The sequence below is a fragment of the Alteromonas sp. 4NH20-0104 genome (assembly GCF_057547795.1).
This window is the reverse complement of the sequence record NZ_BAAJLP010000030.1, coordinates 1-57,671: the sequence shown is the minus strand read 5'-3', so window position 1 is coordinate 57,671 and position 57,671 is coordinate 1. Positions and strand designations below refer to the sequence as shown.

Genomic DNA, 57,671 nt, shown 5'->3' with positions numbered 1-57,671 from the left:
ACCAGGTCGAACAACCTGCCACCTTATCCCGTGATGCCCTCGGCCAGGCAATTATACAAACCGCCTCGCGCAAAGAAGCCATGTATTTACTGGGGTTTGCCCACGGTCAGGACCGCTTTTTCCAGATGGACCTGCAGCGTCGTGTTGCCGCTGGCGAGTTATCCGAATGGTTGGGGAAAATGGCTCTTGATGTGGATAAAACCGGTCGTTTTCATGAGTTTCGTCGCCGCGCTGAAAACATTTTTGCCACGTTGCCTGAAGCGCAGAAAGACATTCTTGTTGCCTACAGTGAAGGAGTAAATCAGGCCATCGCTGAGCAGTCTGCCCGTCCATTCGAATATATCCTGACGAACTTTGAACAGGCCCCCTGGACACCGCAAGACAGTATACTGGTTATTTTCAGCATGTACCTGGATTTACAAAGCAACAATGTAAATCGCGATCTGACCCTGAGCGAAATTCAACATCAGTATGGCCAGACCATGGTCGACTTTATAGTGCAGCCCAGCCAGTATCAGGCGGCGCTGGACAATAGCCGGCTGGCTACCGAAGTGGAAATACCCCTGTTAAAAGAGCGCCCCGCCGAAATCAGTGATATCACTGCAGACATGGCTTTTCGTACCGAAACCGGCAGCAATAACTGGATTGTTGGCGGTGCACTAACTGAAACCGGCGATGCCCTGCTCGCCAGTGATATGCATTTAAGTATGCGCGTGCCGATTATCTGGTATCGCGCTCAGCTCAATTATACCGAACAGCAGTATGACGTATCGCTTACCGGCGTTACCTTACCGGGTGTGCCGGGGGTTATCGCTGGCACCAATGGCCATATTGCCTGGGGCTTTACCAATGCCTATGTGGATACGGCCGACTGGGTACTCATTGACCGCAGTGAAGTGACAGCGGTGGATGAAACCATCAGCGTAAAAGGTGAACCAGAACATTATAAGCGTTTAACCAGTCAGTATGGCCCGGTTCGTCAGTTGGGCACCCGTTTTTATGCGTTAAAATGGGCTGCTCAGGAGCCCTATGCGGTTAACCTTATGCTCAATGAACTCGATACTAAACTGTCTGTCCTTGAGGCAATTCCGGTAGTCAGAAAAATCGGTATTCCGGTGCAGAACATCGCGCTGGGCGACGCGGCGGGGAATATTGCCTGGATGCCGGCTGGCGCAGTGCCAGGGCGTAAAGTACCTCACAACACCGCTATCACACCAGCCCAACTGGATGGACTGTGGAGCAGTGATGAAATGGATTTACCGGTAGTGATGAATCCGACTTCTCACCGCATCTGGACCGCCAACGCCAGAGTGATGGGTAGCGACGATTACCTTCGGTTTGGCGATGGTGGCTACGCACTCGGCGCACGAGCGCAACAAATTCGTGACCGATTATTCGATTATCAACAGTTCGATGAAGCTCGTTTTTACCAAATCCAGCTCGATAATGAAGCCCGTTTTTTACAGCCCTGGCACGCCTTGTTGCGCCAATTGTTAAAGCGTAACTCCGGCCATTTCGCTGCCGATATCAATGCCCTGGATACCTGGCAGAACTGCGCTTGTGCAGATTCAGTGGGCTACACCCTGGTGAAATATTTTCGTCGTCAGGTGCTCAATGCCACGTTTGCCCCGATTAACGAAGCCCTCAAACCCAAGCACCTGAGCTTGCGGTCCCTGTCGAGTAATCTGGAACCGGCTATCTGGCAGCTCATTCGTAGCGAAAGCACTCAGTGGCTACCGCAGGGCGAGAACGACTGGCAAGGTTATTTGCTGGGGCAGTATGAGCAAGCCAGACAGCACTTGCTGGATCAACACAGCGCATCTGATGATTTATCCACGCTGGCCTGGGGCAAGGTTAATCAGCAAGCTATCCGCCACCCGTTTGCCGGTCAGATACCGGTTATCGGTAAGGCGTTAAACATGCCTGAAATACCCGGCTACGGCGATACCTTTATGCCGGCCGTACAGGGCCGTAGTTTTGGCGCATCTCAGCGTCTGTTTGTGCGTCCGGGGCAGCTCGACAAAGCGGTACTTACCTTGCCGGGCGGTCAGTCCGGTCATCCGCTGTCAGCGTTTTATAAAGCTGGCTTCGATGACTATGCCAAGCACCGTATGACCCCGCTGCTACCAGGTAAGCCTTTGCATACACTCACTTTTATGCCAGAGTAAACCCTTAACTACCGAATAGAGAATGGCGTAAATGACCCCTGCAATAAAACTGCTTGAGCGTGGTAAGCATGCGCATAGCGTGCTTAAGTATGAGCACGATAAACAGGCCGAATCCTTCGGCCTAGAGGCAGTTGAAAAGCTGTCGCTGCAAGCGCCGACGGTCTTTAAAACCCTGGTCGCCGAGCTGGACTCGGGTAAGCTGGTAGTCGCTATTGTGCCGGTCACCCACCAGTTAAACCTTAAGCAACTGGCCAAAGCCGCGAAAGCGAAAAAAGCGCAAATGGCGCCGCCAGTGAAAGTCGAAAGCACAACTGGCTATGTGCTCGGCGGCGTGAGTCCGCTGGGCCAGAAAAAAGCATTACCGACGTTTATTGATGACAGCGCACAGCAGTTCGAACTGATCTATTGCAGTGCCGGTAAACGGGGACTGGAAATTGCGCTTTCCCCGCAAGTACTCGCCAGCCTGACCCGTGCTACCTTTGCACCACTGGCGGTGTAGCGTCTTGATGCACATTACTCTGCGGGACATTACCCGGCATAACTATGAAGCGGTGTGCGATCTGGATGTTAGCGAAGCGCAACAGCAATACGTGGCCTGCAATATGTGGTCACTGGTGGAATCACATTATAACGAAGGGTATACCTGTAAAGCCATCTACCGCGAAGACACCCCAGCAGGCTTTTTAATGTGGGTGCAGGAAAGTGCCACCAAAATAGCCATCTGGCGTTTTATGGTAGATGCGCAATTTCAGCAGCAGGGCATTGGCCGGATTGCCCTGCAACAAGCTATTGAGCAAATAAGAGCGCTGCCGGGTCTGGCAACCATTGAAATCTGTTACCACCCGCATAACCCGGTTGCCAGAGAGTTCTATTCCTCGTTTGGATTTATTGAAACCGGTATGGATGATGACGGTGACGATATGCTGGCCGAAATCAGCCTCTGATTTAAATACTGAAAGGAAAGCAATGAAGTGTCCTCGAACTCACCGCGAGCTCAACCGCATAAACGTAGGAAAAGTGCCGGTGTAAGTGAGCGAAGCCTGCGGCGGCGTGTTTTTGGAAAACCAGACGCTGGCGCTATTTGAGTCACCACAGGAAGAACGCGGTCGCGCACTTGAAAAGCATCTGTGCCAGTTTCACCATGCCCTGCCCTCTGTGGACAATAGGGTGACTTGCCCTAAGTGTTCCGACACCGTCATGCTTCGCCGTTTCTACAGTCCGCTACATGTGGTGGAAATTGATGAGTGTCCGGGTTGCGGCGGTATCTGGCTGGATAGTGGCGAACTAACGCAATTACAGTCCTTAATGCTCAACGCAAAAGAACGGGCGCTCCTGCGTCAGCAACTTATCAGTGCGCACCGCCCGGTAAATATTGAGGGCATGGCCCATTTGCGGGACCGGTGGATAAAGCGCAGTGATAAAATTGATAAGCTATTAGCATTAGCCGATTATCTGACCCGCTGGTGATATACACCCGCGGCTCACTTAGTTTTCATTATCCGGCACTCTGGTAGATTGCCTGAATCGTTCCTGCCACAGCGCTTTGGCTTGCATTACATTGGCTTCATCAGGGGTAGCGGTTTCGCTCAGTTCACTGGCGATATCCATAATAATGGCATCCCTTGCTGCAATAAGCCGGTCAGCTTCAGCAAATAAATCATGGGCTTCCGGGTATTTCGTTTTTAACCCATCAATGCCTTTCAGCTCATAATAATGCTGCTCAAAAGCGGTATTAAATAATGCGCGCTTAGCATGAAAAATCAGATACTCTCGGCCTTTTTGTGAGCTGATAAAAGTAATGTCGCTGTCGGTCAGCTCAGCTGCCTTAGCCACCTCTACCGCTTTTTGCTGCCACTGCTCAATGGCTGGCTCGTCATTATTTTTCACTGCTCTGGCCATTCCGGCAACCAAATCACTGGCATGCAGTATTTGCTGACGAAACGCCATGGAAGCCAGTTCGGTTTCATCATAGTCTGACATTGCAGGCTCATCGGCCCCATTAAACTGCCAGAATGCCGCTGCGGCCAATACGATTAAGCCAATAATTACGAGGATCTTCTTAGAAAACATAACAACCTGTATGACACATTGGAAAGAAATTCAGAACGGAGAGTTTACTACGACTGAGCACAAAACGCATTGCGCGCGTGTACCGCTTATATCACCAACGAATTGATAAACAGCAGGAAAAACAATCAATCAGAGCCAGCAGTGTGCTGGCTCCAATCCTAAACAGCCGGGGCGTGTTTACTCTGTGGGTGGTTTAGAGTTTTCCACCCGACTTTTTAACTTCTGACCCGGGCGGAAAGTTACCACCCGGCGCGCTTTAATTGGAATGTCTTCACCGGTTTTTGGGTTCCGGCCCGGACGCTCGTTCTTGTCACGCAAATCAAAATTACCAAAACCGGAGAGTTTCACTTGTTCACCGGATTCCAGTGCGCCTTTGATTTCTTCAAAAAACGCTTCCACTAAATCTTTAGCGTCCTTTTTGTTTATACCCAGTTTTTCGAATAAGTGTTCAGCCATTTCGGCTTTGGTTAGTGCCATAAAATTTACTCTCTTAACGCTGCCCCGAATTCCGACTCAAGCCCTTGAATCACTGAATCTACCGCTGCTTGTATTTCCGCATCTTCCAGTGTTTTACCCGGATCCTGCAGGATTAAAGACAATGCCAGGCTCTTATAACCGTCAGCAATTCCCTGTCCTGTGTACACATCGAACAAGTTTAGGCCAACTAGTTGATTTACGCCAATTTTTTCAACAAATTTTATTATATCGCCAACTTTAACGGTTTGTTTGACCGTAATGGCGATATCACGGCGGTTTGCAGGGTACTTAGAAATCGGTTGTGCCTGCGGTAATTGTCGGTCGGTAAGCGCCGCCAATTCAATTTCAAACACAAACACTCTTCCATTGGTACCCAGTTGCTTACTGAACTGCGGGTGTACCGCACCCAGCCAGCCAACACATTTATCGTCCAGGTAAATCGCCGCCGACATACCCGGATGCAATGCAGAATGCGTTTCTGTATTAAAAGTGACCGTTTTTTCCTTTCCAGTCAATGCTAAAAGTGCTTCAACGTCTGCTTTTGCATCAAAAAAGTCAACCGGCTTGTCATTGGCATCCCAATGTTCATCATAACGACGACCAGCCACTACGCCCGCGAGCACAGGCTCCTGACGAATGCTGTTGGGTGCCTCAGCGTCCGGAATAAACCGCAGTCCGGTTTCAAATAAACGAATTCGCTGTTGCTGACGTTTTTGATTATATGACGTCGCCTGTAACAGACCCGGCCATAAACTCACCCGCATAATCGACATGTCCGCCGATATAGGATGTGGCAGCACAAGACCATTACTCTCAGGGAAAAGTGCATTTTGTATTTTCGGATCAACAAACGAATAGGTAATCGCTTCGTTATAGCCGCGGTTTAGCAATACCGATTTCACTGTATTCACCGATAACTGCTTCTCGGTTGCCGGTAACATCGACAAGGCCGCGACCGGTGCCTGATTAGGAATACTGTTGTAACCGTATACCCGGGCCACTTCTTCGATTAAGTCTTCTTCAATCTCAATATCAAAGCGATAGCTTGGTGCCATGGCAACCCAGCCTTCAGCCGTTTCTTTGGCTTCAAGTCCTAAACGCGCAAGGATTTCGCTCACCGTGTCAGCGGCAATATCAATACCCAGCACCTTCGCTAAGCGCGCTTTACGCAGGGTGACTTCAGCCCGGGCTGGAATATCACTTTCGCTCACCGCTTCTACCACCGGGCCAGCTTCACCGCCGCAGATGTCTAAAATCAGCTGCGTAGCGCGCTCCATTGCAGTGGCTTGTAACTGCGGATCCACACCACGCTCATAGCGGTGTGAAGCATCGGTGTGCAGGCCATACTGACGGGCTTTACCCATAATCGCATCCGGATGGAAAAATGCGCTTTCCAGCAGGATATCAGTGGTGTTTTCATCGGTACCGGAATGCAGACCACCAAAAATACCGGCCATGGCCAGCGCTTTGTTATCGTCGGCAATCACCAGTGTATTGTCTTTTAACTCAACTTCGGTTTCATCCAGTAAGGTGAGCTTTTCACCGGCCGAGGCCATACGCACGTTAATTCCACCGTCGATTGACGCGAGGTTAAACGCATGCATTGGATGACCCAGCTCCAGCAGCACATAGTTGGTAACATCCACAATAGGGTCGATGCTGCGAATGCCGCTACGGCGCAGTTTTTCGGTCAGCCATAACGGTGAATCGGCTTTTACATTCACGCCTTTTACCACCCGGCCAAGGTAACGCGGGCATGCCTGGGCAGCACTCAACGTAATGGCCAGTTTATCTTCAATTGCTGGCGCAACGGGGGTGACGCCCGGCTCACAAACGTCGGCTTTATTGAGCACGCCCACTTCACGGGCAATACCGCGCAAGCCTAAACAATCGGCACGGTTAGGGGTTAGGTCAACTTCAATCGTAACATCATCAAGACCCAGGTAGTCGCGGATATCTTCACCAATCGGTGCATCCAGCGGTAATTCAATAATACCGCTGTGATCGTCGCTTACACCCAGCTCTGAGTAGCTGCACAGCATGCCAAAAGAGGGCTCGCCACGCAGTTTGGCTTTTTTAATTTTAAAATCACCGGGCAGTACCGCGCCCACTTTGGCAACGGCCACTTTTAAGCCCTGACGGCAATTTGGTGCGCCGCAGACGATATCAACCAGCTCATCATCGCCAACGTTGATTTTGGTGACGCGCAGTTTATCGGCATTAGGGTGCTGTCCGCACTCTACCACTTCGCCTACCACTACGCCGCTGAACTGACCAGCAACCGGCTCAACACCATCCACTTCCAGACCAGCCATGCTCAATTGTTCGCACAGCTCATCCCGTGATACGGCGGGGTTCACCCACTCTCTTAACCATTTTTCACTGAATTTCATTTTTGCTTTGCCTTAATTGAACTGCTTGAGGAACCGAAGGTCGTTTTCAAAAAATGCGCGCAGGTCGTTAACGCCATAACGCAGCATGGTTAAACGCTCTACGCCCATACCAAAAGCAAAGCCGGTATATTCTTCCGGGTCAATATTCACCGCCCGCAGTACATTAGGGTGTACCATTCCACAACCCAGCACTTCCAGCCACTGACCGTTTTTACCCATCACGTCTACTTCGGCAGACGGCTCGGTAAACGGGAAGTAAGAAGGACGGAAACGCACCTGCAACGACTCTTCAAAGAAGTTTTGCAGGAAGTCATGCAAAATGCCTTTAAGCTCAGTAAAGCTCACGTTTTTATCCACCATCAGGCCTTCTACCTGGTGGAACATCGGCGTGTGGGTCTGATCGTAGTCATTCCGGTAAACACGACCGGGAGAAATGATCCGCAGTGGCGGCTTCTCGGCTTCCATGGTGCGAATTTGCACACCTGAAGTCTGCGTACGCAGCATAATTTCAGGATTAAAGTAGAAGGTATCATGGTCGGCACGAGCCGGGTGATTAGCCGGGATATTCAGCGCATCAAAGTTATGAAAACTGTCTTCTACTTCCGGGCCGGTTTTTACGGCAAAACCCAGCTCGCCAAAAAACTGTTCGATTCGGGCAATGGTGCGCGATACCGGGTGCAGGTTACCGTTTAGTTCACTACGGCCCGGTAAGGTGACATCAATCGCTTCCTCGCTAAGTTTTTTATTTAACTCAGCGGTACGTAACGCGTCGCCTTTAGCACTGATGGCCTGCTGAATTTCTTGTTTGGCCACGTTAATTTTTTGTCCGGCAAGAGGACGCTCTTCGGCAGACAACTGTCCTAACCCTTTTAACAGGTCGGTCAGCTTGCCTTTTTTGCCCATGAACTCAACTCTCACCTGGTCGAGCGTTGCTGCGTCGCTGGCAGCGTCAATCTGCGCTTTGGCCTGACTGACTATCGCTTCAAGCTCCATGATTTCCCCAACTTGGTACTTAATATGCTGCTAACACCCGCTGTTTGGTCTGGCCGTAAATGGCCAGCCTGGCAGCAGGTAAATAAAAGGCCGTTATTTTACACAAAGGATAAAAGCCGCGGCTACCCTAACAAGCTGATTTACGCAAATAAAATCAAAAAAACCATGAATTGGCGGGAAAACCTGCCCATCGCCGGCCTTTTTAGTTCATCGCGATCACTTTATTAACGGCAGAATGGCTTTAAACTGATCGGTGTCTGCTCTTTCAAGCAATTCAAACAAGGCCATTTCCACACAGGTGAGCTCCGCACCGGCCCCTTGCATTTTTTGCAGCGCCAATTGTTTATTAGCCGGGTTACGTGATGACACGCAGTCGCTCAATAAATGCACCTGCTTACCGCTGGCCAGCAGGTCGATAACGGTTTGATAAACGCAAATATGCGATTCAATACCACATACCAGCCATTGCGAGCGATTCAGTGCTTTAACTTGTTGCTCAATGCTGTCGGTACGCAGTGCGCTGAAGGTGGCTTTTGAAAAAGCTTCTCCGGCAGGGATAAACTGATTGAGTTCCTCCACCGTTGCGCCAAGTTTGTCAGGTAGCTGTTCCACAAACAGCAGCGGAATACCTAAGATTTGCATGGCTCTGATCATCGTCGCGATGGCTTCAATCATGGCGTCGCTGTTATCCACTAACCTTGCCAGTTTGCCCTGAACATCAATGACGATAAGGCCGGTTTCTTGTTGCACTAACACAAGCAGCTCCTGTTTTGCGGTAATGCTCATGACTATAGCAAATAAGCATCTGATTGCATTAGCAACCAGTCAGGCAGCGCGATATTTTATTCAGGCCATAAACCACTCAACTGTGAGGTCACCAGCCATAACTGCCCTATTTTGTCACTGGTCGTAATTTCTTGTTTGTTTATCGTGCAGGTAGGTGTTGTTTTGGTGCAAATTCGGGCAGATAGTGCGCCCACAGGTATTTTAACCCGTGCCGATCCCGGATCTTTTGAATAAATATTCTTTTTTACTAAAAAACAACTAACTAGTTGATATTATTGTATTTTATAACCGATTTCTGGTTCAGGTTTTAATTGTATTACTTTATACTTTGGGTTAATTCAGACCACTTGGTCAGGTTTTGGCACGCGATGTGCTCCGGGGGGTGCGGGACTTTTCCATAACACTCAACAGGGAATTCTATGAAGCACACCTATTCGTTTAATCCGATAGCGGCCGGTATTGCGTTATTTTTTCTTAGCAGCCAGTTCGCCGTTGTAGCTCAGGAAACATCAGAAGTCAGCGAAGCTGACGTAGAAAAAATTGATGTCATGGGTAAGAAAACTGACTACTACTCAATTATGCCCGATGGCAAAAACAGCAGTGCTTTTGGCTTGGATAAAAGCCTCTATGAAACCCCCCGTTCGATTACCGAAATCAGCGAGGACCTGGTCGATAAATTTGCGCTGCGCAGCGTTGATGATCTGGTTCGGTTAACTCCCGGTGCATTTACCAGTTCGTTTTTTGGTATTAAAGGCGCCATGGACATTCGCGGAGAGCCCGCCGATAACTATTTTCGGGGGTTTCGTCGCATCGCCAACCCGGGGGCTTTTAACACCATTGTCCGGGGTGCTGAAAAACTCGAGGTAATGCGTGGGCCGGTGTCGCCTTTGTACGGCAGTGGCAGCGTGGGTGGACAGCTAAACTATACACCTAAGTCGGCCAAAGTGGGCGGCAGTAAGTACATTGATGAAGTCACCGGTGAAGTGTCGGTCACCGTGGGCTCGTATAATCAGCGGATCCTGTCCGGCAGCCTGGGCATTCCTCTGGAAATTGGCGGTAAATACGGTGGTTTGCAATTGTTTGCTGAAGTGGAGGACTCTGAATCATTCTACGATGGCTATGAGCCTTCCAGTGAACTGATCCAGGCCGCGGTAGACTTTGATTTATCCGACAGCACCACCCTGCAGTTTGGCGTCCAGTATCAAACCACCGACAGTATTCAGGTACCGGGCTGGAACCGTGTCACCCAGGATTTAATTGACAACGGTACTTACATTACCGGGGCTGCCCCCATCCGCAATTCCGACAACCCTATTGGTGCAGAGACCCTGCTGCCGCAGGAGTCCTCTTTTATAGCTCCGTTTGCACCGAGCTTTCTCAATAATGCCTTTAGCAACGTCAATAGCTGGTGTACCGCCGCTGATGCGGGCGCGGGTAACGCCATGTACAATGGTTTTGAAGTCAGCTGTGCCGGTGGCTTTGGTAACTTCCTGGCCGACCGCTCGCTGGACAACCCCTATGCCCTGACCGATGTGGGCACCGCACAGATTGATCACCAGACCACATTCATTGACGATCACGATTATGCCGACACCACGGCTATCACCGCATACTTCGACATTACCCATGAGTTCGACAGCGGCACCGTGTGGAAAAACGAAGCGTTTTATGACTACATGGATCACACCAAATACCAAAGCTGGGGCTTTACCGCTTTTTATCCGGATGCTTTCCTGTATGAATTACGCAGCAGCCTGACCTTTGAGTATGAAGGCGACGGCTTTATGGCCAACAGTATTGTTGGCGTTAATTACCGTAAAGAAGAACTCGATAATTACGCGGCCTGGATGGATGAAACCTTTGACTTTCGGGATATTACCGTTGGGCCAACGGCTAACGACCGGATTTCCCCGGCGTCATTCGACCCTTATCAGAATGCGACCCTGCTGTACGATGCAGACGGCAACGTTACCGGCGTTGATGGTACGCTGACGCGTAATTTCAATGAAGTGCATTTGTCTAAAACGGCCAACGTGGGAACTTTCTTCCTGACTGATGTCACCTACGGCAAGCTGAGTTTATTACTGGGTGCACGTTACGACTATTTTGATGTGGAGTCTGAGAATGGTTGGGTTGCTTACTTAGGCGATCCTCAGGGCAATGGCGTAGTCAGCGGCAGTGACACGGCGTTCAGTTTTAACACCAGCCTGTCTTATAACGCCGATGGCATTATCCCTTACGTGACTTACTCTGAGTCGAACTCACTCAGTACTAATCAGTTAGGCGGTATTATTCCCACCACCATTGAAAACAGCCAGTACATTCAGGAGTCTACCCTGCAGGAAATCGGCATCAAGATGAACCTGCTGGATAACCGCTTATATACCGCTGTGGCCTGGTACGATCAGGACAAAACCTATCGCGATAGTCAAACCGGTGCACTGGTAGCCGTATATGGTGACGGTCTGGAGTTTGAAATGCGCGCGCTGGTAAATGAAAACCTGTCGATACTGGCAACCGCTACGCATACCAACACTGAGGAAGTCAGTAACGGTGCGCTGGCTGTTATTAACGGCGCCGATTTCGCGGCTCAGAACGGTTTGAACCCTGAAGACGTATACGGCGGTCGGATTGCCGGACCTCGTTCTGCGTTTGTGGGCATGAACACCCGTATGGAACGCGGCGGTTTACCGGATAATATCGTCAGTATTTATGGTACCTGGGCACAGGAGCTGGGTGCAGGGGATGTTACCGGTAGCCTGGGTCTTACCTGGGTAGATGAAACCTACACTGACATTATGCAAACCGTAATGCTACCAAGCTATAGCATTGTTAATGGCTCGGTGAGCTATGCTCAGGGGCCATTTACCGGCTTACTGCAAGTGAATAATCTTATGGATGAAGACTACTTCACCTCTGCGGATCTATTTGACTCTGTAGTGGTTAAGCCCTCAGCAGGCCGTACTTTCTCGCTTACACTGACCTACGCTTTCTAAGCGTAGCTTAGCCCACAAAGAAAAAGCCCCGGCGCTAGCCGGGGCTCTTGTATTAGCTGTTCAGCGAATCAAATTCCAGACGCGCTTTGTCGCGGCTCATGCCATACTTTTCCTGCATTTTGCCGTAGAACTCTTCGAAGTTACCTTCCATTTGTTCTACTTCGTCATCGGTAAGTTTGCCCCACTTCTGCTTTACTTTACCGGTTAACTGATTCCACTTACCTTTAGCGATATCGGTATTCATGTCTTGCTCCTTGTCTTTGAAAAATTGCGCAAGCGTTGAAAAACTGATGCGCGTATGAAAACAACACAAGAACTAATGCGAGAGTTATACCAATAATTAACTCTTTATATTTCAACACATTAAAAATTAAAAAGACAGGGGCGAAGCCAATATAGAAAACTCTTACAGGCTGTTGTTGCAAGAGTTACAAGGCAGGTTGCGTGGGCAACCTGCCGGCTGGCTATTTTTGAATTTTAAACACCAGACTGTAGAGCACCGGTACAAACACCAGCGTCAGCAGCGTGGCAAAACCCAGTCCAAACATAATCACCACCGCCATACTGGCAAAAAAGTCATCGAATAACAGTGGGATCATACCGAGGATGGTGGTTATCGCCGCCATACACACCGGTCTGACCCGGCTCAGGGTGGCATGAAAGAGAGCAGAATACGGCGCCTTACCTTCTTCAAGCTCCAGTTTTACCTGCTCAACCAGTACGATACCGTTTTTAATGATCATGCCCGACAGGCTTAGAAAACCCAGTAAGGCCATAAACCCGAAGGGTGCACCGGTAATCAACAAACCGTAACTTACGCCAATTAACGCCAGTGGAATACAGGCCCAGATGATGGCAGCGATCCGGGCTGAAGCAAACAGCAACACGGTGGTAATAAACATGATGAGATAGCCCACCGGTAACGAACCAAAGATGGCTTCTTGCGCTTTGCTTGAGGCTTCAAACTCGCCGCCCCATTCCAGCTCATAGCCGTCTGGCAGTGGGATAGCCTCAATGTCTGCCCGCACCCGCGAGAATAATTTAGACGCCGTTTCATTGCCCAGAATATCGTGATCAGCCATAACGGTCAGAGTCCGTTTTCGGTCTCGTCGCATGATGATGGGATCTTCCCAGTTAACATCAAAGCTTTTTACCACCTGGGTCACCGGAATATACTGCTGGGCGGTAGCCGAATAGATTTGCAGATTTTCCAGATTGTCGGCCGTCAGACGTTCCTGTGGTGGTGGCCGGCTGATAATGGGTAACAGGTCGGTGCCATCGCGGTAAACACCAATTTGAGCGCCCGAAAAGCTAGTCAGTAACAAAGTATCCAAATCGGCTTTACTGATACCCACCCGGCGCGCTGCCGCTTCATTAAAGATGGGGCGGATCACCTTGGTTTGCTGACGCCAGTTGTCGCGAATATTGCGCGCCCCGCTATCGGCCGCCAGAATAGCTTTAGCCTCATCGGCTAAGCGGCGCAATTCGGTCGGTTCCGGGCCACTAAAACGCGCCTCAATTTTCGCGTCGGTAGAAGGGCCAATCTCCAGTCGCTTAATCTTATAAAACACTTCGCCAAATTCGGCTTCCATGTAATCCCGTAAACGCGGTAACTGCGCTTCCAGCGCCTCGCCATCGCGCATCCGGATAATCAGTTGTGCGTAGGTCGGATAGCTTTTCTCGGTCTGGTAAGTCAGCATAAAGCGGGTCAGCCCCTGCCCGACCGTAGACGTAACTTCCTCCACGCCGTCTTCGTTTAACAGGTGCTGTTCAATATGGTTAATTTTATCGGCATTGACGCGAATATCGGTACCGGCTTTATGCCAGATATCCACTAAAAACATCGGTGTGGTGGACGGCGGGAAAAACGACTGTTTAACACTGCCAAAAGCAATCACGGCGCTCACCAGTAAGGCCACCATGGCGACTACCGTGATCACCCGAAACTTGAGCGCTACGTGCAGGATGGTGCTAAATACATCAAAAATCAGGCCGTTGTAGAGCTCTTCGCTGCCTTTAAGTTCATCATCGCTGGCGTTATCAGCATCTTTAAACAGCAATGAGGCAAAAAAGGGCGTGAGCGTAATGGCGGTTACCCAACTCAGCAATAAGCTGACAAACAACACCCAGAACAGGCTACCGGCAAATTCACCGGTGGCATCACTGGACAACCCGATAGGCGCAAAGGCAATAATGGCAATAACGGTAGCCCCTAACAACGGCCACATGTTCTGGCTCACCACATAAGAGGCCGCCTGCGCTTTGCTGTAGCCCCTTTTCATGGCGATGAGAATGCCTTCGGTCACCACTATGGCATTATCCACCAGCATCCCCAGCGCAATGATCAGCGCTCCCAGAGAAATGCGCTGCAGATTAATCTCCATTTGCTGCATAAAAATAAAGCTGCCCAGCACGGTTAACAGCAGGATCAGGCCAATTAACAGGCCGGATTTAACGCCCATAAATATCAGCAGCACAACAATAACAATGCCCACGGCCTCGGCCAGGTTAAGAATAAACCCCTGCACCGAGTTATCGACTTCAATGGGTTGGTTGTAAATAAAGCTGGTTTGCATGCCCACCGGCCGCATGTATTCCAGTTCGTCGAGGCGCTGCATAATGCGTTCACCGACTTCCACCACATTTACGCCATCGGCAAAAGAAATACCCAGTAACAGTGACTGTTCACCGTTATAGTGAATAAGGTTAGACGGCACTTCCTGGTAGCCACGGTAAATTCGCGCTACATCGCCCAGATAAATGCGCTCAGAGGCACCGGCCTGGCTTATCAGCAGGTTTTCCAGCTCCTGTACCGATTCAAATTCACCGGTAGGATTGATGCGGATATACTCATCACCAATTTTGACCTTACCGGCATTAGACACCTGGTTCTGGCTCACCAGCAACGCGCTGATGCGGCTGGGGCTTATCCCCAGTGATGCAATTTGTGAGCGGGCAATCTCAACAAACACCTGTTCCTGCTGCTCGCCCTGTACCGTTACTTTGCCTACACCATCTACCAGGATCAGTTCGCGCTTAAGGTAATCCACATAATCGTTAATATCCTTGTACTGATACCCTTCGCCGTTAATAGCGATAAGCATGCCGTACACGTCGGCAAAGTCGTCCATGACTCGTGGCGGGTAAACGCCTGCGGGAAGCGACGGTGTGAGATCGTTAATTTTACGCCGCATTTCTTCCCAAATTCCCCGCAGCGCCTCTTTGCGGTAAATGCTTTTCATTTCCACGGTAATTTGTGACTGACCCGCCGTAGAAATGGACGTAATGTTATCTACGTACGGCAATTCCTGAATGGCGTTCTCGATAGGATACGTGACCTCTTCTTCCACTTGTGTGGGGGACGCGCCCGGGTACTGCGTGATCACCATGGCTTTTTTGATGGTAAACTGGGGATCCTCGAGTCTTCCCAGGCCGAAAAAGGCAATGGTGCCGCCAATTAGCAGAATGAGTGTCACCAACCAGCTTGTAGTGCGGTTTTTAACAAAATATCCGGCGATATTCACGCTTACAGCCCCCGCTCTTTTTGCCAGATCCGAATGGTTTCACCCGCTTTTAAGCGGTGCACGCCGGCGGCTACAATGTGCTCGCCATCGTGTAAGCCGTCGGTCACCACAAAGCCGTCGTCGGTAATACTGCTCAGGGTCACCGCGCGCTTCTCCAATTGGTTATTGCTGTTCACCACAAACACATAACTCTGCTCGCTCGCCCCGGTGCCATCGGAGAAAATAGCCGCAGCCGGCACATTCCAGCCGCCACTTTTCACTTTCATGATCTGGTCTAGCTGCGCTCTGACCGTAGCAGACATACCGGGAAACACATTAAAGGATTCTGGCCGGGTCAGCTGAAACACCACTTTGTAGGTATTGGTAGCGGCGTCAGCGTCGGTATCATATTCTTTGAGTTTGGCGCGAAAGACTTCGTTGGGGTGGGTATCAAAGCGGACCTCCGGCTGGTACTGGCTGTCTTTGTCTACGTTTGAGAGCATATCTTCAGGGATCTGCACGGCCACGTCGACCACGGTGTTCTTCTGCAGCGAAAATACCGGCTGCTGAGCCGTAATACTCTCGTAATTCTCCACGTAACGCTGGGCAACCTGACCGGTAAAAGGCGCATGAAGTTCGGTATAAGCTAAGTTGGTGCGGGCTGACTTTAACGCCGCCTCGGCCACTTTAAGCTGCGCCTGCGCTTCATCGAAACCGGCTTTTGAGGCCAGTTGTTTATCGAGCAGGGTTTTAGCACGGTCAAACTGCACTTTGGCCAAATCATAATTAGCCCGGGCCTGATCCACCGCGATCTGATAATCAGAGGGGTCCAGCGTAGCCATTATGTCTCCGGCGTTTACATGCTGGCCAGCGGTTACATTGAGAGAATTGAGTTCGCCCGACACCCGAAAAGCCAGGGTGGCTTCCTCGCTGGCTTCAACGACGGCAGGAAATTCGCGGTAGCCACCGCGATCCACACTATTGAGGGTAATGATTTTCACCAGTTTCGTATTTTGGTTTTCGGCAACCGCTGTTTCGGCTTCACCACTGCAACCGCTTAGGGCAATCAACAGCGCAGCGACCAGGCTGCTGCGAGTCAGACTCATGAGGTTCACTTCATCTCTCCTGATATTAGTCACTGGCAATATACGCCAACTTAAACCAAAATAATATTTAATCTATTTTACTAAAAACTTAAATTTAATTTATGACACTCGAACAATTACGCATGTTTGTTACCGTCGCTGAACACGGCAGTATCGCCCGAGCCGCTGAAATTCTGCATAAGACCCAACCGGCGTTATCGATTGCTATTAAGCGTTTGCAGGAAGAACTGCAGCTCTCCTTGCTGACAAAAACCGCTAACCGACTCCAACTTACCGCTGACGGGCAACGTTTACTGCCCCATTGTCGCTATCTGTTACGTCAGGAAAAAGATATCAGCACACTCGCCTCGCATTTAAAACAGGGGCATGAGAGTAAAATCGAGTTCGCCTTTGACACTATATGCCAGCAAAGCAGTTTTTTCGACGCAATCATCGACACACAGCAGCGATTTCCGCAAACCGAACTGTATATTTCAGCGGTCCAGCGCTTAGGCGCCATTCAACGCCTGATTGATGGCAGCGCGGATATTGCCATTTCGCCCTGGACTCATTCGTTTCATGAACTGGCCAGTTTTGAAACCCAGCCCTTTGGCCGCTTTGATGTAGTGGCCGTGATCCATCAGCGGCTGCTCAGCCAGTTTGACCGGCAGCCGGGGTCCTCCAGCCAGCTCAGGGATATTCCCTTACTGATGCCGCAATCTTTTGATATCGACCTCAATATCGAAAAAGTCATGGGGGTGGTACCCAGTTCAACCATCCGAACCAATGACACAACCATTCAGAAAGGTTTGCTACTGCGCGGTGCTGGCTGGGGATATATTCCGCAAAATACCATTACCGACGAACTACAGTCCGGGGAACTGGTGCAATTATTGTTAGAGGATGTCACCTCATCCATTCGTGGCGAGATAAACCTGGTACGAGAAAAGAAACGTCCGAAGGGGCCGGTAGCGACGTTTTTATGGCAGGCATTAACCGCACTGGAAGTGTCTTAACCGGCGGTCGCGGCCGGTTAAGACATGTCGTTTATCGGTTTTCTGCCACCTTACTGGGGCTATCGGCAAACCAATCGAGGCGCATATCCCAGTGATAGCGGTGTTCCGGCAACAACGGGGGTTGTTCGGCATCAATTTCGCTGAGCACATTGGCCGCTTCTGTAATAGTGGCATCACGACCAAACAAATAGCTCTGTTCCCTGACAATGGTCTGATAAGCTTTGTTCAGTGCCAGGGCACGTTCCGGAATCGGGGTAATAAGCTCATACACCGAGTTCGCCTGTTTTACTTTTGCTTCGTTTAGCTCACCATTGTCGGTAAACCAGCGACCCAGCATTTCAGCGTTCTGGCGGAATTCATCACCGCCCCCTACGCGTTTCATATAAGTGAGAAATTCACCTTCCTGCTCGTTGATATTGGGCACATCTTCCATCTCGTGCAGATTGATATAGCCCCAGCCTTTTGCACCGGGCACCTTGCGGGCAAAAGAAAAGGTCTGATCAAAGGTTGAGCCCACCGTTTTATGACAGCCATTACAAAACGCCAGCTCCTGTTCATGCTGCGGGCGCAGTTGCCCTTGTGCATCTTCGATATAAGCATTCAGCGTCCAGCCGAAACCATTATCAATGCCCTGTTCTGCCCCGAGGTAGCGGGTTTGTGGCAGCTTCTCAAACGCTTTGTCTTTGGCTTCGGCATAATAAGCCGATGCCAGACTCTCCTTGGTGCGGAACAGGGCTTTTTGCATGTAACGCACTTCTTTCATCCGCGGCGCGTTGTATATTCCGCCATTGTCATCCACGCCAATATACCGCACGGTATGTAACAGTTCAGTCCCTTGCGGGTAAAGCTGAAAGCTCAGTGCTATTGCGCTGGCATCCCCCACATAATGAGACTGACGCTGGATCCGGGTAATATTATCAGTGAGCGTGTCGTCGCCGTTTAAATCCTGGCCGATAGTCTGTTCATCAAGGGCTGGCACAGCCAGCGTATTCACATCTTTGAGGGCCATTTCCAGCAAGGTCAGATTGGCCAGATAGACGTCCTCGCTGTATTCACCGTTAAGTTGCTGGAACGCAGCAGGTAATCGGATCATCGCATCACCGGTAGAGCCATTAGTTGGCCAGAACGTGCTGGGGAACGGCTTGTAGTTATACGCTACCCAACCGCTGCCATCATTGGCAATGCCGTGCTCACCGAAGGCTTTTTCGGGATAACTGAGTTGTTTAATTTGCATCTCGACCGGCAGGCCATTGGCGGTACTGACGGTGTAATTATCCTCGCCGATATAGTCTAGTATTGCTTCATCACTGATACCGGCAATCAGTTCGCGGCGGTCAACGAACAGGTTTTTCCAGCTGTTGCTCAGCCCCACATCCGAGAATTCATAGTTGCCCTGTAAGGTACCGTCGCCCATCTGGTTGGGCCGGTTCTCGCTTGAATCGTAGCTCTGGTGGCAGGCATAACACGGGTTATTTTTGCCGTTGGTTTTGGTGTAGCACTGCGGCGGAATAACCGACTCGGGGTTATACACCTCATTGTGCTCCATGTACGCCAGTGCGGGGATGTCATCCCCTTCCGAATAAGGGTAAACCGAGTTTTGCGCGCTGGTTTGTACCGCGCTTTCGTCGTTGCAGGCACTGATAAGCATGGTGCTCAGCAGTGTTAGCATTGTCAGTGTAATCGTTGTTTTTTTCATAATGTCATAAACGCAAAAATCCGGGTGCCAGGCACCCGGACAAATTGGACAGAGTTTTACTTACTTCTGAGCAGGCTCATACATCCACAGGGTATTGTTTTCCTGGAAGCCATCTTCGCCAATCAGAATACGGCCATCGTTCATTACGATAACGTTATCTGGCTGCGACAGCTGGTCCACATCACAACGCTCTGCACCGGTCAGGCTTGAACGGTAAGTAGAACCCATTACCACAGGCTCAATGCGAGAGATGTTGTAGTTCTCGCCAAGACGAGCACGGTAAACACCACCACAGTCTTTAACACGGGTAGACAGCTGCATGTCACCTTCACCGTCGATCATGGTGTTATCGATGTCAGAGATACCGATATAAACGTAAGCGTCAGTCACGATTTCGTCAGCAATAGTATCTACGCCTTCAACCGCTTCTTTCGCACGCTTGTGGTTTACCGAGATACCTTCCAGCTTGCGCCATTCAGCAGTCGCGCCCAGCGCTTTAGCCGCAGCACGTGATTCAAGGAAGGCTACACGGTCATCCATTGGCTGACCGGCAGTCACTTTACCACCGCCGTTAGCAACGGTTGGGTAAGTGGCATCACCATTGGCCCAGGCTGCAACATCGGCCAGCGTGATATAAGAACTTTCGCCGTCAACGTAATCGTCGGTACCAATGCCATTGTATTCGTCAATCCAGGCGCGGATGGTCAGGTTGTCACCACTGGCCAGCTCTACCCACTCAACATCAAAGCCAGTAGTAGCCGGATCGTTCTGGCCCACATCCTGAGTAAGTTTGGCGCCGTACAAGGTACCGGCACTTAAATCTTCAGCAACGTCAGCAACAAATTTAAACAACACACCACCGGTATCGTCCTGAGACAGGTATACAGTGCGGCCATCAGGCATGACTGTTGAGTTTTCGTGCTCATAACGGCCCATCGCAAGGTGCTTAACAATAACTGGCTCATCGGCAGCAGGCTCAGTGACTTCAGCAATGTAGCCGTAGTTATAAGGATTGGGTACGTCTGGTGCGGTCATTTCCCACATGCGGCCGATACGTGCGTTGGTAGCCACTTCATTAGGATCATTCCAGCTGGCATCAGTGGTGCTGTCGACAGTTGAATCAACTACCCACTCTTCTGAAGTCAGTGGTGTGCCCCACGGTGACATTGAACCAAAGCAGTTAGCGGCAGTGCCCCATACAGGCGAGAAGTCAAGCATCATAACATCGGTAACAGTCCACATGCCCTGCTCGTCACGTTCGATCTGCATACGGCTCATGCCGCCTGGCAGCTCTTCCCAGTTTGAAAACAGGTAGCCCTGGCCTTCGCCGGTAGGCAGGAAGCCGTTAAAGTCAGGCATGTCGTTTTCCAGTACCAGCGTCCCGCCGTCAAGGGTATAAATGTGACCCAGACCTTCAGGCAGCTCACCGTTGTATGTATCGCCGGTCTGACCCAGTACCTGATACTGACCAATAGCAGTAGTCACCAGCTCTTTTTCTTCCTGTGAAGCAGGTACCGGTGAATCCGGTAACGTAGCGGGCAGATTATTAAAGTTTACGCCGGCCAGTACACCCACGGTGCCGGTGTTAATGGGCATGCTGTTAATGCTGTTAGTAGCGGTATTGGTGCCTGATGGGTGCTGCACGTTAAAGAACAGATCGCCCTCATCAGTCAAAAAGATACCGGTGACTTCCGCGCCCAGAGGTACGGTAGCGATACGGGTTAATTTACCTACTGAATCGCCACTCTCGCCCTGCGGGCCTTGTTCGCCGGGTGCCCCCTGTGGGCCTTCAGCACCAGTTGCTCCATCAACGCCGTCGTCACCGTCCAGTGAACAGGCTGATAATCCCATTGCAATGGCGAACGCCAGCGCAGAATAACGAATACCGCGAAATAGTTCTTTTTGCATTATTTTTTCCATCTTGTGTGTGCATGAATACAGCGGCCTGAGTGCTATACCCGGATTAATTTTGCGCCAACAGCTTGAACACAAGGTGTGAAAATGCGGTGACAACCACATGACAAATGGGTGAAGGTTTTATTAATACAAGATGATAATCAGCAAGATATACCAATCCGCACAGTAGTTTACCCTCTCAGAGTGAGACAAAACGACTTAGATCACGACGCGTTCTCTGCGGCATAGTCATTCTATGTCCAGAGGACGCAACACAGATGTAAGTCGTTTTAGCCACTCCCTTTGGGCAAGGCTGTCAGACTTTCTGGCGTTGTTACGCTTGCTTGATTTGGAACCACCAAACCTGTGCAACCAAGCCTAGCCAGAAAACCTGACAGTCTTGCTGAGAGGGTAAACTACTGTGCGGATTGGTATTATAAAAGCATTTCGATGAGTAGGCAGGCCAGCAGCCATGCGGCATACGCCTTTCTTGAACAGGTATTATTGCCGCTGGTATTTTTTTGTGAGAAATCGTTTTTATCAGCGGTTCAAAAAACTAAGCGGCCTGTTTGCTGGCATTAAAGCCTTCAATAAAGCCACTGACAAAATCAGGGCCGGCTAGCCCAACCAGCAGACATAAGGCAAATATCAGCATCATATTGCGGTTATTTTTTCTGTAGCCCAGAGTCATCAAAACAATAAACAGAATAAGGCCGCTAATTTCCAGGTAGACCATGGTTAAATCCTTTTAACTTGCTGTGATATTAAGGTAAATAGCATGTCTGACAATTTTACTGCATTGGCGGGCTTTGATATTTAGCTGCAGCGCTAGTATTGCCGTTTTTGCTTTTGGCCGTCAAGTTGGCCTGCTGAGGATTTTTCTTGCAGAAACGAAAAACGGCGAGCATCCTGCTCGCCGTTTTCCGAAAGAACTTAAACTTAATTAGTTAATAATTAAGCTAATGCGCCTTTAGCCGCATTGACTAATGCACTGAAAGCCGCTTTGTCATGTACTGCGATGTCGGCAAGGATCTTACGATCGATTTCAACAGACGCTTTCTTCAGACCGTTAATGAAACGGCTGTATGACATGCCATTTTGACGAGCCGCAGCATTGATACGTGCAATCCACAGTTGGCGGAATTGACGTTTACGCTGACGACGGTCGCGATAAGCATATTGACCAGCTTTAGTTACAGCCTGTACCGCTACGCGATAAACACGTGAACGAGCACCGTAATAACCTTTAGCTTGTTTTAAAACTTTTTTGTGACGAGCACGTGCGATAGTGCCGCGTTTAACTCTTGCCATTATTCAGTCTCCCAGTCTTAAACGTAAGGCAGCATGCGCTGTACTAATTTAGTATCAGAGTCATGAACCAGTTTTTTGCCACGCAGGTGACGTTTACGCTTAGAGCTCTTCTTAGTCAGAATGTGACGTAAGTGAGACTGTTTGCTTTTAAAGCGGCCTGAGCCCGTTTTCTTGAAACGTTTGGCAGCACCACTAACAGTTTTCATTTTAGGCATTGCTAAAACTCCGCATTGTTTAGGGTTGGTTACTCAGATGTGCAGTCATCTTATGAACCAGTTAATGTTTGCAGCAGGGTGTTTTGGGGTGCAGACTCCCAAAAACTTTAAAGACCACTACTACTTCTTAAGTGGGGCGAGCACCATGATCATCTGACGGCCTTCCACACGACGTGGGAAAGACTCGCAGTTAGCAATCTCTTCTAAATCAACTTTAACGCGGTTTAAAAGTTCAATGCCAATCTCTTGGTGAGCCATTTCACGTCCGCGGAAACGGATCGTGACTTTGGCTTTATCGCCACCTTCCAGAAAGCGACGCAGGTTGCGCAGTTTTACCTGGTAATCGCCTTCATCAGTGCCAGGGCGAAATTTAATCTCCTTGACCTGAATTTGCTTCTGTTTTTTCTTTTGCTCTTTCTGAGCCTTCGATTTTTCGAAGAGGAACTTGCCGTAGTCCATGACTTTACAGACTGGCGGCTCAGCGTTCGGACTAATTTCAACAAGATCTAAACTTGCTGCTTCAGCAGTACTCGTTGCTTCGCTAAGCGATACAACGCCTAACTGGCTTCCATCAGCGCCGATTAAGCGCACTTCTCTTGCAGTGATTTCATCGTTAATCCGGGCTTTGTCACCCTGAGCCTTATTGTTAGCGCCTTTAATGTGCTATTCCTCCAACTTCTTTAATCTTTACCTGACTTCCCATTCTCAAAAATTTATCAAGAAATCAGACATTTGCATATATGCATAATACAACGACAGCCACGCTGCATAATTAGATGCGCGAGTATACCGTTATTTGATGATTTTTCCAGCGATTTCTTCATTCGCCATCGCAATAAAGTCTTCTACCGGCATACTGCCTAAGTCTTCACCACGACGAGAGCGAACAGCAACCTTCCCTGCTTCCATCTCTTTATCGCCAACCACCAGCATATAGGGTACGCGTTTTAGCGTATGTTCTCGAATTTTAAAACCAATTTTCTCATTTCTCAAGTCAGTCTTCACTCTGAAGCCCTGAGATTGCAAAGAATCGACTACTTGTTGAGCATATTCAGCCTGATTATCGGTAATGTTCATCACGACCATTTGCTTCGGTGCCAGCCACAATGGGAAGAATCCGGCATAGTCTTCTGTCAGGATCCCGATGAAGCGCTCCAGCGAGCCCAGTACCGCGCGGTGGATCATTACCGGTACTTTACGCTCACCGTCTTCGGCAACATATGACGATCCCAGACGACCCGGCATGGAGAAGTCGGCCTGAACCGTACCGCACTGCCATGCACGATCTAAACAGTCATACAATGTGAATTCGATTTTCGGGCCATAAAATGCGCCTTCGCCAGGCAGATATTTAAATTCAATATCCTTACTGTGCAGCGCATCGGCCAGCGCTTTCTCGGCTTTATCCCAAATTTCGTCACTCCCTACACGCTTTTCCGGACGGGTAGACAGTTTCACTTCAATTTTCTCAAAGCCGAACGTGCGATAGGCATCGTAAATCATATCGATACATTTACACACCTCATCCAGCATTTGCTCTTCTGTACAGAAGATGTGTGCATCGTCCTGAGTAAAGCCACGAACACGCATTAAGCCGTGTAATGCACCCGACGGCTCATTACGGTGGCAACAGCCAAACTCAGCCATTCTCAGTGGCAGGTCACGGTAAGACTTCAGCCCCTGGTTAAAGATTTGCACGTGGCCGGGGCAGTTCATCGGCTTAATGGCATATTCACGCTTTTCTGATTCGGTGGTGAACATGTTTTCGGCGTATTTATCCCAGTGACCGGATTTTTCCCACAACACACGGTCCATCATCAACGGACCTTTTACTTCGTCGTAAGCATATTTACGCAGCATGTCGCGTACGTACTTTTCCAGTTCGGTGTAGATTGCCCAGCCATCGTTGTGCCAGAACACCATACCCGGTGCTTCTTCCTGCCAATGGAACAGATCCAGCGTTTTACCGATTTTACGGTGATCGCGTTTTTCGGCTTCTTCCAGGCGGGTTAGATAGGCTTTTAACTGCTTCTTATCAGCCCAGGCGGTACCGTAAATACGTTGCAACATTTTGTTGTCACTGTTGCCACGCCAGTAAGCGCCGGCCACTTTCATTAATTTGAAGTGATGACAAAATTTCATGTTCGGCACGTGAGGGCCACGGCACATATCCACGTATTCTTCGTGGTGATACAGACCTGGCTTATCATCCTGGCTGATGTTTTCATCCAGAATTTCAATTTTGTACGGCTCATGACGCTCAACAAAAGCATCACGGGCTTGTTGCCAGCTAACGGTTTTCTTGACTACGTCGTAGTTAGTTTTAGCCAGCTCCAGCATGCGCTTTTCCAGCTTTTGGATATCATCCTGGGTCAGCGAGTGCTCCATGTCGATATCGTAATAAAAACCGTTGTCGATCACCGGACCAATGGCCATTTTTACGTCAGGATAGAGCTGTTTAATTGCATGCCCTAATAAGTGCGCGCAGCTGTGACGCACAATTTCCAGCCCCTCTTCGTCTTTAACGGTCAGGATTTGTAAATCGGCATCGTGTTCAATAATGTCAACCGCATCGACCAGTTCGCCGTTGACTTTACCGGCTACGGTGGCTTTCGCCAGACCAGGACCGATATCGTTAGCGACATCTAAAACTGAGACAGGGTTATCGAAGGAACGCTTGCTTCCGTCCGGAAGAGTAATAACTGGCATGAAATATCCTTACAGTGGTGACACCTACTCTGTGCCACTTGTTTTAATGTCTGAAATTAGAAAGTGTGACCCCCTGCAACCAGGGGCATTACGTGCTTCGACAAGCACTAATTTGGCTCGGATTATAACCCGTGAAACGCCACATGCAATGCTAGATTACGCAGATCGTATGTAAATCAGGCGATTCAGCACATATTGTTGGTTACCGGTGTAACTTTACCCCGTATACGCTTGATCCTAATCACCTAACTGGCCGTTTTACGAGAGCCTTTAAGGGCCTGATTTAACGTTTTTAACTCAGCCTCAGTGAGATTACGCCACTGGCCGGGTTTAAGCTTGCCTAACTCAATGTGCATGATGCGGGTCCGTTTCAGTTTGGTGACTTCATAGCCCAAAAACTCACACATGCGGCGTATCTGACGGTTGAGTCCCTGGGTCAGAATAATGTTGAATTTAAATTTACCGCGGGGAAACACCTGACAAGGTTTGGTTACCGTCCCTAATATGGGCACGCCTTTGGCCATTTTTTGTAAAAAACGCTCGCTAACCGGCTGATTAACGGTGACTTCATATTCTTTATCGTGGGCATTTTCGGCCCGCAGAATTTTATTCACAATATCACCATCGCTGGTGAGTAAAATCAGGCCTTCAGAAGGCTTATCGAGCCGTCCAATGGGAAAAATACGTTGTTTATGGCCAATCGCATCAACGATATTCCCCTTCACATGACGTTCTGTAGTGCAGGTTATACCAATGGGTTTGTTGTACACAATATAGACCCTGTCAGACTTATCCCGGGCCACCGCGCCTATTCGTTTACCGTCCACTTTAACCGTATCACCAGGCGCTACCTTAGTACCGAGTTCCGGCTTTTTATCATTGATAGTCACCCGTTGCTGTTCAATGAGTTTGTCGGCTTCACGCCGGGAGCAAAACCCCGTATCACTGATGTATTTATTGAGGCGCTTGGTATTCTCTGCGCTCATTGTTGGCCCTCTAAGCTCATTATTCACCTTAAAACAGAGGCGGCGATTGTACCGCTAAGCAAGCAGCAAAGTGTACAACATCCGTCAATCTAACGCCTGCCCTAATGCTGCAAATCAGCCAGACTCTGTTCTGGAGTTACTCACTTTTTGACAAAAACGCGGCCGGAAATCCGTTTAAGTCAAAGCCCCATAGCGCTGGTAACAACCAGTAAACAGCTAACGACAGCAGGATAATCGATATAAAATTCATCCAGATACCGGTACGAAACATGTCAGCTATTGTTAAGTACCCGGAACCAAACACAATCGCGTTTGGCGGCGTTGCTACCGGCAACATGTACGCACAGGACGCCGCCACGGTTACCGCCACCATCAGCGTATACGGATGCACATCAAGCGCCAGTGCCATGGGCGCCAGAATCGGTAACAACACCGTTGTCGTTGCCAGATTGGAGGTAATTTCGGTTAAAAAATTCACCGCGGCGATTAAAATGGCCACCAGCAAGAACAAGGGTAATGCTTCCAGCAGAATAAGGTGCTGGCCTATCCAGTTCGCCAGACCCGATTTTTGAAAACCACCAGCTATGGCAATCCCGCCACCAAATAGCACTATCGTGCCCCAGGGCATTCTTACCGCTTCTTCCCAGGTCATAATGGCATGCTGCTTATCTTTGGACGAAAACATAAACAAGCTGGCAGCAGCGGTGATGGCAATAATAGTGTCATCCAGTTGCGGCACAAAATGTTGCAGATAAGCGCGACACACCCACATCAGCGCGGTGGCCACAAACACCACTAAGACCAGTTTTTCCTCATAACTCATGGGCCCCAGTTGGTTACGCAACCTGGCTATTTCTTCGCGCCCACCGGGGAACTGACTGTCTTTACAGGCAAACGCAAAACGCGTGAGGTATACCCAGCAAATCGTCAGCAATACCACACTGATAGGGAAGCCAAACATAAACCAGGTGGCAAAGCTGATATCAATGCCATAAATCTGCTGCAGGATACCGGCTAACACCAGATTCGGCGGTGTACCGATAAGTGTGGCCATCCCGCCAATGGACGCTGAATAAGCAATCGCCAGCATCAGTGCCTTACTGAACTGCTCACCTTCTTTAGGCTTTAACGCCGAATGGCCGAGAAACTGACTGGCCACGGCAACACCTATGGGTAACATCATCACCGTTGTGGCAGTATTGGAAATCCACATCGACAAAAAAGCGGTTGAAAGCATAAAACCAAGGATAATGCGTGGCACGTTACTGCCCACTACATAGATGATATTCAGTGCAATTCGCCGGTGCAGGTTCCAGCGCTCGATGGCAATGGCCAGTATAAAACCGCCCATGTATAAGAAAATATATTTATGCCCGTAGGACGCCGTAACGTCACTGATGTTGACACCGCCGAACAGCGGTAATAACACTATGGGTAACAGAGCAGTCACGCTGATGGGGATAGCCTCGGTGATCCACCAAATTGCAACCCACAGGGTAACGGCCAGCACAGCCACGCCCTGCTGACTTAAATTGTCGGGGCTAAAGCCCAGTAAAATACTCAGAAAAACGGCAGGGCCGAGTCCTAACCCTACTTGTCTGGTTGAAAGCGCCATAAGAAGAAACAACGTATTGTTATGGTAGTAACCTGCTATAAAGACAAAAAAAGTGCCTTAAATCAAGCGTTCTCATTTGTTAAGTTGGGTGGTTTGTCGGATTCAGGCAATTATTCGTCCGCGTTGACACTGGCAAAGGTAAAAATATATTCCATACTCATGAAAAGTGTGAAGATGCATACAACCATGTGGCAATTTATCAGCGAACAAATCAGTGAGCACTCCGGCCACTTATTTGTCTGTCAGAACCGTCAACCGGTAGCCGGAGGCGATACCCATCAATGTGCGGTGATCCGTGATGACAACCAGCGCTACTTCGTAAAATACCGGAGTTTAACCTCGGTCGATAATACCGAACTGGACGCTGAGGCCGATGGTTTGAAGGCGCTTGCCAATGCCGCCAGTATTCGCACGCCAAAAGTCATTTGTTACGGCGTGCTGGAAGAAAACAATCAGCTTCACGAATATCTGGTAATGCAATATCTGAAGCTTTCACAAAGTGCAGATGAAGACTGGCTGATCTGCGGAAAACAGCTGGCCCATTTACACCGCACCACCAGTGGTCCGGAATACGGTTGGCCCCGGGATAATTACATCGGACGCTCTGTTCAGGTGAATACCGGCACCAACAGCTGGGCCACTTTCTTTGCCGAAAGCCGTATTGGCGCCATGCTGGAACTGCTGGCCAGACAAGGTCATGTCTGGTGTAACATTGATGTCTGTACCACCCGAATTTACCATTTTCTGCAGCATTATCAGCCGCAACCTTCGTTATTGCATGGCGATTTGTGGAGCGGCAACCTCGGCTTCCACCATCATCAACCAGTATTGTTCGACCCGGCCACCTACTACGGCGACCGCGAAACCGATATCGCCATGACCGAATTGTTTGGCCGCCTGCCGGACGAGTTTTACGCTGGATATAATGCGATATGGCCCCTCGATGAGGACTATCAGAGCCGCCGCAAGCTATACCAGCTTTACCACATCCTTAATCATGCCGTATTATTTGGCGGTCACTACCTGCAAGCCGCGCAGGACGACATAGTACAACTGAACCAACAATTACTTTAAGGGCAGCTCATTGCAGGAATCTGGCTGGCAGCACATTACCAGAGGGATAGCTTTTATCCTCGTTTTACTGTTTGGTGTTACAGGCTGCTCGCCCCATCAGGTGAGCGACGACATTACAGAGTATACCGACCGACTGGCCCGGGTGCTTAACACTGAGCTCGCCGCTGCGGATGATCTGCCGCCCCCCGATTATCCGCTGCGCGATACCTTGCTTGCAGAACCCGCCCCTCTGGATATTAATCTGACCCGGTTCTACCAGCTCCAGCAGTGTGAATTGGGCAACCTGGTCGCCGAGCGCAATACCGCGCTAGGTAAAGTACAGCACTTTTCTCAGCGGTTGGATTATGAACGACAATTGCTTAAAGCGTTATCCGATTGCATTAGCTTTGTGGGCAGTAAAAGCGACGAGGCTAACCGTGAATTGCTGGCCACCATGGAAATCTGGTCTGCCGCAAAACAGGCCGCCTACCCGACTCACTGGGCTAATATGCTGGTACTCAGCGAAGAAACCCGGGCGGCCTTCAGCCGGCCTCAGCCAGCGCTATTAATGGCCGACACCCTCGACATTGCCGGTCAGCTCTCAGTGTTTAAACAGCTGGACCGTTATTTATCCCCTCGCGCAAATATGACGTCCCGTCTCGAACCCGCGTTGCAAGCCATTGGCGCCACCCGCCTGCCAGCCTCAGTGTGGCAGGCCCGGCATCAGATAGCCTCGCGTCTGCCAGCGCTTACCTTACAATTAGATCCATTGCTGGCTAAAACCGCCTGCACTGACCAGGCAACGATTTTACGCAATGTGTTTTACTTGTTTTTTATTGAGCGGATCCAACCAGTGGGGGGGCGCATTAACGACTTTTATTATCAGTTCGCTCCGCTTTTCAGCAAATGGCGTAACGAGGAAGCATTGCCGCCGTCGTTCCGGCAGTTTTTAACGGCACAACACCGTGGCTTTTTAGCGTATCAGCAGGCTATGCAGGCCCATGTGAAATTATGGCAGCGATTTTTAGGCCGCTGTCATTTATCCCCCACGGCCCCAGGTGGCTGAAGGCGACTTTAAACGCTGTGTTGTAACGACAGGTAGGAGCCAAGACCGATAGTAAACAAAAAACAGCCCCACAGAGAATGTTCAATCACCACCACCGCCGTTGAGCGACTTTGCAGATACCTTACGCCGAACATCGCACCACCCACCGCCGACAACGCAACGGCCAGCCAGTTACCATAGATAGCATGGGCGAAGCCAAACAAGAAAGTGCTAGCCCCCAACCGCAATGAGTGAGTGGGCAAAATCGATTTATAGCGGTGAAAGAAAAACGTACGGTAAATAATTTCCTGCGGGATCACCGAAAACAAAGGGTACAACAGCAGTGTTAAAAGCCATAGGGAGGTTTGTTCGGCCGGCCATTGCAGAAATGACTCCGGTAACCAGAAGTATACTATGGCGGCAGTTGCCAGCGCCCAGGGTAAAAACAGGCGCAGCGAAGCTTTAAGGTGAGGTTTACCTGCCTGCCAGTTCCATAACCGGACCCGCTTAAATGTGCGGTCTGATACCAACAGCCACAAACAAACGCCGCCTACCCCGGCCAGCAACACCAACAGGTAAGGACCAAAGTGTTTTACCCCAGCCAGAAACAGCAGAGGCAACACAATGAACAGGCTGAATAATTCAAGCCAGCGTATTGTTTGCATTATCGGCGACCCACGCAAATATGAAAAAATAATGACGATACGATGAATTTTATACTATTTTGCCATGACAAACGATTAGTCAGCTTGTTTTTTATACTTTTTAACGAACAACACGACCGCGCAACCGGCCGCCGGGATGGCAAATTAACCGGGCAAAAACGATGCACAGCCGCGGGTATCGCAGAACAATTCTATAACGGAAGGAAAATCAAAGCGTTGGAGCAGCACCTGTCACCGCCTGCTCGGCAGCAATACAAGCGTTGCTAACAGAATGGGTAAAAACGAAGCCACTTTCGGTAAGGATTACCCTGTACAGCGGTTTAACTGTCTACCCTGATCGCGTGGCCCAGGGTATCAGATAAGATGCGCCGGATTTCATTACCGAGTTCGCGGAAAAACACCCGCCCTGGCGCGGTATTCCGCCACACCAGATTATGCTGACGTTCAATAGGCGTATCTTTAAGTTCGCACACATGCAGCTCGTCGGGCTGATGCAGTTCTGAGTGTACGTATAGGCCCGGTAAGAAGGCCACGCCCATGCCCATCACCACCATTTGCCTGAGCGTATCCAGACTCGTGCCCTCGTAATCCCGGGTAACCTGCGCGCCGATTTTCATACAGATCTCATGCACCTGGTGGTGGAAATGGTGCGCTTCTTCCAGCGTCAGTACCGTTTCGCCATGAATCTGCTCCGGCTCAATATAACGAAGGCCCGACAAAGGGTGGTCGCTGGGCACCACAAACTTGAGCGGTTCAATAAACAGTTTACTGGCTACCAGTTGTGAGGATTCCTGGGAACCCGGCGAAATAATGATATCAAAATGACCATCAAACAGGCCCTGCACCAGTTGAGTCGGCGCCGCTTCACGCACGTAGAACTTTAGCTTGGCGTAACGTTTATGTAATTGCGGCAGTATAAATGGCAGCAGGTACGGACCCAGCGTGGGCGGCACTCCCAGTCGGTAAGTGGTTTGATTGCCACCGGCGATATCCCGCGCTTTTTCTTCAAATCGAATGGACGACTGCAGCACATCTTCGGCCAAAGGCAACAGCGCGCGGCCCTCAGGCGACAGCAACGTACCACTACGGGAGCGTTCAAACAGCGATATGCCGAGGCTTTTCTCCAGCACATTGATTTGCGAGGTCAGGGTTGGCTGACTGATCCCTAACACCTGTGCTGCCCGGCGATAACTTAACTCCCGGGCCAGCGCGACAAAGTATCGAAACTGTGTGTAAGTCACTGACTTGGTTGACGCGACCATAAACTAAAGTCCAAATTATTGAGCCATCATATAGCCATAAACTATCACGAAGTAAACTATTTTTCTATTAACCTATCAGGTAACAATGATTTGGTATTTTATATCATTCTCTATCTTCATATTTAGGAGCGACTAAATGGACCACGTTATCTCTGGTGTTGCAAAATTCCAACAAGAAGTTTTTCCAGAAAAAAAAGCTGCATTTAAAAAGCTCGCCACGGGTCAAAATCCTGAAGTGCTTTTCATTACGTGCTCAGACTCACGTATCGACCCTAACCTGGTTACCCAAACAGAACCCGGTGACCTGTTTATCTGCCGTAACGCCGGTAACGTTGTACCGCCTCACAGCAATCAAACAGGCGGTATGACTGCTTCTATCGAATTTGCCGTGGCCGCGCTGGGCGTGACTCACATTGTAGTGTGTGGCCACTCCGACTGTGGCGCCATGAAAGGTGCTATTGCGCCGGAAGCCCTGACCTCATTGCCGCACGTAAAAGAGTGGCTGGGCCATTGCCGAGTAGCGACCGACGTAGTCAAAGAGCGTTGTGGTTGTGATTCACTGAACAAAGACGATCACCTGCAACTGGTGACTGAAGAAAACGTCGTTCAACAACTGCAACACCTGCGCACCCACCCGGCAGTAGCGGCTAAAATCGCAACCGGCCAGGTAAAACTGCACGGCTGGTTCTATAACATCGAGACGGCTGAAGTGCTTAACTACGATGAAAAAGCTGGCAAATTCGTCCCGATGGAATCGGCTTTTGATGCCGAGGAGCAACTGGTTGCCAATAAATAGCAGGGATTTTTTCTAATGAAACTGGACTTATCTTTTAGTGAAATAAAGAACGACTTACCCGCGAGTATCGTGGTGTTTTTCGTTGCTTTGCCGCTATGTCTGGGGATAGCGCTCGCCTCTGGTGCGCCACTGTTCTCAGGTATTATTGCCGGTATTGTCGGCGGTATTGTGGTTGGCCTATTCAGTGGTTCACGGCTGGGCGTTAGTGGCCCGGCTGCGGGCCTCGCAGTGATCGTATTTGATGCCATCGCTACACTGGGTAGCTGGGAATTATTCCTGGTTGCCGTGGTGTTATCCGGTGTTATTCAGCTAATTATGGGTTTCGCCCGGGCCGGCTTCATTGCGTATTTTATACCGACCTCAGTGATTACCGGTATGCTTGCCGGTATTGGTTTACTGATCATTCTTAAACAAATTCCTTACCTGTTTGGCTGGCACGCTGATTTCCTTGGCGAAGAAGCCTTTGTGCACGCGAATGGTGAGAATACCTTCTCTGCCATAGAGCACGCACTGGGACTACTGTCACCGGCCGCGATCCTGATTTCCGGCGTGTCGTTGGTGCTGTTGGTCATTTGGGACAAATTTTTAGTCCCTCGTCACAAAATCTTTCAGCTCATTCAGGGCCCGATTGTCGTAGTACTGTTAGGTATTCTGGCTTCTGTCATGATGAGTCAGGCCGGTACGCCACTGGATCCCAGTATGCTCGTCTCATTGCCGGTAATTAACAGCTTTAGCGACTTCACTCAGGAACTGGCTTTCCCCGACTTCTCACAAATGTTCAATATGGATGTGTTAACCATTGCTATTGTCATGGCAGCGGTGGCCAGTATTGAAACACTGCTGTGTGTAGAGGCTACCGATAAACTTGATCCGCAGAAAAACGTTACGCCAACCAACCGCGAGCTAAAAGCGCAGGGACTGGGCAACATTATTTCCGGTCTGGTTGGGGGGCTGCCGATTACTCAGGTGATTGTCAGAAGTTCAGCCAATATCGCGTTTGGCGGTAAAACTAAAGTGTCAGCCATTTTGCACGGTATCTTCCTGCTGGTTGCAGTGCTGGCCATTTCATCCATGCTGAATTTGATTCCGCTGGCCTCACTGGCGGCAATTTTAATAGTGGTAGGCTATAAGCTAACCAAACCGGTAATGTTTAAAGTCATGTATCAAAATGGCTGGGAGCAATTCCTGCCGTTTGTAACCACCATTGCTGTGATGATTTTTACCGACCTGTTAACCGGTGTGTTTGCTGGCCTTGGCGTGAGTATCTTCTTTACGCTGAAAAGCAGTTTCCTTAATGCGTACCAGTTTAAAGAGACCATTAACGAAGATCACGGCGAAACCACTCACCACATTGTGCTGGCCGAGGACGTATCATTTTTCAACAAGCCAAGCATTTTGAAAAAACTGAATTCGATTCCCGGTAATTCCAAAGTCGTGCTGGATTTTTCCAATACCAAATCCATTGCGTTTGACGTGAAGGAAATGATTAAGGATTATATCGACCAGGCACAAACCAAGAATATTCGGGTCGAAACCATCAAGTTTTAATCCCACGCCAGCTAAATCGGGTATCCCAACCTAGCCGATTTAACAAAGCGTCGTTAACGTAAAAGGCAGCCATCCGGCTGCCTTTTTGTTATATCTGTCCCACCTAAGTTGAAGAAAACCTCCCCTTCTTATAGCTTTTAGCTATCACGAGGTGCGCTATTCTTCTATGAGACTATAATATAACAATATTTTAACAATCATAAATCTTACAAACGACGAGGAGTTAGTTGGTATGGATCATGTCATTTCTGGCGTAGCAAAATTTCAAAAGGACGTATTTCCGGAAAAAAAAGCCGCGTTTAAGAAGCTCGCCAACGGCCAAAACCCGGAAGTGTTATTTATTACCTGTTCCGATTCACGGATCGACCCTAACCTGGTGACTCAGACCGAGCCAGGTGATTTGTTTATTTGTCGTAATGCCGGCAACGTTATCCCGCCACACAGTAACGAAACCGGCGGCATGACCGCGTCGGTCGAGTTCGCTGTTGCAGCGCTGGGCGTTACGCACATTGTAATTTGTGGCCATTCTGACTGCGGCGCAATGAAAGGGGCTATCAACCCTGAAGGTTTATCCGCCCTGCCTCACGTAAAAGAATGGTTGGGCCACTGCCGGGTAGCCACAGAAGTAGTCAAAGAGAAATGCGGCTGTGACGACCTGAATGCTGAGGACCACCTGCAGTTAGTCACCGAAGAAAACGTGGTTCAACAGTTACAGCACATCAAGACGCATCCTGCGGTCGCGGCCAAAATTGCCACCGGTCAGGTAAAACTGCATGGCTGGTTTTACAACATTGAAACCGCAGAAGTCACCTGCTACCAGGAAGAAACCGGCGAGTTCGGCACGATGGACGAGAAATATACCGCTGAGCTGGTGTCTAAACACAAAGAATCCTAACCAGAGTTAAGGAAAAGTCATGAAGAACTTGTTTGCTAATGTTCGTGGCGATATCACCGGTGGTATAACCGCCGGTGTTGTAGCGCTGCCGCTGGCACTGGCACTGGGTGTGGCATCCGGTGTTGGCCCTATGGCAGGTATGTACGGCGCTATTGCAGTGGGCTTTTTTGCAGCATTGTTTGGTGGTACCCCGTCACAAATCTCCGGTCCAACCGGCCCCATGGTAGTCGTACTGGCAGGGTTATTTGCCAGCTTATCCGGCAACGTAGAACTTATCTTCACCGCGGTTTTACTCGCCGGTCTGTTTCAGATCCTGTTTGGTTTTCTGGGCATCGGGAACTATATCCGACTGGTGCCCTACCCGGTAATTTCCGGCTTTATGTCGGGGATTGGTGCGATTATTATCATCCTCCAAATTGGCCGCTTATTAGGCCATGAACCACCAGGCGGCACTTTAGGTGCGCTGGGTTATATTCCTACCGCCCTGGCAGACATTAATTTTGCCACACTGGCTTTGGGAGTCGGTACGCTGGTGATAGCCTATAAATGGCCTGCCAGCCTGGGTAAATATGTACCAGGCGCACTGGCTGCGTTAATTATCGGTACCCTTGTCAGCCTGTTTATTACCAATGTCCCCATTTTAGGCGACATTCCAACGGGCTTACCGAGTCTGCATTTACCCACGTTTGAAAGTTCCACCTTGTTGTTAGTACTGGAAGCGGCGTTTATTCTGGCGATTCTTGGCGCCATAGATAGTCTGTTAACGTCACTGGTTGCCGACAACATGACCCGTACCCGTCATGACAGTTCAAAAGAACTTATTGGTCAGGGTATCGGTAACACCGTTGCAGGCTTAATTGGTGGTATCGCTGGTGCGGGTGCGACTATGCGTACCGTGGTAAATATCCGCAGCGGGGGTAAAGAGCGTTTATCAGGGATGGTGCATGCAATGGTGCTACTCGCCGTTGTAATGGGCCTGAGTCCTCTGGCCAGCGCAATCCCTCATGCCGTGCTTGCCGGTATTCTGGTAAAAGTGGGTCTGGATATTGTTGACTGGAGCTACCTGAAACGGGCTCACAGTGGTCCTCGCTGGGACTTCGCGCTGATGTTGCTGGTATTGGGTCTGACCGTATTTGTTGACCTAATTACCGCAGTTGGTGTGGGTGTGGTATTAGCTGCGCTGGCTTATGTTCGTCAGATTGCGCAGCTGCAAATTGAAGAACTGAAAAAAATTCCGGATACCCTTAACGATCCTAAAGAAAACGCCCTGCTGGAGAAAGCTAAAGGCAAAATCAGCATCTTTAGTTTTGGCGGTCCGTTAAGCTTTGGGGCAGCGGCCGACCTGGGACACCATGTTCGCGAATGGGTAAAACCAGGCTCCAGGGTGCTCATTCTGGACTTTTCCAGGGTACCCACCATGGACGTGTCAGCTTCAATGGCCGTTGAAACGGTAACGTCGGATGCGAAAAACTCCGGTCGGCAACTGATGGTTTGTGGTGCGTCCGATAAAGTACGGGAAGTGCTGGATAATGTTAACGCTTCTTCGGCGGAAATACTTACCTACCCCACGTTACTTGAAGCTTTGGAATCGGCAGTGTCGATTATCGAGGATAGTGGAAAAAAGTCGCCAAAGCATGATGGCAGCTCCACGCTCTCCCATGCTTAACGCTTAATCCCCCTATGCAAAGAGAGCGCCGGTTGGCGCTCTCTTTTTTCAGGCAACGAAAAACAGATACCCCTTTGCCAGTTTGTCCGCTACACTAATTATGAAATACACGTAATTGCTGGACTTAGAAGTGGCTGATAATAATGGTGTTTTAGCGCGAATTCGTGACAAGTATACCGACTTGTCGCCCTCTGCCCGGGCTATCGCTAATTACCTTCAACAGTTTCCGCTGACCATCATCAGCGACTCCACTGCCGAAATTGCAGCAAAAACCAATACCTCCAAAGCCACCGTTAGCCGCTTGTTTCGTCAATTAGGCTATGCGTCCCATCAGGATGCCAAACAGGATGTGGTACTTCAGCGCGATGCCGGAATTCCGGTTAAGCAAACCCTGACTCAGCATGATTACATTGCCGCCGAGCTCGGTAACCTGCAGCGCACCCTGGAGTCCATTCCGGCCGAGGAGATTAACCAAATCGCGGCCATCCTGGCCGAGGCGCCGCGGATAACCCTGATTGGCTATCGCAACAGTTATCCGGTGGCCTTGCACTGCCGTCAGCAGCTTAAGCAGATCCGCCCCAATGTACGGTTACTCCCTCAGCCCGGACAAAGTCTGAGTGAAGACTTAATGGATTTGGCGGAAGATGAGGTGATTGTAGTGTTTGGTTTTCGCCGTCGACCACGTATTTTTGCCCGTATGATTGATGCATTGCCGCCAGAGCGAACCATATTACTGACCGACCCTACCGGGCAGGTATATCAGGACCGCGTTGGCCATACGCTGGTGTGTCAGTTGGGTAACCAGTTTGCTTTCGACAGTTACGCCGCACCAATGAGTCTGGTATCCGTACTGTGTAATCAGGCCTACACTTTGTTAGGTGACGAGGGCGATCACCGGGTATCCACTATCAGTCAGCTTTATGCCCAAATGGGTGAACTCGATCCCGAATAGCCGGCAATAATTCATATCCTGAAACATTCATTATTTTGCATTATGCCAACAGTTGGGTAATCTGACAGTCACCACATTAATCACTCTTACAGGGGTCAGTAAGGATGCTGAGCCAATCCGAAAACCGCGGCGAACATGCCCTGGTGCTGAATCAAATTAGCAAAGCCTATGCCGATAAAACGGTGTTAAATCAGCTCAATCTGACCGTACCTTTTGGCAGTGTATTTGCGTTTCTGGGCAATAATGGCGAAGGGAAATCCACGACTATTCGGGTGCTCACCGGTCTGGAAGCGCCCGACAATGGCAGTGTCTCTATTTGTGGTGAATCCCTTTATGGCCGCCGCAAAGTCCCCTTGCCCGGCACGTCCAGGGTGGTCCCTGACTACCGTATTTTAGCCAGGCTTGGCGGCCTGATCGAAGCGCCCAGCCTCTACCCAAACTTAACGGCCGAGGAGTTTCTGGGGATCGGATGCCGTATTAAACGCCTGCCCAAAACGGAAATCCGACGGGTATTGTCGGTCGTCTCAATGCTGGACGCTGCTAAACGCGTGATTGCGCAATTTTCACTGGGCATGAAACAACGACTGGCGATTGCCCATACGCTGCTAGGTGACCCCGAGGTACTGATCCTTGATGAGCCCACCAATGGCCTTGACCCCAGCGGCATAAGGGATATCCGGGAATTGCTAAAAGCACTGCCGGCCACGACCGGCACCACGGTGTTTTTTTCTACTCATAACCTCGATGAAGTGGAAAAAATGGCCAGCCGTTTTGCGGTGTTAAAAGACGGCGGAATTCGTTTTGAGTCTGATATCAGCACCTGGCAATCAGCCCAGCAGTTCAATATGAGTCTGGAAGTCGCCGATGCCGAAGCGGCGCAGACCGTGCTACAACAACATGGGTATACCAGTAAAACCATCAATAACACCCTGGTGCAGGTTGAACATCTGGCCCGTTATGAGCAACCTCAATTGCATGCCGTGCTGGTCCGGGCAGGCATTGAACTGTTTCAATCCTATCAAAATAAACGCTCTTTAGAACAGTGGTTCACCAATGAAAATACTGACTGACACCGTGGGGCACACGGCTGACCTGCTGAGGGTGGAAACCCTGAAACTCAAGCGAACCTCGACCCTGCTGATGGTGTTCGCCCTGCCGCTGTTGGTGGTGCTGTTTTGTATGGGGCTGGCCCTTAAATCCCAGGACGTCAGTCAGTTCGACGCAGAAGCATGGCAAAAATGGTGGATGGGCGTTTTGGCATTGTGGAGCTATTTTATGCTGCCATTGTTTATTGCCCTGATCACCGGCGCCATTAACGGTAATGAACATAAAAACGAGGGCTGGCGGTTAATGCTGGCGCTGCCGGTGAATCTGAGCTCGCTCTATTTTGCCAAGCTCCTGCTTGGCGCCCTGCTCAACGTGATTGCTATGGGATGGCTGTGGCTAAGCGGTGTACTGGCTACGTTTGTGATAAGCGCATTCGGCGCGCCGCCGCCCCCTGATTTCGGTATGCAATTACTGGAGGCATTGCCTGTTCTGGCACTCACTTGCCTGCCGGTATTAGTCATTCAACATGCCCTGAGCTGGCGTTTTGGTAATATAATCGTGCCCCTCTCGGTGGCGGTTATTGCCACCATGGGCATTGTACAAATTGGCAGTTCACAATACTGGGTCTGGTATCCCTGGAGCTATATGATGACGTCTGCACTCGCTGGCAGCGGGGAAATACGTGAGCTCGCTCTGTGGTTGTCGCTGGCGGTAACAGCGGGACTTTTCTTGTTAAGTGTCCTGACCGCTGCGGCTAATAAACGCGCCGGTTAATCGCTAGTCGCCCCGAAATGGTTTAGCCATCTCAAGGGCAATCCAGGCCACCAACCCGACACATCAGCGCAGCAGTAAGTGTGGTTGCTTATTGCAATCGCTTTATGCGGGCCTGCGTCTATTAGCTTATCAGTCCACCCCCGCCTTCTCCGGCTGTACCGGTGTGTCCTGATGGGGGACATCTTGCAGGGGGACATGCTCGGTGCGCGGATCAATCTCAAACGCCATGGGCGTAGTAATACCGGCTGACGGCTGAAACGTAGGATGCGTGTCACTGGTATCGGGCAGGATGTGGCTACGACGGCGCAGAATAACAATGCCTGCAAATAACAGCAGAAAAAATGTCATGTAAGCATACAGTCCTTTTGCGCCCATGATCCCCATCAGATAAGCAGCTAACGGCCCACCAATGGCAGAGCTGATACCGTACGTGATCAGCATTCCACTGCCGATGGGCAGAAAATCCTTCGCCGTGGCATTGTCATTCACATGGGCCAGACAAATCGCGTAAGAGGTCATACAGGTACCGCCCCAGAAAAACGCCAGTAGCGCCGCCGGCCAGCCAGCAAAACCAGACCAATAGGACGCCACAACAATGGCCAGTGATATCATTGCGCCCGCCAGCGCATTGTAAATTAAAATGATTCGGCGGTCGTAACGGTCAGAGAAACGCCCTACCGGGATCTGAAAACAGGCGCCCCCCAGAACCGTGGCCGACATAAACATTGCCAGTTGAGCATTGGTAAAGTTGCTCTCGGCGGCATACACCGGCCCGAGCGACCAAAAAGCCCCCGTCACCAGGCCCAGAATTACCGCACCTATCATGGCGATGTGCGAATGCTGCCAGACCTTTTTAAAACTCACCCGGACACTGTTTACTTTCGCCGGGGCCAGCGACAGCGTGAGCGATACCGGTATAATCGACAATGCAATAAAGATGGCGGCAATACTAAACAGTAACGGATAACTGACATCCGCTAACAGCAGTAACTGTTGAGCCAGGGTGATCATCAACAAGTTCAGCATTGAGTAAAATGATAAAATCGTACCGCGGTTGGTTGCATCAGCGCGCTCATTGAGCCAGCTCTCAATAATCATATACAGCCCGGAGACCCCTGCCCCCAGAGCAAATCGCAGTAGCAGCCACAGCACCAGCGACTGTAACCAGGCAAACAGCAACGTGAAAATAAGATAAGCACAGGCCAGCACCGCAAAACCACGGATATGACCCACCCGCTTCAGTACATAAGGCGTCGCCAGACAACCGCCGATGATCCCAAGAAAATAGGCCGAGCCGGTTAACGCCACTTCAACGGCAGAAAAACCGAGCTGATTGGCGGCCACGGGCAATAGCGTTAACAGTAAGCCATGACCGAGCAGTAACAGCGCATCAGACAACAACAGTGCAGAAATTGGCAGCAGTGAACGAACCATAAAAATCAGTCACGCGCAGAAGAGTGATAACTTTACGATACAGACTGCGCGCAAAATTGCCAAGATGCTCAGCACTTTTGCCACTGGCAATTTAAGCACCTTGCCACGACCAACCACTAAACGCGCAAAACACTCCTCTTTCGTTAACATAAAACACAACTTGTTAACAAACGTTTCACTTGACTTATCAGTGAAACAATTGTTTCATAGAGTCATCCTTCTGTTACATTAAACTTCATGGATCATTTTACCGTTAGTTCCCCTTTTGTCTGGCAGCCAGCGCCCGACGTGGTGCCTGCTGAACAGGCTAATTCATCAGCCAGTGCTGAAACTGTCAACGATAGCGTCACTTCGCTGTCGGGCCTGCGGGTGGCAGTTAAGGACTTGTTTGCTATCAAGGGTACACCTACCACAGCAGGTAATCCTGACTGGCTGGCCAGTCATGCCGATGCCGACACCACGGCCAGCGCAGTCACTAAACTGATAGCGGCTGGCGCCGTGGTGGCAGGAAAAACCATTACCGACGAACTGGCGTACAGTTTAAACGGGCAAAATATCCATTACGGCACGCCGCAAAACCCGTTAACGCCGGAGCGCCTGCCCGGCGGTTCATCAAGTGGCTCGGCCGTAGCAGTATCGGCCGGTTTGGCCGACATTGGCCTGGGCACCGATACCGGCGGCTCCATTCGTGTACCGGCCAGTTATAACGCACTGTACGGCATGCGCCCTACTCACGGCCGCATCAGCACCGACGGCCTGGTCGCCCTGGCGCCGGGTTTCGATACTATCGGTGTGATGGCAAAAAGCCTTGATGTGCTCGAACGCAGCATGAGTTGCTTATTTGATTCACCGGTTACTGATACCCCGGCTCTGACGCCTCTGGTAATTTACCAGACGGCGGTGGATAACAGTGAGCAGGCAAATGCCGCCAATCAATGGCTTGCGCACCTGCCAATAGCTAACCAAAACGGTGATTTCAGCCAGTTGGAACAGCTCCCGCTGGCTGAAGCATTCAGAGTATTACAGGGGCGTGAGATTTGGCAAACTCATGGTGAGTGGATTACAAACACTCAGCCGGTATTTGCACCGGATATTGCCGAGCGATTTAACCAAAGCGCGCAGATCAGCGACGCCGAGGTAGAACACGCAACACATATACAACAACAGGTACGTCAGCTTTTAGCTTCACTGCTTAGTGATAACCGCGCCATTGTACTGCCCACCACACCGGGCTGCGCACCGCAGTTAACAGCCAGTGCGGCCGAACTGACCGACTACCGCAAACAATTATTATCATTAACTGCCTTAGCCGGACTGGCGGGTTTACCACAACTGCATTTGCCGTTATTTCGCCTGAATGACGCACCCTGCGGCTTATCATTGATAGGCCCTGCGGGCAGTGAAACCAGCCTGTTCGCTCTGGCTCGTACCCTTACGGAATAAGAATAGAAAGCATGACAAAACAACAACACACTGCTTTTACCGCGCCACACTATGCTGCATCGACAGTAGGCAACGATATCCTGCAACGCGGCGGCACCGCCATTGAAGCCATGGTGGCCGCAGCGGCCTCTATTGCGGTGGAATACCCGCACATGAACGGCCTCGGTGGTGACGGTTTCTGGCTGATCAGTGAACCGGGCAAAGCCCCGGTTGCTATCGACGCCTGCGGCACGGCGGCCGGACTGGCTGATAGCGATTTTTATCAGGGCCTGGATGCAATTCCCTCGCGTGGAGGCAAAGCGGCTTTAACCATGGCTGGTGCTGTGGCTGGCTGGCAAAAAGCCCTGGAGATCAGTGCCAACTGGCAATCGCCTATGCCGCTGCAGGACTTACTGGCCACCGCCATCAGTCAGGCGAACTGGGGCATTGAAGTGACCCAGAGTATGTCGGATGCCAGTTACAAAACCTTCGATGATTTAGCCGGTGATGAACATTTCGGTCAGTTTTTAATTAAGGGCAAGGCCCTTAAAAAAGGCAAAATTGTTAAACTCACTAAGCTTGCCAACACCTTACAACGTTTAGCAGACAACGGTCTGAATGATTTTTATCACGGTGATATTGCCCGTGAACTGGCCGCGGATCTGGAAGCGGCGGGTTCGCCTATCCGCTTAAGCGACTTTAATCAGTATGAAGCAAAAGTGGTGACGCCATTAAGCGTATCAACCTCAAAAGGCACACTCTACAATCTGCCAGCGCCTACTCAGGGCATTGCCTCATTAATCATTCTGGCGCTTTACGATCGCGTGGTCAGCCAGGGTAACAACGATGCCGATATGGTCCACCTGCTGATTGAATGTACTAAGCAAGCCTTTATTAAACGCAATGAATACCTCACCGATCCGGGCCGTTTGAGTGTCGATCTCAACAGCTTCCTGAGCGATGAAGCGCTCGATGAGATGGCCGCAGCCATTGAGCTGGATAAAGCCCTGCCCTGGCCTGTTGAAGCCAAACTTGGCGATACCATCTGGATGGGGGCCTGTGACAATGAAGGACGAATGGTTAGCTACATTCAAAGCTTATACTGGGAATATGGCAGCGGTGTAGTCAGCCCGCAAACCGGTATTGTGTGGAATAACCGCGGTACGTCGTTCAGCCTGACACCCGGCCACTTACAACAACTCAAGCCCGGCTTAAAACCGTTTCATACCTTAAATCCGGCCTTTGCTGAGCTTAATGACGGCCGCCGCATCAGCTACGGCACCATGGGCGGCGAAGGCCAACCGCAAACTCAGGCCGCCTTGTTCAGCCGGTATGTCTACCATAATCAGCCACTCGACAAATCCATTGCCCTGGGTCGCTGGTTACTTGGTCGCACCTGGGGCGATCAATCGCATAACTTAAAAGTTGAGCGTGACCTTAATGAATACGTTGGCGAAGATCTGCTGGCCCGCGGTCACGACATGGTGGTGGTAGATGCCTGTAACGAACTCATGGGCCATGCGGGCGCTGTAGTCCTGCATACGGATGACACCACAGAAGCCGCCACCGATCCGCGCAGCGACGGCAAAGCCTTCGCACAACCTTATACCTCATCAGGAGAAGTACAGTAATGGATGCATTGATGGAATTACTACCCACCATTCTGGCATTGATGGCTACCGGCGTGTTTGCCGGGATTCTGGCTGGCTTGCTCGGCGTGGGTGGCGGTATTGTAATTGTACCGGTACTGTATTTTCTGTTTCAGGCGCTGGGCGTGTCGGCGGATTCTGCCATGCTGATAGCCACCGCCACCTCACTGGCCACTATCATTCCCACTTCGCTGAGCTCTATTCATGCTCACCGCAAAAAAGGCAACGTCGATACCGACCTGCTCAAACGCTGGGGTCCGTTTATTCTGCTGGGGGTGTTGCTGGGCAGCTACGCGGTAACCCAGGTCAACGGTGAAGTATTAACCCTACTGTTTGGCACCATTGCCAGCTTATCTGCCATAAATATGTTTATCGGGAGTAAAAGTGCCTGGTTTAACGACCTACCCGGCGCCCTTGGCCAGCGCATTATCGCTATTTGCATTGGTTTATTCAGCGCCATGGTGGGTATTGGCGGTGGCACACTCACCGTGCCTACCCTGACGTTTTGCAATTACCCGGCCCACCGGGCAGTAGGCACCGCCGCTGCCGTCGGTCTGATTATTTCACTGCCGGCCGCCGTGACCATGCTGATTTTAGGCCAGGCCCCGGCTGACGCCCCAGACGGCACCATTGGCCTGGTGAACTTAATTGGCTTTGCCGCCATTGTCCCCCTTACTGTGTTATTTGCACCGGTTGGTGCTGGCCTGGCCAGCAAACTGGATGCCGCAAAGCTCAAGAAAGTATTTGCCGTGGTACTGCTTATCACCGGCGTAAGAATGCTTGCTCAGAGCGTGCTCTAGGAGAAAAAATGAAACCCTTATCCATGCCACCCCGACTGCTGATGGGCCCCGGCCCGATTAACTGCTATCCGCGGGTATTAACGGCCATGTCACAACAGCTGGTTGGCCAGTATGACCCGGCCATGACCAGTTGCATGAATGAAGTCATGGCGTTGTATCGTCAGGTTTTTCAAACCAACAACCACCACACCATTTTGGTGGATGGGACGTCCCGTGCCGGTATCGAAGCGGTGCTGGTGTCTGCGCTGGAGCCCGGCGATAAAGTACTGGTCCCCATTTTTGGCCGCTTCGGACACCTCTTGTGTGAAATTGCCGAACGTGCCGGTGCCGAAGTGCACAGCATAGAAGTGCCCTGGGGTGAAGTGTTCGAGCCAGAACAAATTGAAAAAGCCATCCGTGAAGTACAGCCTAAAATGCTGGCAGTGGTTCAGGGCGATACCTCTACCACCATGCTCCAACCCCTGGCGCATTTAGGTGAAATTTGCCGCCGCTACGACGTGCTGTTTTACTCCGATGCCACCGCCTCCATTGGCGGTAACCCGTTTAACACCGACGACTGGCAGCTCGATGCGGTGTCGGTTGGCTTGCAAAAATGTTTGGGTGGCCCGTCTGGTAGCGCACCGATTACTTTAAGCGATCGCTATGTTGAGCTGGTGCGCAAGCGTCATCATGTTGAGGCCGGTATTCGCGAGTCAGCGCATCAGTCGGGCTCGGGCAGCCGTATTCGCTCTAACTATTTTGATATCCCCATGTTGCTCGATTACTGGGGTGAGGAGCGGCTGAATCACCATACCGAAGCCGCAACCATGCTGTTTAGTGCCCGCGAATGCGCCATTAACCTGATTGAAGAAGGCATTGATAACAGCATTGCCCGCCACAAACAGGCTGGCGATGCCATGCTGGCCGGCGTGCAGGCGCTTAACCTTGAACCCTTTGGTAACCTTGCCCACAAAATGCATAATGTGGTCGGGGTAGAAATTCCTGCGGGGGTAGATGGCGAACAGATCCGCCAGCAACTACTACTGGATTTTAATATTGAAATTGGTACCAGCTTTGGTCCGCTGAAAGGCCGTATCTGGCGCATTGGCACCATGGGCTATAACGCCCGTAAAGATGCCGTACTGCACACCCTGCAGTCGCTGGAAACCGTGTTACGCCGCGCCGGGCACAAACTCCCTGCCGGTGGTGGCGTTGACGCCGCGCTGGATAGCTTCTCAGGTTCATCACTATGATGGATTTTGCCAGCCTGGCCAACCAGGTGATGTTACGTTGCGATCAGCTCGGTGCGATTACTCAGTCACCCGGCATCGTTGACCGTCGCTATCTTACCCCGCAACATCGTCAGGCCAACGACCTGGTAGCGGTCTGGATGCGCGAGGCAGGCATGACAGTCTGGCAGGACGCCGCCGGTAATCAGTGGGGGCGCTATCACAGCACCGACGCCAATGCGCGTTCGCTGGTGCTTGGTAGTCACCTCGACACCGTGCCGAACGGTGGAAAGTACGATGGCATGCTGGGCGTTATCGCGCCTCTGGCGGTCGTCCATCATTGTTTTGAAAACGGCATTCGCTTTCCGTTTCACATTGATATCGTCGGCTTTGGCGATGAAGAAGGCACCCGATTTGGCTCTACCCTGCTGGGCAGCCGGGCGTTAACCGGACGCTGGAAGGAAGACTGGCAGTTACTGCGTGATGAAAACAAGGTGTCACTGCCTGAAGCGATGGCCGAGTTTGGTCTGGCATTCGACAAGGTTGGCGATGCCACGCTTAAGCCAGACAGTGTGCTGGGCTATCTGGAAGTGCACATTGAACAAGGACCGGTACTGGAAGACAAAAACCTGCCGGTAGGCTGGGTAACCGCCATCGCCGGTGCCAAGCGGCTCAATGTGCAGGTGAATGGCATGGCCGGCCATGCCGGTACTGTGCCCATGGGCATGCGTCAGGATGCGCTGGCCGGTGCCAGTGAAATGGTGCTGGCGGTGGAATCCATTGCCAGTCAGTTTGGCATTGTTGCCACCGTTGGACGACTTGAAACACGCCCTGGCGCGGTTAACGTTATTCCTGGTCAGGTTAATTTTTCGCTGGATATTCGCAGCGAACATAACCATAAACGCGATGCCGCACTGCAACTGATTGAAGAAGTCTTCCGCGATATTGCAGAGCGCCGCCACGTAGATGTTAACTGGCAGCAAACCCACCATGCCGATGCCGTGCATTGCGATCCGTACCTGTCGCAAACCCTGTCACAAGCTATACAGCTCAGTGGTTTTAATGCCGTCAGTCTGCCTTCAGGCGCTGGTCACGATGCCATGGCCATGGATGCCATTTGCCCGGTAAGCATGCTGTTTGTGCGCTGCAAAGGCGGCATCAGTCACCATCCGGGTGAGTCCGTTACCAGTGCCGATGTGGCCGCCAGCTTACAGGTTATTTTTCGATTTTTTGACGCTTTTTCGCCTGACTTTTAGGGCAGTTACCAACCAGAAGGATGATACGCATGAAAATACCCAGAATTTATAATGATGCAGACGGTAAAAGTCATTTTGGTGAAGCCGATATCCCGCTCAAAGATGGCGGCCCGATAGGCTTATTATCAGAGAAGATCCCCGCTGGTTCGATTATTTTTCGCGAAACGCCTGCCGATTACGACTTTAAATGGCATCCCGCACCAACCCGTCAGCTGTTATTTATCTTAAAAGGCCGCGCAGAATTTACCGTGTCCTCTGGTGAACGCCATGTTTACGGTGCCGGTGATGTGCTGCTGCTTGAAGATACCGAAGGTGAAGGTCACTGCAGCCGCGCCATGTACAATGAAGTGCGTCATTCGATTTTTGTTACCCTGCCTGACGGCTTCCCTTATTAGTTAACGGTTCAGAGTTCTCCGTATGGGGCTGGCTGCTATTGAGTCAGTCACGCCCCTCTCTGGTGCAACGCCTTATCGCCGCCATTTAGCGCGCCTTTACCCATCAATTATTATCCTTTAATTACAGAAACTTACACATACTCCTGGCATCCGGACCAAATGGTCAGATTATTGCTTCATCCGTAACGTCTTTTTTTACGCCTACAGTGAGCAATATGTGCAGTATGTTTTACCGGTGGAATGCCCACCGTTCAGTCCCTTCCCTGAGACGCTTCTTATTCGCCACTGCCCTGATGCTGACACCGTGCTCAGTTTTCAGTGCCAACATGGACTCATGGTTCCGCGAATATAAGCAAACCGCCAGTGACCAAGCGCTTTATCAGTTACTGTGGTCACTGCCGAAAGGCGGCGATCTGCATCACCATTTAAGTGGTGCAGGCTTTAGTGAGTGGTGGTATGACATCGCCACCCAGCCAGAGCGCAACGGAGGCTACATTTACTATACCAAAACCCGTCTGCGGCAATGCCGTGGTTATGGCACCAATGAATATGGCCCTAACCCGCAAAACCTGTTGTTCCGGACTATTCAGGCCTCTACTTACGCCGGGCTAAGTGACTGCGAGAAGCAGGAATATAAGTTACTCAGCGCTCTCGATAACGTCGAAAAACAAGCCTATTTTGACAGTATTCGTCTGGATAAAGCCCATGAGGGGCGCAATGAATTTTTCGAACGGCACTGGCAACGTCTGAATGAACTGAGCAATAACCCACATGTCGGTGCGTACATTCTGCTTAAAAACATGCAGGCTTTCGCTGATGAAGGGCTGCAGTATCTGGAAACCCAGGTGAATGTGGATCGCAGTATTACCCCTGACGGCGAATTAATGTCGCCGGATGACTCACTGAAAATCTATACCGACATGCTGGCCTCCAGCGCGGCTTTAGACACCGGTGTAACGGTGCGTTTTCAGTATGCTTTGCTGCGTTTTTTACCGCACGCTGAAAAGCACTTACGCTGGATGTATGACTTTGTCGACCAGCACCGCGATCTTTACGTGGGCATTAATATGGTCGGCCGCGAAGATAACGACAAAGGCTATCCATTGCGTTTTTTACCTGTATTGCGCGACCTCCGCCGCCAGTATCCGGCAATCAATCTGGCCATCCACGCCGGTGAGGTAGATGAACCCAATCAACACGTCAGAGACACCCTGCTACTCGGTGCCCAGCGTATTGGCCACGGCCTGAACACGATTACCGATCCGGACACCCTGCTGCTGATGCGCCATGGCCCGTACCTGATTGAAATTAACCTTATCAGTAACCACCTGCTCGACTACACAGAAGATTATGCCAGCCATCCGTTCCCGGAGTATTTGCGCACCAATATTCCGGTGGCGCTGACGACTGACGATCGCGGCATGTGGGACAGCACCCTTACCGATGAGTACTACGTAGCGGTTAAAGAATTTAATTTATCCTGGCAGGAACTCACCGGTCTTGCTCGCCAGTCTCTTCAGCACAGCTTTTTAGCCGAAGACGATAAACAAGCCGCGCTTAGCGCTTATGAGCAGCGTTTGCGCCAGTTTGCAGAAACCCTTGCCCGTGATGGCGATTCGTCATTACCGCAAGCCGCCCCTAAACGGCGTTTTATCTGCAACTATCAACCCACTTTGTGTCATCAAGGATAGCGAATGTCTCAGCACCACATACTTTATGCGCTGGAAGATAAACCCGGATTTATGGTTAGCCTGACCGCCGCGGTACAACACGTACTCGCCAGTTTTATTGGTGTAGTAACACCCACGCTGATCATTGCTTCGGCACTGGGGTTACAGGCTGAAGTGCCATACCTTATCAGCATGGCATTACTGGTAACTGGTATCGGTACCTTTATTCAAACCCGCGGATTCGGCCCGGTTGGCAGCGGCCTGGTGGCCATTCAGGGCACCAGTTTTGCCTTTATCAGCGCGTTGCTGATGGTGGGCACTACGATTAAATCCCAGGGAGGGTCGAACGACGATATCCTGGCCATGATGTTTGGCGTGTGTTTCTGGGGGGCATTCGTTGAAATTATTCTGAGCCAGTTTATTACTCAGCTCAAACGGGTCATCACCCCTATTACTACCGGTGTTGTGATCATTGCCATTGGTATTTCACTGATTAAGGTTGGAATGACCGACCTGGCCGGCGGCTTTAACAGTGATGATTTTGGTAGTGTGGAAAATTTAAACCTGGGACTGACTGTTCTGCTGGTGATTATTTTCTTTAACGCTCATCGAAACCGCTGGTTAAGATTATCCGCTATTTTTATTGGCATGAGCCTGGGTACAGTTATCGCTTTTTTTGCCGGCATGACAGACTTCACAGCACTGACGTCGCTGCCGGTTTTCAGCTTTCCCCAACCCTTTAAATACGGGTTTAATTTTGACTGGGCGCTGTTTTTACCCATTGCGTTAATTTACTTTTTTACGGCTATTGAAACAGCCGGCGATCTCACCGCCAACAGTTTGTTTTGTCAGTTACCGATCCGCGGCGATAAATACCTCAAACGGATCCGGGCCGGTATTCTGGGGGATGGTTTTAATTCACTAATGGCGGCCATCTTTTGTACCTTCCCCAACACCACCTTCGGGCAAAATAACGGTGTCATTCAGATGACGGGAATAGCCAGTCGCAAAGTGGGCTACTTTGTGGCGGCAGTCTTTGTGGTTCTCGGCGTATTTCCCTTTATCGGTGCAGTCCTTCAGGCAATTCCAAAACCTGTGCTCGGTGGCGCTACCCTGGTGATGTTTGCCATGGTCGCCGTGGGCGGTGTTAAGATCCTGACCAGCGAACCATTGACCCAGCGCAACAGCCTGATTACCGCCTGTTCTCTCGGCATGGGGCTGGGCGTAATGATGGTCGGTGACGTGCTTGCTCAACTGCCACCGTGGCTCGGCAACATATTTATATCACCGGTTACCACCGCGGGGTTAACCGCTATTGTTCTTACCGTAGTGTTACCGGTTAATAAAGAAGCTGACCGCAGCACTGATAGTTTACAAAGTGAAGATTCAGAGCAACAGCCATGTACTGAGAAGTGAACAGCAGGCCCGATCCCGATCGGGCCTCAGCTTTACATGGTGCAATGTTCAGATAATACTCCCTGAAATGGTGCAACGGTTTGAACAATCCTTCACCGTTAACAATTAAGTAACGAAAAGGGCTTTTCGAGCTATATTTTTATCTATATATATCAATAAATTAAAAACAAAATCAACCCTGACCATATGGACAGGATTTTGGCACTAAACCTGCAATGTGCAAGTCTGCATAGCTATATCTCACTTAAATTTACAAAAATTCCGAGAAGATGAGGAACACCATGAAAACGACCAAATTTAGTGTGGCGCCGATTGCGCTGGCCGTCACCAGCAGCTTGATGCTATCAACTGCTGCTTTTGCGCAGGAAGAGCCATCTGATGCAGAAATCGAAAAAATTGAAGTAAAAGGCTCACTGGGCAGCTTACCTGGCCAGGACGTAGAAGCCGTTTTTGGTTTCGGTAAGTCAATTCTGGAAACACCTCGCTCCGCATCAACCATCTCTGCAGAGCAGATGGAACGTTTTAACGTATCGGATATCGATGAACTGGTGGCTTTTGCACCAGGTACCTTTACGCAGTCTTTCTTTGGTGTTGCCGGTTCACTTGATATTCGGGGTAATCCTGGTGAAGCCTACTTCCGCGGCATGAAGCGTCTGGACAACCCGGGGAACTACCCTACGCCGATTGGTGCATCAAGCCGTATCGATATCGTTCGTGGCCCGGCCTCACCTATTTATGGTCCGTCAAAAATTGGTGGTTACCTGAACTTTAACCCTAAATCTGCCCGTGCTTCTTCAGGTCAGTACCTGGACACGCCCACCGGCGCCCTGTCTTACACTCACGGTACCTGGGATAAGAGCATTATTACCGCTGAAGTCGGTGGTCCTGGCAGCATTGGCGGCAAGGAAATGGGTTACTATGTATACGGTGAAGTAGAAAACTCAGGGTCTTACTACGACAACACCGATACCGATCAATCTATCATTCAGGCGTCATTTAACATCGACCTGACTGATAACCTGCGCGTTGAATTTGGTGGTATGTACCACAACTATCAGGGTAACCAGGTAGCGGGCTGGAACCGTTTGACTCAGGAACTGGTTGATAGCGGGACTTACGTAACCGGTACCGCGCAGAATATTGATGCCAATGGCGACGGCTCAATTTCCCACGAGGAGTATACCGACGTTCAAGAGCAGTTAAACCCGTTCATTTTCACGCCAGCGGTTCCTCTGGATACCGTCACTGAAGACTTTTTTGATCCATTAATGGCACTTCAAAACCCAGGAACGACGACCTTAAAAGGAAACCAGACTCTGGTTGCACCGGATGACCAGTTAGGTAACAAAGCCACTACCCTATACTTTGATGTGATCTACTACGCCGGTGACTGGGAAATCAAAAACCAGTTATTTTATGATGCCTACGATAACATCAACGAAAATGCTTACGGCTTCTCACAATTCCACGATAGCTGGGTTGTTGAAGATAAAGTGGTATTCGCCACCGAAGTGGAAACGGGTTCGCTTTACGCTCAGTTCCAGGTTTCACCATCAATCCGCTACACCGACTTCCTTCACGGAGATGATTTTACCCACGAATATTTCAACCGTCGTGATTTAACCATGCCATCCAGTGCGCTGGATCGCCGCTTGTTAGCAACTCGCTCTGGCATGAACTACGATAACTACGATGAAGGGGATTATCTGGATCTGGGTTTTGCAGCCATGACTGACTTAACCTGGGACTGGGGTCTGAACATCGTGTTAGGTGCTCGCTACGACACCATCGATATCGAAACCACGTCACGTCAGGACTTATTACTTCCAAGCGCTCGTGAGGACGAGGACGTCACAACGCCAATCACTTTGGATGAAACCGTAGACGGCGTATCCTGGAATGCCAGTATCTCCTACACCACACCAATTGGTCTGATCCCTTATATCACCATGGCTGAGCAGGCTACACTGGTTGCTGGTCAGGGAGCTGAAATCAACATTGGTCAGTTGGGTAATGCTGATGGCAGTGGTGCATTCGATACCTCTGAACTAATTGAATACGGTGTGAAAGGTTCATTCCTGGAAGAGTCGCTGTACTTTGCCCTGTCAATCTTCGAACAAGAACGTACCGACTACAATACACAGAACACCGTTACCAACAACACTACCAACAACGAAGGTCTGGAGTTTGAACTGCGTTGGGTAGTGAACGAAAACCTGGTATTGTCTGCCGGTTACTCTAACGTTGAAGTGGTTAACCTGACCGCCCTTGAAAACGGTAACCAATTTGGATTCCTGGGTGCTGACGACCTAGTAGCAATTGATGATCCATCGGTTATCTTTGGTGGTAACGTAATCGGTCTTAACCTGGTTGGTCCGAACACTAACAACCCCAAAGGCCTGAAAGCCGGTATGCCGGAAAACATCTACACGCTGACGGGTACCTATGACTTCCAGAATGGCTATGCTGCCAGCCTGAGTGTTATCGATGTTGACTCAGTATCTTCTGGCTTCTCTGGTGCAGTGACACTGCCTGCCTACACCCTGGTTAACGCGGGTCTGTCTTATCAGGATGAAAACTTCGGGGTTAACCTGACAGTGAAAAACCTGACCGACGAGACTTACTACCGTGCAAACTTCCCGGACTTATTTGGTAGCCAGATTGTGCTGCCTGAACTACCACGTCACTTCAACGTGAAGTTCTCTTATAAGTTCTAAGTAAGACTTTGTTCTACCATAACGGCATGCCTAGGCATGCCGTTTTTTTGCCTACTGGAGAAATCATGCGTTATTTATTATTGAGTTTGCTGAGTTGTCTGGCTTTAAGCGCCTGTCAGCCGGGCACGGATGCTCCTGCACAAGCCACTCCCGCTGAAGCGGTAAAAACATCGGCTGAAAGCGTCGAAAAACTGCAAGTGAAAGCCGTTGTCGTTGCCATGTTTGAAATTGGCGAAGACGAAGGCGATCGCCCCGGCGAATTCCAGTTCTGGAAAGAGCGCTACGGTCTGACGGAAAAGTATCCCTTCCCTCACGGCTTCCACGACCTTTATTACAACCCTGAAAAAGGCGTACTGGGCATGGTAACCGGTATGGGAATAGCCCGCGCCTCTTCAGCATTTACCGCGCTGGGACTAGACCCTCGCTTTGATTTAACCAAAGCCTACTGGTTGATTGCAGGTATTGCCGGTATCGACCCGCAGGATGGTTCGATTGGTTCGGCAGTGTGGACAGATTACCTGGTTGATGGCGATCTCGCGCATCAGATTGATGCCCGGGAAATTCCCGAAGACTGGTCAACCGGCTACTTTCCATTGTTCGCTAACGAGCCTTATCCTGAACAGGAAGGGGAAGTTGTGGCACGCAACGGTGAAGTCTTTCAGCTCAATACATCCTTAGTAGACTGGGCATTCAATCTGACTAAAGACATTGAACTTGTTGACACCGATGCCATGCTCGCCCTGCGCAGTAAGTACACTGCAATGCCTGCAGCACAATTGCCCCCCAAAGTATTACGGGGCGACCACCTGTCGGCATCTACGTTCTGGCACGGCAAGTTGTTTAACGACTGGGCTAATGACTGGACGAGCTTCTGGACCAATGGCAAAGGTAACTTTATGACCTCAGGCATGGAAGACACCGGCAGCTATCAGGCCCTGACCTACCTGGATAACGCCGGATTAGTCGATAAACAACGCGTTCTGGTATTGCGGACTGCCAGTAACTTTACCATGCAGCCAACGGGCATGACCGCTGCCGAAAACCTCGCCTCAGAGAGCTCCGGTGCTGGCTATGCGGGCATGCTGCCATCACTGGAAGCCGCTTATAAAGTCGGTAGTACCGTGATTGATGAAATTGTCCTTAACTGGGACAAGTATCAGGATACCCTGCCGGGTCAGCAGTAACTTGCTGGTTCCTGCTGCGTATAAAAAATAAGGGGCCTTTTGGCCCCTCTTTGTTATCTGCACTCAATACTTAAGCCGCTTTGGCCACCAGGTTGTCGATACACCTTAGCCACTTATTCTTTTCCTCGGCTGGCAAAAATGAGCCAATAAAACTGTTTTTAACCAGTTGTACCAGGGCCGTTTCATTCATCGCCAGATGCGTCATTAACGCTTTGTAGTTGTCGTTCAGGTAGCCGCCAAAATAACTGGGGTCGTCGGAGTTAACGGTCACGCACAGCCCCTGCTCCAGCAAGTCCAGAATATTATGCTGCGCCATGTTATCGAAGACACACAACTTAATGTTACTTTGCGGGCAAACCGTTAATGCCATGCCGCTGTCGCGTAAACGTTTAAGTAACGCGGCATCTTCTTCGGCCCTGACGCCGTGATCCACCCGGTCTATTTTGAGTAAATCCAGCGCTTGCCAGATATATTCCGGCGGCCCTTCCTCACCGGCATGGGCTACAGATTTAAAGCCAAGCGCCCGGGCCGCGGTAAATACCTTTACAAACTTATCCGGCGGGTTGCCCTGCTCAGAGCTATCCAGCCCGACCGCCTTAATCAGCGGGTAATAGCGCCGGGCCTGATTGAGGGTTTCAATAGCGGAGGCTTCCGAAAGGTGCCGCAAAAATGACATAATCAGATAAACGCTGACGCCACACTCGGCTTTGGCTTCGTCGATGGCGCGCTGAAACCCCGGCATAAAAACGTCGAATCCAACGCCACGCTCAGTATGGGTTTGCGGATCGAACATAATTTCGGTATGAACAATATTATCGGCCTGACAATGCTGCAAATAACTGCGCATCAGCAGATAGAAGTCTTCTTCATCGCGCATCACATCGGCGCCCTGATAATACAGGTCAAGAAAACTCTGCAGGTCCTCAAACTGATAGGCCGCTTTAATCGCCTCAACGGAGTCGTAGGGTAACGACACCCCATGTTTTTCGGCCAGCGCCCACATTAGCTCTGGCTCCAGAGTACCTTCTATATGCAGGTGCAATTCTGTTTTTGGCAACTGCTCAATTAAATGAATTAGTCTCATCGCGTAACGGGCTCCCTCGCGCACTGTTGTCAGGCAAATTCACCATTACGGTGCATCTTTGAATGGCTCCATGCCAAAATAGCCTGCATCAAACTGATTTATAGTAAGATTGGTCTGTTCGGTACCAACCGTTTATTGTGATATACCAAAGTCTAGCAGATACCAGACCAACTCTTTGACTAAATGGTCAGTTTTTTGCTTGCACTAAGCCAATACACACAACAACTACAAACAATAAAGAGATTCACTATGTCATCGACGCTGATAGAGCGGCTTTTCAAACTTGAGGCCCACGGCACCACCATTAAAACTGAGGTGATTGCCGGCCTGACCACGTTTGCAGCAATGTCTTATATTCTGGTGGTAAATCCAGGCATTCTGGGCTTGAGCGGTATGCCAGCCACAGGCTTAATTACCGTCACGGCACTGGCTGCCTGTTTGGGCACCATGCTGATGGCGTTCATGACTAACTACCCTATTGCCCTGGCACCAGGCATGGGCCTTAACGCCTTCTTTGCGTTTACCATTTGTCTGACACGGGAAATCCCCTGGGAAGCAGCACTGGGCATTGTGTTCTGGAACGGTATATTATTTTTGCTGCTGACCCTCACCGGGGTGCGAACCCTGATTGCCGAAGCCATTCCGCCATCACTTAAAATAGGCGTGCAATGTGGGATTGGGTTATTTATCGCCTTTATCGGCCTGAAGAATGCGGGCCTGATCGTGTCGAATCAGGCAACTTTTGTGACCATTGGCGATCTGTCTAATCCAGCCGTGATGCTGGCTCTCGCCGGTATTCTGCTCACCGTTATTCTGGTAAAGAAAAACGTTACCGGTGGCATTTTATTGTCGATTATTTTACTGACTCTGATGGGATTTATTATTCCCACCGAAAACGGCATGCTAACGCCCACACCAGAGGCTATCGTTGGTATGCCTGAGCCTATCAGCGATACCTGGTTTGCCATGGATATTATGTATCCGCTGGAGCACTTTGCTGAAACCTGGGATCTGATTTTTGCCCTGATGTTTGTCAACATGTTCGATACCATTGGGACCCTGATTGGTGTATCCCGCCGGGCGAATTTATTAAACGAGGACGATAAACTCCCCAAAATTGGCGCGGCGATGACGGCCGATGCATCAGCCAGTGTGGTAGGTGCAGCGTTAGGTACCTCACCGGTAACCAGTTATGTAGAGTCTGCCGCCGGCGCGTCGGCGGGTGGCCGAACTGGCCTCACCGCGATTGTAGTGGGTATCTGCTTCCTGCTGGCGCTATTTTTAACCCCGCTGATGAAAATCATTCCGCTGATGGCCACCACACCGGCTTTGGTAATGGTGGGTATATTAATGATGGAATCGATTCGTCATCTTGAGTTTGATGATCTTGGCGCTACTGCTACAGCAGTCGTTGCCCTTATGGCCATGCCACTCACCTTCAGTATCAGTGAAGGGATTGCGCTGGGCTTTATTACGTATGTGGGCGTCAAGCTCGGCACCGGCAAACATAAGGAAATCAGCTTTATTACTTATTTGCTGGCGCTGGTGTTTATCCTGCGTTACGCCTTCGGCCTTTAAAGTACAAGTTACACCAGGTAACAAACTAGACTACTCCACACCCGTCATACCGGAAGCGGCTTAGGCCGCTATCCAGTATCTCCTATAAATGCTTACCAACAAAAGATACTGATTGATACCGCTGTAGTCTCCACATCTTGTCGGGGTGCCGACTGCACCCAAAGGGGAGATGGCTCCCCTTTGGAAACCTCCAGTTCTTTAATCGCGAAGGAACATACTGTCACCGGGCAGGTAAAACCT

The 57,671-nt window shown here is 50.4% G+C and carries 47 protein-coding genes (1 of these 47 running past the window's edge); 26 read left to right on the top strand and 21 right to left on the bottom strand.

Features of this window, described 5'->3' with window-relative positions; all coding sequences use genetic code 11:
- From AC27IB_RS18660 to AC27IB_RS18645, 4 genes are all read left to right on the top strand, one after another.
- Window positions 1-2,168 carry the 3' portion of a penicillin acylase family protein gene (locus AC27IB_RS18660; RefSeq protein WP_487122820.1) on the top strand. Its footprint begins 121 nt before the window's first position, so the window shows 2,168 of its 2,289 coding nt (coding positions 122-2,289); its start codon lies off the left edge, out of view; the stop codon is at window positions 2,166-2,168.
- Window positions 2,169-2,199: 31 nt separating this feature from the next.
- A complete protein-coding gene (gene ybaK, locus AC27IB_RS18655; RefSeq protein ID WP_296047929.1) occupies window positions 2,200-2,667 on the top strand; it encodes a Cys-tRNA(Pro) deacylase in 468 nt (155 codons plus the stop codon).
- A gap of 7 nt (window positions 2,668-2,674) precedes the next feature.
- A complete protein-coding gene (locus tag AC27IB_RS18650) occupies window positions 2,675-3,112 on the top strand; it encodes a GNAT family N-acetyltransferase (RefSeq protein WP_296047932.1) in 438 nt (145 codons plus the stop codon).
- An 85-nt stretch (window positions 3,113-3,197) separates the two neighbouring features.
- Window positions 3,198-3,635, top strand: a complete 438-nt coding sequence (locus tag AC27IB_RS18645; protein ID WP_296047935.1) for a TFIIB-type zinc ribbon-containing protein — start codon at window positions 3,198-3,200, stop codon at window positions 3,633-3,635.
- A gap of 18 nt (window positions 3,636-3,653) precedes the next feature.
- On the opposite strand, the gene AC27IB_RS18640 is transcribed toward AC27IB_RS18645, so the two are convergent.
- From AC27IB_RS18640 to AC27IB_RS18620, 5 genes are all read right to left on the bottom strand, one after another.
- On the bottom strand, window positions 3,654-4,238 hold the full coding sequence (locus tag AC27IB_RS18640; RefSeq protein WP_296047938.1) for a hypothetical protein: 585 nt from the start codon (window positions 4,236-4,238) through the stop codon (window positions 3,654-3,656).
- A gap of 177 nt (window positions 4,239-4,415) precedes the next feature.
- Window positions 4,416-4,715 carry an integration host factor subunit alpha gene (gene ihfA / locus AC27IB_RS18635; protein ID WP_073324884.1) on the bottom strand — a complete coding sequence of 100 codons (300 nt, stop codon included), beginning with the start codon at window positions 4,713-4,715 and terminating at the stop codon, window positions 4,416-4,418.
- 5 nt (window positions 4,716-4,720) lie between these two features.
- The gene (pheT, locus tag AC27IB_RS18630) at window positions 4,721-7,108 is read right to left on the bottom strand and encodes a phenylalanine--tRNA ligase subunit beta (RefSeq protein WP_487122817.1); all 2,388 of its coding nucleotides are present in this window, start codon (window positions 7,106-7,108) and stop codon (window positions 4,721-4,723) included.
- Window positions 7,109-7,120: 12 nt separating this feature from the next.
- Complete coding sequence (gene pheS, locus AC27IB_RS18625; RefSeq protein ID WP_296047948.1) at window positions 7,121-8,101, bottom strand: phenylalanine--tRNA ligase subunit alpha; 981 nt, start codon at window positions 8,099-8,101, stop codon at window positions 7,121-7,123.
- Window positions 8,102-8,317: 216 nt separating this feature from the next.
- Complete coding sequence (locus AC27IB_RS18620) at window positions 8,318-8,857, bottom strand: isochorismatase family protein (protein WP_487122815.1); 540 nt, start codon at window positions 8,855-8,857, stop codon at window positions 8,318-8,320.
- Between the two features lie 449 nt (window positions 8,858-9,306).
- Between AC27IB_RS18620 and AC27IB_RS18615 the strand changes: the two genes are divergently transcribed.
- Window positions 9,307-11,883: a TonB-dependent siderophore receptor gene (locus tag AC27IB_RS18615; RefSeq protein WP_296047958.1), complete on the top strand. Its 2,577-nt coding sequence runs from the start codon at window positions 9,307-9,309 to the stop codon at window positions 11,881-11,883.
- Window positions 11,884-11,935: 52 nt separating this feature from the next.
- On the opposite strand, the gene AC27IB_RS18610 is transcribed toward AC27IB_RS18615, so the two are convergent.
- The 3 genes from AC27IB_RS18610 to AC27IB_RS18600 all read right to left on the bottom strand — a co-directional run bounded on the left by AC27IB_RS18610 (window position 11,936) and on the right by AC27IB_RS18600 (window position 16,492).
- A complete protein-coding gene (locus AC27IB_RS18610; RefSeq protein ID WP_487122813.1) occupies window positions 11,936-12,127 on the bottom strand; it encodes a CsbD family protein in 192 nt (63 codons plus the stop codon).
- 220 nt (window positions 12,128-12,347) lie between these two features.
- Window positions 12,348-15,407 (bottom strand): efflux RND transporter permease subunit, encoded by a 3,060-nt coding sequence (locus AC27IB_RS18605; protein ID WP_487122811.1) that lies wholly within the window; start codon window positions 15,405-15,407, stop codon window positions 12,348-12,350.
- A 2-nt stretch (window positions 15,408-15,409) separates the two neighbouring features.
- Window positions 15,410-16,492 (bottom strand): efflux RND transporter periplasmic adaptor subunit, encoded by a 1,083-nt coding sequence (locus tag AC27IB_RS18600; protein WP_296047985.1) that lies wholly within the window; start codon window positions 16,490-16,492, stop codon window positions 15,410-15,412.
- 101 nt (window positions 16,493-16,593) lie between these two features.
- On the opposite strand from AC27IB_RS18600, the gene AC27IB_RS18595 reads away from it, so the two are divergent.
- Complete coding sequence (locus AC27IB_RS18595) at window positions 16,594-17,487, top strand: LysR family transcriptional regulator (protein WP_296047969.1); 894 nt, start codon at window positions 16,594-16,596, stop codon at window positions 17,485-17,487.
- 31 nt (window positions 17,488-17,518) lie between these two features.
- Here the strand turns inward: AC27IB_RS18595 and AC27IB_RS18590 are convergent, their stop codons facing one another.
- From AC27IB_RS18590 to AC27IB_RS18550, 9 genes are all read right to left on the bottom strand, one after another.
- Window positions 17,519-19,183 (bottom strand): hypothetical protein, encoded by a 1,665-nt coding sequence (locus tag AC27IB_RS18590; protein ID WP_487122809.1) that lies wholly within the window; start codon window positions 19,181-19,183, stop codon window positions 17,519-17,521.
- 60 nt (window positions 19,184-19,243) lie between these two features.
- On the bottom strand, window positions 19,244-21,091 hold the full coding sequence (locus AC27IB_RS18585) for an alkaline phosphatase PhoX (RefSeq protein WP_296047976.1): 1,848 nt from the start codon (window positions 21,089-21,091) through the stop codon (window positions 19,244-19,246).
- Between the two features lie 544 nt (window positions 21,092-21,635).
- Window positions 21,636-21,815 (bottom strand): hypothetical protein, encoded by a 180-nt coding sequence (locus AC27IB_RS18580; protein WP_487122807.1) that lies wholly within the window; start codon window positions 21,813-21,815, stop codon window positions 21,636-21,638.
- 218 nt (window positions 21,816-22,033) lie between these two features.
- Window positions 22,034-22,390, bottom strand: coding sequence for a 50S ribosomal protein L20 (gene rplT, locus AC27IB_RS18575; protein WP_296053278.1), 357 nt, complete (start codon window positions 22,388-22,390; stop codon window positions 22,034-22,036).
- 17 nt (window positions 22,391-22,407) lie between these two features.
- On the bottom strand, window positions 22,408-22,605 hold the full coding sequence (gene rpmI / locus AC27IB_RS18570; protein WP_012518091.1) for a 50S ribosomal protein L35: 198 nt from the start codon (window positions 22,603-22,605) through the stop codon (window positions 22,408-22,410).
- A gap of 120 nt (window positions 22,606-22,725) precedes the next feature.
- On the bottom strand, window positions 22,726-23,265 hold the full coding sequence (gene infC / locus AC27IB_RS18565) for a translation initiation factor IF-3 (protein WP_296053313.1): 540 nt from the start codon (window positions 23,263-23,265) through the stop codon (window positions 22,726-22,728).
- 132 nt (window positions 23,266-23,397) lie between these two features.
- Window positions 23,398-25,314, bottom strand: a complete 1,917-nt coding sequence (thrS, locus tag AC27IB_RS18560) for a threonine--tRNA ligase (RefSeq protein WP_487122804.1) — start codon at window positions 25,312-25,314, stop codon at window positions 23,398-23,400.
- Window positions 25,315-25,559: 245 nt separating this feature from the next.
- The gene (gene rluF / locus AC27IB_RS18555) at window positions 25,560-26,300 is read right to left on the bottom strand and encodes a 23S rRNA pseudouridine(2604) synthase RluF (protein WP_487122802.1); all 741 of its coding nucleotides are present in this window, start codon (window positions 26,298-26,300) and stop codon (window positions 25,560-25,562) included.
- 136 nt (window positions 26,301-26,436) lie between these two features.
- The gene (locus AC27IB_RS18550; protein WP_487122800.1) at window positions 26,437-27,915 is read right to left on the bottom strand and encodes an SLC13 family permease; all 1,479 of its coding nucleotides are present in this window, start codon (window positions 27,913-27,915) and stop codon (window positions 26,437-26,439) included.
- A gap of 174 nt (window positions 27,916-28,089) precedes the next feature.
- Between AC27IB_RS18550 and AC27IB_RS18545 the strand changes: the two genes are divergently transcribed.
- Both AC27IB_RS18545 and AC27IB_RS18540 read left to right on the top strand, forming a co-directional pair.
- Window positions 28,090-28,989, top strand: a complete 900-nt coding sequence (locus tag AC27IB_RS18545; RefSeq protein ID WP_296053309.1) for a fructosamine kinase family protein — start codon at window positions 28,090-28,092, stop codon at window positions 28,987-28,989.
- Window positions 28,990-28,999: 10 nt separating this feature from the next.
- Window positions 29,000-30,034, top strand: coding sequence for a DUF3080 family protein (locus AC27IB_RS18540; RefSeq protein ID WP_487122798.1), 1,035 nt, complete (start codon window positions 29,000-29,002; stop codon window positions 30,032-30,034).
- 8 nt (window positions 30,035-30,042) lie between these two features.
- On the opposite strand, the gene AC27IB_RS18535 is transcribed toward AC27IB_RS18540, so the two are convergent.
- Window positions 30,043-30,678, bottom strand: a complete 636-nt coding sequence (locus tag AC27IB_RS18535; protein WP_487122796.1) for a CPBP family glutamic-type intramembrane protease — start codon at window positions 30,676-30,678, stop codon at window positions 30,043-30,045.
- 320 nt (window positions 30,679-30,998) lie between these two features.
- Window positions 30,999-31,940, bottom strand: a complete 942-nt coding sequence (locus AC27IB_RS18530) for a hydrogen peroxide-inducible genes activator (RefSeq protein ID WP_296050801.1) — start codon at window positions 31,938-31,940, stop codon at window positions 30,999-31,001.
- Between the two features lie 136 nt (window positions 31,941-32,076).
- Between AC27IB_RS18530 and AC27IB_RS18525 the strand changes: the two genes are divergently transcribed.
- From AC27IB_RS18525 to AC27IB_RS18495, 7 genes are all read left to right on the top strand, one after another.
- Window positions 32,077-32,736, top strand: a complete 660-nt coding sequence (locus AC27IB_RS18525) for a carbonic anhydrase (protein WP_296050803.1) — start codon at window positions 32,077-32,079, stop codon at window positions 32,734-32,736.
- 15 nt (window positions 32,737-32,751) lie between these two features.
- Window positions 32,752-34,284 carry a SulP family inorganic anion transporter gene (locus tag AC27IB_RS18520; RefSeq protein ID WP_296050806.1) on the top strand — a complete coding sequence of 511 codons (1,533 nt, stop codon included), beginning with the start codon at window positions 32,752-32,754 and terminating at the stop codon, window positions 34,282-34,284.
- Between the two features lie 232 nt (window positions 34,285-34,516).
- Window positions 34,517-35,179, top strand: coding sequence for a carbonic anhydrase (locus AC27IB_RS18515; RefSeq protein ID WP_296050809.1), 663 nt, complete (start codon window positions 34,517-34,519; stop codon window positions 35,177-35,179).
- Between the two features lie 19 nt (window positions 35,180-35,198).
- The gene (locus AC27IB_RS18510) at window positions 35,199-36,845 is read left to right on the top strand and encodes a SulP family inorganic anion transporter (protein WP_296050811.1); all 1,647 of its coding nucleotides are present in this window, start codon (window positions 35,199-35,201) and stop codon (window positions 36,843-36,845) included.
- A gap of 130 nt (window positions 36,846-36,975) precedes the next feature.
- Complete coding sequence (locus AC27IB_RS18505; protein ID WP_296050814.1) at window positions 36,976-37,797, top strand: MurR/RpiR family transcriptional regulator; 822 nt, start codon at window positions 36,976-36,978, stop codon at window positions 37,795-37,797.
- A gap of 104 nt (window positions 37,798-37,901) precedes the next feature.
- A complete protein-coding gene (locus tag AC27IB_RS18500; protein ID WP_296050816.1) occupies window positions 37,902-38,867 on the top strand; it encodes an ATP-binding cassette domain-containing protein in 966 nt (321 codons plus the stop codon).
- Complete coding sequence (locus AC27IB_RS18495) at window positions 38,851-39,618, top strand: ABC transporter permease (RefSeq protein ID WP_487122791.1); 768 nt, start codon at window positions 38,851-38,853, stop codon at window positions 39,616-39,618. The genes AC27IB_RS18500 and AC27IB_RS18495 overlap by 17 nt, the downstream gene beginning before the upstream one ends.
- 129 nt (window positions 39,619-39,747) lie before the next feature.
- On the opposite strand, the gene AC27IB_RS18490 is transcribed toward AC27IB_RS18495, so the two are convergent.
- Window positions 39,748-41,052, bottom strand: coding sequence for an MFS transporter (locus AC27IB_RS18490; protein ID WP_487122789.1), 1,305 nt, complete (start codon window positions 41,050-41,052; stop codon window positions 39,748-39,750).
- Between the two features lie 237 nt (window positions 41,053-41,289).
- Between AC27IB_RS18490 and AC27IB_RS18485 the strand changes: the two genes are divergently transcribed.
- The 10 genes from AC27IB_RS18485 (at window position 41,290) to AC27IB_RS18440 (ending at window position 54,769) form a co-directional block, all read left to right on the top strand.
- Complete coding sequence (locus tag AC27IB_RS18485) at window positions 41,290-42,495, top strand: amidase (protein ID WP_487122787.1); 1,206 nt, start codon at window positions 41,290-41,292, stop codon at window positions 42,493-42,495.
- A gap of 11 nt (window positions 42,496-42,506) precedes the next feature.
- Window positions 42,507-44,105, top strand: a complete 1,599-nt coding sequence (locus tag AC27IB_RS18480; protein ID WP_487122785.1) for a gamma-glutamyltransferase family protein — start codon at window positions 42,507-42,509, stop codon at window positions 44,103-44,105.
- The gene (locus AC27IB_RS18475; RefSeq protein ID WP_296050828.1) at window positions 44,105-44,923 is read left to right on the top strand and encodes a sulfite exporter TauE/SafE family protein; all 819 of its coding nucleotides are present in this window, start codon (window positions 44,105-44,107) and stop codon (window positions 44,921-44,923) included. Before AC27IB_RS18480 ends, AC27IB_RS18475 begins: the two co-directional genes overlap by 1 nt.
- A gap of 8 nt (window positions 44,924-44,931) precedes the next feature.
- Window positions 44,932-46,155, top strand: a complete 1,224-nt coding sequence (locus AC27IB_RS18470) for a pyridoxal-phosphate-dependent aminotransferase family protein (RefSeq protein ID WP_296050830.1) — start codon at window positions 44,932-44,934, stop codon at window positions 46,153-46,155.
- A complete protein-coding gene (locus tag AC27IB_RS18465; protein ID WP_296050833.1) occupies window positions 46,152-47,387 on the top strand; it encodes an allantoate amidohydrolase in 1,236 nt (411 codons plus the stop codon). The genes AC27IB_RS18470 and AC27IB_RS18465 overlap by 4 nt, the downstream gene beginning before the upstream one ends.
- A 29-nt stretch (window positions 47,388-47,416) precedes the next feature.
- Complete coding sequence (locus tag AC27IB_RS18460) at window positions 47,417-47,782, top strand: AraC family ligand binding domain-containing protein (RefSeq protein WP_296050835.1); 366 nt, start codon at window positions 47,417-47,419, stop codon at window positions 47,780-47,782.
- Window positions 47,783-48,108: 326 nt separating this feature from the next.
- Window positions 48,109-49,473, top strand: a complete 1,365-nt coding sequence (locus tag AC27IB_RS18455; RefSeq protein ID WP_487122782.1) for an adenosine deaminase family protein — start codon at window positions 48,109-48,111, stop codon at window positions 49,471-49,473.
- Window positions 49,474-49,476: 3 nt separating this feature from the next.
- The gene (locus tag AC27IB_RS18450) at window positions 49,477-50,868 is read left to right on the top strand and encodes a uracil-xanthine permease family protein (protein WP_487122780.1); all 1,392 of its coding nucleotides are present in this window, start codon (window positions 49,477-49,479) and stop codon (window positions 50,866-50,868) included.
- Between the two features lie 281 nt (window positions 50,869-51,149).
- Complete coding sequence (locus tag AC27IB_RS18445) at window positions 51,150-53,585, top strand: TonB-dependent siderophore receptor (protein ID WP_487122778.1); 2,436 nt, start codon at window positions 51,150-51,152, stop codon at window positions 53,583-53,585.
- Window positions 53,586-53,650: 65 nt separating this feature from the next.
- Window positions 53,651-54,769 carry a purine nucleoside permease gene (locus AC27IB_RS18440; protein ID WP_487122776.1) on the top strand — a complete coding sequence of 373 codons (1,119 nt, stop codon included), beginning with the start codon at window positions 53,651-53,653 and terminating at the stop codon, window positions 54,767-54,769.
- Window positions 54,770-54,839: 70 nt separating this feature from the next.
- Here the strand turns inward: AC27IB_RS18440 and AC27IB_RS18435 are convergent, their stop codons facing one another.
- On the bottom strand, window positions 54,840-55,853 hold the full coding sequence (locus tag AC27IB_RS18435) for an adenosine deaminase (RefSeq protein WP_487122774.1): 1,014 nt from the start codon (window positions 55,851-55,853) through the stop codon (window positions 54,840-54,842).
- A gap of 249 nt (window positions 55,854-56,102) precedes the next feature.
- Here AC27IB_RS18435 and AC27IB_RS18430 point away from each other — a divergent pair, with 249 nt between their 5' ends.
- Window positions 56,103-57,431 (top strand): NCS2 family permease, encoded by a 1,329-nt coding sequence (locus AC27IB_RS18430; protein WP_487122772.1) that lies wholly within the window; start codon window positions 56,103-56,105, stop codon window positions 57,429-57,431.
- The last annotated feature ends 240 nt before the right edge of the window (window positions 57,432-57,671 follow it).

Bases quoted from the DNA above. Each gene is read 5' to 3' on its own strand.
- ybaK (WP_296047929.1), top strand. From the start codon at position 2,200: ATGACCCCTGCAATAAAACTGCTTGAGCGTGGTAAGCATGCGCATAGC.
- AC27IB_RS18650 (WP_296047932.1), top strand. From the start codon at position 2,675: ATGCACATTACTCTGCGGGACATTACCCGGCATAACTATGAAGCGGTG.
- AC27IB_RS18640 (WP_296047938.1), bottom strand. From the start codon at position 4,238: ATGTTTTCTAAGAAGATCCTCGTAATTATTGGCTTAATCGTATTGGCC.
- ihfA (WP_073324884.1), bottom strand. From the start codon at position 4,715: ATGGCACTAACCAAAGCCGAAATGGCTGAACACTTATTCGAAAAACTG.
- pheT (WP_487122817.1), bottom strand. From the start codon at position 7,108: ATGAAATTCAGTGAAAAATGGTTAAGAGAGTGGGTGAACCCCGCCGTA.
- pheS (WP_296047948.1), bottom strand. From the start codon at position 8,101: ATGGAGCTTGAAGCGATAGTCAGTCAGGCCAAAGCGCAGATTGACGCT.
- AC27IB_RS18615 (WP_296047958.1), top strand. From the start codon at position 9,307: ATGAAGCACACCTATTCGTTTAATCCGATAGCGGCCGGTATTGCGTTA.
- AC27IB_RS18610 (WP_487122813.1), bottom strand. From the start codon at position 12,127: ATGAATACCGATATCGCTAAAGGTAAGTGGAATCAGTTAACCGGTAAA.
- AC27IB_RS18600 (WP_296047985.1), bottom strand. From the start codon at position 16,492: ATGAGTCTGACTCGCAGCAGCCTGGTCGCTGCGCTGTTGATTGCCCTA.
- AC27IB_RS18595 (WP_296047969.1), top strand. From the start codon at position 16,594: ATGACACTCGAACAATTACGCATGTTTGTTACCGTCGCTGAACACGGC.
- AC27IB_RS18590 (WP_487122809.1), bottom strand. From the start codon at position 19,183: ATGAAAAAAACAACGATTACACTGACAATGCTAACACTGCTGAGCACC.
- AC27IB_RS18585 (WP_296047976.1), bottom strand. From the start codon at position 21,091: ATGCAAAAAGAACTATTTCGCGGTATTCGTTATTCTGCGCTGGCGTTC.
- AC27IB_RS18580 (WP_487122807.1), bottom strand. From the start codon at position 21,815: ATGGTCTACCTGGAAATTAGCGGCCTTATTCTGTTTATTGTTTTGATG.
- rplT (WP_296053278.1), bottom strand. From the start codon at position 22,390: ATGGCAAGAGTTAAACGCGGCACTATCGCACGTGCTCGTCACAAAAAA.
- rpmI (WP_012518091.1), bottom strand. From the start codon at position 22,605: ATGCCTAAAATGAAAACTGTTAGTGGTGCTGCCAAACGTTTCAAGAAA.
- thrS (WP_487122804.1), bottom strand. From the start codon at position 25,314: ATGCCAGTTATTACTCTTCCGGACGGAAGCAAGCGTTCCTTCGATAAC.
- rluF (WP_487122802.1), bottom strand. From the start codon at position 26,300: ATGAGCGCAGAGAATACCAAGCGCCTCAATAAATACATCAGTGATACG.
- AC27IB_RS18550 (WP_487122800.1), bottom strand. From the start codon at position 27,915: ATGGCGCTTTCAACCAGACAAGTAGGGTTAGGACTCGGCCCTGCCGTT.
- AC27IB_RS18545 (WP_296053309.1), top strand. From the start codon at position 28,090: ATGCATACAACCATGTGGCAATTTATCAGCGAACAAATCAGTGAGCAC.
- AC27IB_RS18535 (WP_487122796.1), bottom strand. From the start codon at position 30,678: ATGCAAACAATACGCTGGCTTGAATTATTCAGCCTGTTCATTGTGTTG.
- AC27IB_RS18530 (WP_296050801.1), bottom strand. From the start codon at position 31,940: ATGGTCGCGTCAACCAAGTCAGTGACTTACACACAGTTTCGATACTTT.
- AC27IB_RS18525 (WP_296050803.1), top strand. From the start codon at position 32,077: ATGGACCACGTTATCTCTGGTGTTGCAAAATTCCAACAAGAAGTTTTT.
- AC27IB_RS18520 (WP_296050806.1), top strand. From the start codon at position 32,752: ATGAAACTGGACTTATCTTTTAGTGAAATAAAGAACGACTTACCCGCG.
- AC27IB_RS18515 (WP_296050809.1), top strand. From the start codon at position 34,517: ATGGATCATGTCATTTCTGGCGTAGCAAAATTTCAAAAGGACGTATTT.
- AC27IB_RS18510 (WP_296050811.1), top strand. From the start codon at position 35,199: ATGAAGAACTTGTTTGCTAATGTTCGTGGCGATATCACCGGTGGTATA.
- AC27IB_RS18500 (WP_296050816.1), top strand. From the start codon at position 37,902: ATGCTGAGCCAATCCGAAAACCGCGGCGAACATGCCCTGGTGCTGAAT.
- AC27IB_RS18495 (WP_487122791.1), top strand. From the start codon at position 38,851: ATGAAAATACTGACTGACACCGTGGGGCACACGGCTGACCTGCTGAGG.
- AC27IB_RS18490 (WP_487122789.1), bottom strand. From the start codon at position 41,052: ATGGTTCGTTCACTGCTGCCAATTTCTGCACTGTTGTTGTCTGATGCG.
- AC27IB_RS18485 (WP_487122787.1), top strand. From the start codon at position 41,290: ATGGATCATTTTACCGTTAGTTCCCCTTTTGTCTGGCAGCCAGCGCCC.
- AC27IB_RS18480 (WP_487122785.1), top strand. From the start codon at position 42,507: ATGACAAAACAACAACACACTGCTTTTACCGCGCCACACTATGCTGCA.
- AC27IB_RS18475 (WP_296050828.1), top strand. From the start codon at position 44,105: ATGGATGCATTGATGGAATTACTACCCACCATTCTGGCATTGATGGCT.
- AC27IB_RS18470 (WP_296050830.1), top strand. From the start codon at position 44,932: ATGAAACCCTTATCCATGCCACCCCGACTGCTGATGGGCCCCGGCCCG.
- AC27IB_RS18465 (WP_296050833.1), top strand. From the start codon at position 46,152: ATGATGGATTTTGCCAGCCTGGCCAACCAGGTGATGTTACGTTGCGAT.
- AC27IB_RS18460 (WP_296050835.1), top strand. From the start codon at position 47,417: ATGAAAATACCCAGAATTTATAATGATGCAGACGGTAAAAGTCATTTT.
- AC27IB_RS18455 (WP_487122782.1), top strand. From the start codon at position 48,109: ATGGACTCATGGTTCCGCGAATATAAGCAAACCGCCAGTGACCAAGCG.
- AC27IB_RS18450 (WP_487122780.1), top strand. From the start codon at position 49,477: ATGTCTCAGCACCACATACTTTATGCGCTGGAAGATAAACCCGGATTT.
- AC27IB_RS18445 (WP_487122778.1), top strand. From the start codon at position 51,150: ATGAAAACGACCAAATTTAGTGTGGCGCCGATTGCGCTGGCCGTCACC.
- AC27IB_RS18440 (WP_487122776.1), top strand. From the start codon at position 53,651: ATGCGTTATTTATTATTGAGTTTGCTGAGTTGTCTGGCTTTAAGCGCC.
- AC27IB_RS18435 (WP_487122774.1), bottom strand. From the start codon at position 55,853: ATGAGACTAATTCATTTAATTGAGCAGTTGCCAAAAACAGAATTGCAC.
- AC27IB_RS18430 (WP_487122772.1), top strand. From the start codon at position 56,103: ATGTCATCGACGCTGATAGAGCGGCTTTTCAAACTTGAGGCCCACGGC.